This window comes from Vibrio sp. Vb1337, from assembly GCF_033338715.1.
In the GTDB taxonomy this organism is placed as follows: domain Bacteria; phylum Pseudomonadota; class Gammaproteobacteria; order Enterobacterales; family Vibrionaceae; genus Vibrio; species Vibrio alginolyticus.
The window spans coordinates 317,681-375,351 of sequence record NZ_JAWOTD010000002.1; the positions used below are offsets into that span (position 1 = coordinate 317,681).

Annotated in this window: 52 protein-coding genes (2 of these 52 running past the window's edge); 28 read left to right on the top strand and 24 right to left on the bottom strand. The window is 45.8% G+C overall.

Annotated features, from left to right (window positions below):
• Positions 1 to 490: the end of a LacI family DNA-binding transcriptional regulator gene (locus R7E42_RS03195; RefSeq protein ID WP_017633789.1), read on the top strand. Its footprint begins 497 nt before the window's first position; the window shows 490 of its 987 coding nt (coding positions 498-987); the start codon falls outside the window, past its left edge; it ends in the stop codon at positions 488 to 490.
• A gap of 63 nt (positions 491 to 553) precedes the next feature.
• On the opposite strand, the gene R7E42_RS03200 is transcribed toward R7E42_RS03195, so the two are convergent.
• The 6 genes from R7E42_RS03200 to R7E42_RS03225 form a co-directional block, all read right to left on the bottom strand.
• Positions 554 to 1,927: a carbohydrate porin gene (locus R7E42_RS03200; RefSeq protein ID WP_318072357.1), complete on the bottom strand. Its 1,374-nt coding sequence runs from the start codon at positions 1,925 to 1,927 to the stop codon at positions 554 to 556.
• A 519-nt stretch (positions 1,928 to 2,446) separates the two neighbouring features.
• Positions 2,447 to 3,175, bottom strand: a complete 729-nt coding sequence (locus R7E42_RS03205) for a hypothetical protein (protein WP_025767960.1) — start codon at positions 3,173 to 3,175, stop codon at positions 2,447 to 2,449.
• 312 nt (positions 3,176 to 3,487) lie between these two features.
• Positions 3,488 to 4,207 (bottom strand): 3-oxoacyl-ACP reductase FabG, encoded by a 720-nt coding sequence (fabG, locus tag R7E42_RS03210; RefSeq protein ID WP_017633598.1) that lies wholly within the window; start codon positions 4,205 to 4,207, stop codon positions 3,488 to 3,490.
• Between the two features lie 300 nt (positions 4,208 to 4,507).
• Positions 4,508 to 5,302, bottom strand: coding sequence for a metal ABC transporter permease (locus R7E42_RS03215; RefSeq protein WP_154204222.1), 795 nt, complete (start codon positions 5,300 to 5,302; stop codon positions 4,508 to 4,510).
• A gap of 3 nt (positions 5,303 to 5,305) precedes the next feature.
• On the bottom strand, positions 5,306 to 6,232 hold the full coding sequence (locus R7E42_RS03220) for a metal ABC transporter solute-binding protein, Zn/Mn family (RefSeq protein WP_270007120.1): 927 nt from the start codon (positions 6,230 to 6,232) through the stop codon (positions 5,306 to 5,308).
• On the bottom strand, positions 6,222 to 7,358 hold the full coding sequence (locus tag R7E42_RS03225) for a hypothetical protein (RefSeq protein ID WP_318072335.1): 1,137 nt from the start codon (positions 7,356 to 7,358) through the stop codon (positions 6,222 to 6,224). Before R7E42_RS03225 ends, R7E42_RS03220 begins: the two co-directional genes overlap by 11 nt.
• Before the next feature lie 208 nt (positions 7,359 to 7,566).
• On the opposite strand from R7E42_RS03225, the gene R7E42_RS03230 reads away from it, so the two are divergent.
• Entirely contained in the window at positions 7,567 to 8,238 is a 672-nt protein-coding gene (locus tag R7E42_RS03230; RefSeq protein WP_137282793.1) for a cupin domain-containing protein, read from the top strand.
• 73 nt (positions 8,239 to 8,311) lie between these two features.
• Here the strand turns inward: R7E42_RS03230 and R7E42_RS03235 are convergent, their stop codons facing one another.
• Positions 8,312 to 8,551: a YdcH family protein gene (locus R7E42_RS03235; RefSeq protein ID WP_005373737.1), complete on the bottom strand. Its 240-nt coding sequence runs from the start codon at positions 8,549 to 8,551 to the stop codon at positions 8,312 to 8,314.
• Between the two features lie 232 nt (positions 8,552 to 8,783).
• Here R7E42_RS03235 and R7E42_RS03240 point away from each other — a divergent pair, with 232 nt between their 5' ends.
• Positions 8,784 to 9,821, top strand: coding sequence for a DUF4382 domain-containing protein (locus R7E42_RS03240; protein WP_318072336.1), 1,038 nt, complete (start codon positions 8,784 to 8,786; stop codon positions 9,819 to 9,821).
• A gap of 80 nt (positions 9,822 to 9,901) precedes the next feature.
• Here the strand turns inward: R7E42_RS03240 and R7E42_RS03245 are convergent, their stop codons facing one another.
• Both R7E42_RS03245 and R7E42_RS03250 read right to left on the bottom strand, forming a co-directional pair.
• Positions 9,902 to 10,798, bottom strand: a complete 897-nt coding sequence (locus R7E42_RS03245) for a LysR family transcriptional regulator (RefSeq protein WP_213961042.1) — start codon at positions 10,796 to 10,798, stop codon at positions 9,902 to 9,904.
• 80 nt (positions 10,799 to 10,878) lie between these two features.
• Positions 10,879 to 11,748, bottom strand: a complete 870-nt coding sequence (locus tag R7E42_RS03250) for an AraC family transcriptional regulator (protein ID WP_005387011.1) — start codon at positions 11,746 to 11,748, stop codon at positions 10,879 to 10,881.
• 125 nt (positions 11,749 to 11,873) lie between these two features.
• Here R7E42_RS03250 and R7E42_RS03255 point away from each other — a divergent pair, with 125 nt between their 5' ends.
• Together R7E42_RS03255 and R7E42_RS03260 are read left to right on the top strand one after the other, a co-directional pair.
• A complete protein-coding gene (locus R7E42_RS03255) occupies positions 11,874 to 13,022 on the top strand; it encodes a PLP-dependent aminotransferase family protein (RefSeq protein ID WP_318072337.1) in 1,149 nt (382 codons plus the stop codon).
• 409 nt (positions 13,023 to 13,431) lie between these two features.
• On the top strand, positions 13,432 to 14,460 hold the full coding sequence (locus tag R7E42_RS03260) for a hypothetical protein (RefSeq protein ID WP_005373748.1): 1,029 nt from the start codon (positions 13,432 to 13,434) through the stop codon (positions 14,458 to 14,460).
• A gap of 68 nt (positions 14,461 to 14,528) precedes the next feature.
• Here the strand turns inward: R7E42_RS03260 and R7E42_RS03265 are convergent, their stop codons facing one another.
• A complete protein-coding gene (locus R7E42_RS03265) occupies positions 14,529 to 14,855 on the bottom strand; it encodes a DUF4156 domain-containing protein (RefSeq protein ID WP_005387015.1) in 327 nt (108 codons plus the stop codon).
• 42 nt (positions 14,856 to 14,897) lie between these two features.
• On the opposite strand from R7E42_RS03265, the gene R7E42_RS03270 reads away from it, so the two are divergent.
• From R7E42_RS03270 to R7E42_RS03280, 3 genes are all read left to right on the top strand, one after another.
• Positions 14,898 to 15,053 (top strand): hypothetical protein, encoded by a 156-nt coding sequence (locus R7E42_RS03270; RefSeq protein WP_213871512.1) that lies wholly within the window; start codon positions 14,898 to 14,900, stop codon positions 15,051 to 15,053.
• 27 nt (positions 15,054 to 15,080) lie between these two features.
• A complete protein-coding gene (locus R7E42_RS03275; RefSeq protein WP_005373753.1) occupies positions 15,081 to 15,791 on the top strand; it encodes a biotin/lipoate A/B protein ligase family protein in 711 nt (236 codons plus the stop codon).
• 285 nt (positions 15,792 to 16,076) lie between these two features.
• The gene (locus R7E42_RS03280; protein ID WP_258483735.1) at positions 16,077 to 17,645 is read left to right on the top strand and encodes a DEAD/DEAH box helicase; all 1,569 of its coding nucleotides are present in this window, start codon (positions 16,077 to 16,079) and stop codon (positions 17,643 to 17,645) included.
• A gap of 106 nt (positions 17,646 to 17,751) precedes the next feature.
• Here R7E42_RS03280 and R7E42_RS03285 read toward each other — a convergent pair whose 3' ends face one another.
• Positions 17,752 to 20,631, bottom strand: a complete 2,880-nt coding sequence (locus R7E42_RS03285; RefSeq protein WP_318072338.1) for an MGH1-like glycoside hydrolase domain-containing protein — start codon at positions 20,629 to 20,631, stop codon at positions 17,752 to 17,754.
• Between the two features lie 220 nt (positions 20,632 to 20,851).
• On the opposite strand from R7E42_RS03285, the gene R7E42_RS03290 reads away from it, so the two are divergent.
• Entirely contained in the window at positions 20,852 to 21,763 is a 912-nt protein-coding gene (locus R7E42_RS03290; protein WP_053307204.1) for a LysR family transcriptional regulator, read from the top strand.
• Here the strand turns inward: R7E42_RS03290 and R7E42_RS03295 are convergent.
• Complete coding sequence (locus R7E42_RS03295) at positions 21,716 to 22,651, bottom strand: LysR family transcriptional regulator (RefSeq protein ID WP_318072339.1); 936 nt, start codon at positions 22,649 to 22,651, stop codon at positions 21,716 to 21,718. The two genes, R7E42_RS03290 and R7E42_RS03295, sit on opposite strands and share 48 nt — an antisense overlap.
• A gap of 199 nt (positions 22,652 to 22,850) precedes the next feature.
• Here R7E42_RS03295 and grxB point away from each other — a divergent pair, with 199 nt between their 5' ends.
• Complete coding sequence (grxB, locus tag R7E42_RS03300; RefSeq protein WP_318072340.1) at positions 22,851 to 23,480, top strand: glutaredoxin 2; 630 nt, start codon at positions 22,851 to 22,853, stop codon at positions 23,478 to 23,480.
• Between the two features lie 10 nt (positions 23,481 to 23,490).
• Complete coding sequence (locus tag R7E42_RS03305; RefSeq protein ID WP_318072341.1) at positions 23,491 to 24,615, top strand: alkene reductase; 1,125 nt, start codon at positions 23,491 to 23,493, stop codon at positions 24,613 to 24,615.
• Between the two features lie 83 nt (positions 24,616 to 24,698).
• On the opposite strand, the gene R7E42_RS03310 is transcribed toward R7E42_RS03305, so the two are convergent.
• Genes R7E42_RS03310 through R7E42_RS03320 form a run of 3 tightly spaced genes read right to left on the bottom strand, consistent with a single transcriptional unit; the run spans position 24,699 to position 27,076 of the window.
• Positions 24,699 to 25,757, bottom strand: coding sequence for a zinc-binding dehydrogenase (locus R7E42_RS03310; RefSeq protein ID WP_318072342.1), 1,059 nt, complete (start codon positions 25,755 to 25,757; stop codon positions 24,699 to 24,701).
• Positions 25,758 to 25,761: 4 nt separating this feature from the next.
• Positions 25,762 to 26,274: a 2,4'-dihydroxyacetophenone dioxygenase family protein gene (locus R7E42_RS03315; protein ID WP_318072343.1), complete on the bottom strand. Its 513-nt coding sequence runs from the start codon at positions 26,272 to 26,274 to the stop codon at positions 25,762 to 25,764.
• Between the two features lie 40 nt (positions 26,275 to 26,314).
• A complete protein-coding gene (locus R7E42_RS03320) occupies positions 26,315 to 27,076 on the bottom strand; it encodes an SDR family NAD(P)-dependent oxidoreductase (RefSeq protein ID WP_053304589.1) in 762 nt (253 codons plus the stop codon).
• A gap of 131 nt (positions 27,077 to 27,207) precedes the next feature.
• Between R7E42_RS03320 and R7E42_RS03325 the strand changes: the two genes are divergently transcribed.
• Positions 27,208 to 28,230, top strand: a complete 1,023-nt coding sequence (locus tag R7E42_RS03325; protein WP_318072344.1) for a helix-turn-helix domain-containing protein — start codon at positions 27,208 to 27,210, stop codon at positions 28,228 to 28,230.
• Positions 28,231 to 28,250: 20 nt separating this feature from the next.
• Here R7E42_RS03325 and R7E42_RS03330 read toward each other — a convergent pair whose 3' ends face one another.
• Positions 28,251 to 29,684 (bottom strand): PLP-dependent aminotransferase family protein, encoded by a 1,434-nt coding sequence (locus tag R7E42_RS03330; protein WP_149192147.1) that lies wholly within the window; start codon positions 29,682 to 29,684, stop codon positions 28,251 to 28,253.
• A 271-nt stretch (positions 29,685 to 29,955) separates the two neighbouring features.
• On the opposite strand from R7E42_RS03330, the gene doeA reads away from it, so the two are divergent.
• The 6 genes from doeA (at position 29,956) to R7E42_RS03360 (ending at position 36,624) form a co-directional block, all read left to right on the top strand.
• Positions 29,956 to 31,143: an ectoine hydrolase DoeA gene (gene doeA, locus R7E42_RS03335; protein WP_005373780.1), complete on the top strand. Its 1,188-nt coding sequence runs from the start codon at positions 29,956 to 29,958 to the stop codon at positions 31,141 to 31,143.
• A gap of 54 nt (positions 31,144 to 31,197) precedes the next feature.
• On the top strand, positions 31,198 to 32,205 hold the full coding sequence (doeB, locus tag R7E42_RS03340) for a N(2)-acetyl-L-2,4-diaminobutanoate deacetylase DoeB (RefSeq protein ID WP_005373782.1): 1,008 nt from the start codon (positions 31,198 to 31,200) through the stop codon (positions 32,203 to 32,205).
• A 124-nt stretch (positions 32,206 to 32,329) separates the two neighbouring features.
• Positions 32,330 to 32,809: an Lrp/AsnC family transcriptional regulator gene (locus tag R7E42_RS03345; protein ID WP_054576150.1), complete on the top strand. Its 480-nt coding sequence runs from the start codon at positions 32,330 to 32,332 to the stop codon at positions 32,807 to 32,809.
• Between the two features lie 155 nt (positions 32,810 to 32,964).
• The gene (locus R7E42_RS03350) at positions 32,965 to 34,485 is read left to right on the top strand and encodes an NAD-dependent succinate-semialdehyde dehydrogenase (RefSeq protein WP_017633578.1); all 1,521 of its coding nucleotides are present in this window, start codon (positions 32,965 to 32,967) and stop codon (positions 34,483 to 34,485) included.
• A gap of 41 nt (positions 34,486 to 34,526) precedes the next feature.
• The gene (locus tag R7E42_RS03355) at positions 34,527 to 35,930 is read left to right on the top strand and encodes an aspartate aminotransferase family protein (protein ID WP_213871453.1); all 1,404 of its coding nucleotides are present in this window, start codon (positions 34,527 to 34,529) and stop codon (positions 35,928 to 35,930) included.
• A 172-nt stretch (positions 35,931 to 36,102) separates the two neighbouring features.
• Positions 36,103 to 36,624 (top strand): DUF2058 domain-containing protein, encoded by a 522-nt coding sequence (locus R7E42_RS03360; protein ID WP_017633576.1) that lies wholly within the window; start codon positions 36,103 to 36,105, stop codon positions 36,622 to 36,624.
• A gap of 93 nt (positions 36,625 to 36,717) precedes the next feature.
• Here the strand turns inward: R7E42_RS03360 and R7E42_RS03365 are convergent, their stop codons facing one another.
• From R7E42_RS03365 to R7E42_RS03375, 3 genes are all read right to left on the bottom strand, one after another.
• Complete coding sequence (locus R7E42_RS03365; RefSeq protein ID WP_031781094.1) at positions 36,718 to 37,332, bottom strand: LysE family translocator; 615 nt, start codon at positions 37,330 to 37,332, stop codon at positions 36,718 to 36,720.
• Positions 37,333 to 37,409: 77 nt separating this feature from the next.
• Entirely contained in the window at positions 37,410 to 37,802 is a 393-nt protein-coding gene (locus R7E42_RS03370; RefSeq protein WP_017819813.1) for a ribosome recycling factor family protein, read from the bottom strand.
• A 19-nt stretch (positions 37,803 to 37,821) separates the two neighbouring features.
• A complete protein-coding gene (locus R7E42_RS03375) occupies positions 37,822 to 38,691 on the bottom strand; it encodes a LysR family transcriptional regulator (RefSeq protein WP_005373812.1) in 870 nt (289 codons plus the stop codon).
• Positions 38,692 to 38,796: 105 nt separating this feature from the next.
• On the opposite strand from R7E42_RS03375, the gene R7E42_RS03380 reads away from it, so the two are divergent.
• Both R7E42_RS03380 and ansB read left to right on the top strand, forming a co-directional pair.
• Positions 38,797 to 40,053, top strand: a complete 1,257-nt coding sequence (locus tag R7E42_RS03380) for an adenylosuccinate synthase (RefSeq protein ID WP_005387066.1) — start codon at positions 38,797 to 38,799, stop codon at positions 40,051 to 40,053.
• 370 nt (positions 40,054 to 40,423) lie between these two features.
• Positions 40,424 to 41,488, top strand: a complete 1,065-nt coding sequence (gene ansB, locus R7E42_RS03385) for an L-asparaginase 2 (RefSeq protein WP_213885425.1) — start codon at positions 40,424 to 40,426, stop codon at positions 41,486 to 41,488.
• A 76-nt stretch (positions 41,489 to 41,564) separates the two neighbouring features.
• Here ansB and R7E42_RS03390 read toward each other — a convergent pair whose 3' ends face one another.
• Entirely contained in the window at positions 41,565 to 42,401 is an 837-nt protein-coding gene (locus R7E42_RS03390) for a pyruvate, water dikinase regulatory protein (protein ID WP_005373820.1), read from the bottom strand.
• Between the two features lie 251 nt (positions 42,402 to 42,652).
• On the opposite strand from R7E42_RS03390, the gene ppsA reads away from it, so the two are divergent.
• The 4 genes from ppsA to tyrS all read left to right on the top strand — a co-directional run bounded on the left by ppsA (position 42,653) and on the right by tyrS (position 48,317).
• Positions 42,653 to 45,025, top strand: coding sequence for a phosphoenolpyruvate synthase (gene ppsA / locus R7E42_RS03395; RefSeq protein ID WP_005373822.1), 2,373 nt, complete (start codon positions 42,653 to 42,655; stop codon positions 45,023 to 45,025).
• 170 nt (positions 45,026 to 45,195) lie between these two features.
• On the top strand, positions 45,196 to 45,975 hold the full coding sequence (locus R7E42_RS03400; protein WP_005373824.1) for a hypothetical protein: 780 nt from the start codon (positions 45,196 to 45,198) through the stop codon (positions 45,973 to 45,975).
• A gap of 193 nt (positions 45,976 to 46,168) precedes the next feature.
• Complete coding sequence (locus R7E42_RS03405) at positions 46,169 to 46,975, top strand: helix-turn-helix transcriptional regulator (protein WP_318072358.1); 807 nt, start codon at positions 46,169 to 46,171, stop codon at positions 46,973 to 46,975.
• 82 nt (positions 46,976 to 47,057) lie between these two features.
• Positions 47,058 to 48,317: a tyrosine--tRNA ligase gene (gene tyrS / locus R7E42_RS03410; protein ID WP_042523265.1), complete on the top strand. Its 1,260-nt coding sequence runs from the start codon at positions 47,058 to 47,060 to the stop codon at positions 48,315 to 48,317.
• A gap of 106 nt (positions 48,318 to 48,423) precedes the next feature.
• Here tyrS and R7E42_RS03415 read toward each other — a convergent pair whose 3' ends face one another.
• Positions 48,424 to 49,458 carry an ABC transporter substrate-binding protein gene (locus R7E42_RS03415; RefSeq protein ID WP_047102765.1) on the bottom strand — a complete coding sequence of 345 codons (1,035 nt, stop codon included), beginning with the start codon at positions 49,456 to 49,458 and terminating at the stop codon, positions 48,424 to 48,426.
• Positions 49,459 to 49,595: 137 nt separating this feature from the next.
• Complete coding sequence (locus R7E42_RS03420) at positions 49,596 to 49,955, bottom strand: DUF6559 family protein (RefSeq protein WP_206957457.1); 360 nt, start codon at positions 49,953 to 49,955, stop codon at positions 49,596 to 49,598.
• Between the two features lie 167 nt (positions 49,956 to 50,122).
• Between R7E42_RS03420 and R7E42_RS03425 the strand changes: the two genes are divergently transcribed.
• Positions 50,123 to 50,377 (top strand): hypothetical protein, encoded by a 255-nt coding sequence (locus tag R7E42_RS03425; protein ID WP_176319136.1) that lies wholly within the window; start codon positions 50,123 to 50,125, stop codon positions 50,375 to 50,377.
• A gap of 101 nt (positions 50,378 to 50,478) precedes the next feature.
• On the opposite strand, the gene R7E42_RS03430 is transcribed toward R7E42_RS03425, so the two are convergent.
• Positions 50,479 to 52,887: a beta-mannosidase gene (locus R7E42_RS03430; RefSeq protein WP_318072345.1), complete on the bottom strand. Its 2,409-nt coding sequence runs from the start codon at positions 52,885 to 52,887 to the stop codon at positions 50,479 to 50,481.
• Positions 52,888 to 53,190: 303 nt separating this feature from the next.
• Between R7E42_RS03430 and R7E42_RS03435 the strand changes: the two genes are divergently transcribed.
• Entirely contained in the window at positions 53,191 to 54,777 is a 1,587-nt protein-coding gene (locus R7E42_RS03435) for a BCCT family transporter (protein ID WP_005373846.1), read from the top strand.
• 61 nt (positions 54,778 to 54,838) lie between these two features.
• Here R7E42_RS03435 and R7E42_RS03440 read toward each other — a convergent pair whose 3' ends face one another.
• On the bottom strand, positions 54,839 to 55,567 hold the full coding sequence (locus R7E42_RS03440; RefSeq protein WP_239945251.1) for a UTRA domain-containing protein: 729 nt from the start codon (positions 55,565 to 55,567) through the stop codon (positions 54,839 to 54,841).
• A 210-nt stretch (positions 55,568 to 55,777) separates the two neighbouring features.
• Between R7E42_RS03440 and R7E42_RS03445 the strand changes: the two genes are divergently transcribed.
• A complete protein-coding gene (locus tag R7E42_RS03445; RefSeq protein WP_005373851.1) occupies positions 55,778 to 56,845 on the top strand; it encodes an ABC transporter substrate-binding protein in 1,068 nt (355 codons plus the stop codon).
• Positions 56,846 to 56,857: 12 nt separating this feature from the next.
• Positions 56,858 to 57,671 carry the 5' portion of an alkaline phosphatase family protein gene (locus tag R7E42_RS03450; protein WP_053808073.1) on the top strand. It continues 11 nt past the right edge of the window, so 814 of the gene's 825 nt are visible here — the first part of the coding sequence; it begins with the start codon at positions 56,858 to 56,860; its stop codon lies beyond the right edge, outside the window.

The window sequence follows — 57,671 nt, forward strand, 5'->3', positions numbered from 1 at the left end:
AGCGGGAAATAGACTGGTTGCAAAAGGTTGCCAAACTATGGGTTTTATTGGTGTGCAAGGTGACGATATCGCGGTAGATAAGCAACGCTCTGAAGGATTTGTTCAAGCGCTACAGCATCATGGTTTTGAGCTCGCCTTCCATGCTCGTGGTGACTTTACCATCGATTCTGGCTATTCATTGGCAAAACAACACTTAACAAAGAACCCTAAGCTAGATGGCTTGTTCTGTGCGACAGACCGTATTGCTATCGGTGCGATGAGAGCGATTCAAGAGCTCGGGTTAACACCGGGTAAAGACGTTTTAGTGCTAGGCGTTGGTGATGATGAGCTCGCATCAGTGTGCACCCCAACCTTATCAACATTTAACTATGCATTTGATAAAGCAGGGGAAAATGGTGCGAAACTGTTACTAGATAGAATTGCCAACAGAAGTTTTGAAATGAGTAAGATGGTACTAACCTTCAAAACTATTGAGCGTCAGTCCTGTTAATGAAAAAGCGCCAACTGAAATCAGTTGGCGCTTTTCTTATTACTCTTTGTAGGTTAGGTCCCTTTAGAACCAAGTTTCCATTTGCAGTGCAAACAGAACTTCACCACCATCACCCATCGTTGCAGCACCCGCATCCTGGCTAATCGAGTAGCCATTCAAGTCTTCGCTCCAATCAACGTAGCTAACTGCAAAACGTAGCTCCGGACGGTCAAAGAAACCTGCAGCGGTAGACATCTTAAGCGTTGGTGCAATTGTCGCTTTGTAAAAACTGCCACTTGCTTTATCAATCGCATTGTCTAGGTCCATGTATTGGTATGAGCCTTCATAAACCATCTCAAAGTTCTGCGTAAACTCTTGCGCTAAGCGGATGTTGAACGATGCCCACGTAAATTCATCATTTTTAGCAAAGCGATCTTGGCTGTGTTCTGCTAGCAACGCAGGTGCTACACGCCAGTTGTCGCCGATGCGTGTTACACCATAGCTAAACAAGCGTACGGCTTTTGCGTCTTCTAACAAATCTCCGTTTGAACCGATGCCTTTAAGTTCCGCACCCAGTCCATCACCCATCAAAATACCGGTTTTAGAGAAGCCTTCACTCATGCCAAAGAAGTTATCGCCATGGTAAGCAAACATCGCATGTAAACCTTTGTCCGCTGAACCTTCTACGCGATCATTGTTATCAGCAGACGTCATGCCGCTCAGCATCAATTGCCAACTACCGAAGCGGTTGTTCATTGTCGCGATATAGTTTTCAACATCCGTTGACGAGCTATCAATCTCACCAAAATCACGACCATAGATCGAGAAGTTTGCTTTCCACGAATCGCTCATTTGGACGTCATACACGCCAGCACCAGTGCCAGATAAGAAAACGATATCCGAGTCAAAGAAGTGAATGTCAAAGTTATCACGGTCAAATCGTTTACCAGCCCAAAACGTCGCGTCAGCAAACGCACTTGATTCAGAGAACATGCTCAACTTGTTTAGCTCAGCATATACCTGACGAACGTTTAATTGACTCTCACTCGCTGTCCATTCGTTATTGGTTTCCGTACTATCTGCCAACATGATTCGGAACAATGAGCTGGAACCATCATCTGCAAAGCGTTTGTGAATAAGGTTTGCTTCCACATAATGATCATCCTCAACCCCTAATCGTCCAATTGGCGCGCCAATAGCACCAGCTGCCGTCATGTAAGGACCAGTACCCACTGCACCATTCAGATCATCATTAATGAGCAGCCCGGAACGAGCGTAGCCATGAAACTCAAAGCTTGAGGCTTTCTCATTTGCTTCTGTGGATGCTTTTTCTGTCTGCTCAAGTCTCTGTTCTAATTCATTAATTCGCTTTTCAAGAGCGTCAACATCTGTTGCTGCGAATACAGGTGCAGTAACCAGTCCAAGCGCTACTGCCATCGTCAAAGTGTGTAGTTTCATTTCCATAGTCTCACGTAAATTTATACTTAGGCATATTGCAAACGTTCCCAAGAAAAATCGCAAACTTATGGTGACTTTAAATGTCCATCTAAAGCCTGAATTTCAGAGCGCTCGTACTCAGAGCGTCTCTACTACTTATATCAATGAGGGCGATAATATATAAACTTTTCGGGAACGTTACCGCAAAGAGGTGATTTTGTTACTTCTATCACGTTCAATTGTGTTACTTACAGAAAAATCATTAACCAGCGCACATTTGAATAGTAATGAGAAAGAGGCATTGAAAGCCTTATTAACAGGTGGCATTGTGGCAAAGACGTTGGCTCAACGTCTTTTATAGATTGTCTTGTGGTTAGAGCGCACAAAAACTTCATAGAATCAGTGAGAGAATTTGGCTCCATGCATTTTAATATCTACAAAACTCATTTTTTGAACATAAATGAGTTTTGTAAAATCTAATAATCTTGCTCATGGTCACTTCGGCTTCGAAAAGCCACTCATTACCAAAAAGTAATCAAGCTAATGCATCTCAACGTTATTCTCTTCGACTAGTAAGTATTTAATTTGATGTTGAAAATCTGCCTCAATTATATCTTCTCGACCTTTGGACATAACGGTGTCGTAAACCATGTTTACATATTCATACGACAGATATTTATCAAAAACATGAACTATATCGTCGTTAATTAAAATTTCACCGTAACAAGCTAAGTCTTCATCAAACGTATTTTGGTAACAAGATATTTTAGAACTATCCCATCCAGAGTAAAATTCGACACTCTTGACATCGTCATACATCGCAATTACTAACTTTTCGATTCCAAGCTGTCCTTCAGCCTCAAACCTCGACTCAAAGTTAACATAACCGATAGCAATACCTTCATTAGAAGCTGAGTAATCTTTATTAACTCCGTAGTGGACTTGATTTTCTCTAAGTTTAGCATTGCCAATAGCTTTCCAAGTTAGGCGGTTCCCGTCAATATTTTCACCAAATGTAAGCTCTTCTTTGACCTCAATAATTTGGTTCGCTAGTTGGTAAGTTAAAGGCAGGTCAAGATCCGGAACGTTAGTGGCAAGACTTAGACCTTTCCTGCTATGTTTTTCGTAAATTACCTGATGCTTTCTTGGCTCGGAGTGAGAGCTTACAACTATCCATCCGCTTTCTTCAGTAGATGGGTTAGTTGATTCGGAGTTACAACCCAAAATAAGAAGAGTTGACGCGCTAAACAGTACAGTTTTTAAGTACATAGTGAGTATTCAAAGTTAATTATTTCTTGGCATTATCATTTAAATTAATACCATGGGCAACAAAATCATACTTTAATACCTCAACAGCTATTCTATTTCGAAGTTAATATTTTTGATTAGCTACATATCTAGGTTAATAACAGAGAACGATGTAAAAGTGAATTATGTGTACTCACTCTATACTTAATCATACAAGTCCGGCAGTGCGAAACGAATAAAGTGAAAGTGTCAAAAGCCCGAATAACATTCCTCAAACAAAAACGCCCTTTACATAAGTAAAAGGCGTTTTTATTTTGGGTTTTGATTAGCGAGCTATAATACCAACCCACCGTCAATCTTGAGCACTTGGCCTGTGATGTAGGCGCTCTTGTCTGAGGTTAGGAAAGAGACGCCATTGGCGATATCTTGCACTGAGCCCATTCGCCCTAATGGGGTTTTGCCTTCCATCATTTGAATGACTTTCTCTGGCAGGTTCTTGGTCATGTCGGTGGCGATAAAGCCTGGCGCGACACAGTTGACGCGTATCTGTGCACCCTTTCTTGAAAGTTCTTTCGCCCAGCCTTTGCTCATTGAGATGACGCCGCCTTTACTTGCGCCGTAGTTGCTCTGGCCGATATTACCATCCGTTCCCACTATAGAAGAAATGCTAACAATACTGCCTGTGCCCTGCTCTAGCATGACAGGAGCAACACGTTGGGTGAGTAAGAACACCGCTTTTAGGTTCACGTCGATCACGCTGTCCCAGTCTTGCTCTAACATATCTGGCAACAATGCATCTCGAGTGATGCCCGCGTTGTTAACCAGAGCATCGATTCTTCCGTGCTGCTCTACAACACTTTCTACTACTTCACTGACGGCTTCGGCATCACACAAGTTGACTTGATAACTGCTTAGCTGCGCCGACTGACTCCATTCCACGGGAGATATGTCTAGCCCGATTACGTGGAATCCATCCTCCAGTAATTGCTCACAAATCGCTTGGCCAATACCACGAGCCGCGCCAGTGACTACTGCTACTTTTTCCGGTTTCATCTTGGTCTTCCTTAAATGTTGAGATTACAAATTCGCTTGTATCCCTAGCGTTTTTTGTTTTTATGCCTAGTCGCGTTACAGCTGCGCTTCTCATACGCAGGGTCTTTTATATCTTATAAAAACTATAGAAACAGTCTGGGAGTCGGATGTGAACTAATCAAGGCAACTTGATGACTATGGCAAGATCAACGTAAGAAAGTGTGTTGGAAGGCGCAAAGTTACGCGATTGGAGGACTTGGATAGAAAAGTATTGGTCTGATTAATCAAATACTACTTCATCAGACCAATATTACTTGTCTCTTAATCTCTTACAAAAGCTGGTTTTGTTATTTTCACCAGAAAATGCTGAAGCAAGAGATTAAACAACATGCCAGCAATAAACAGGGTGATCACAATACTCGCACCACTCGGTAAGTCATAGCGAGCCGATGCGGCAATACCCGATAAGATCCCAACAATACCAATGCTGATACTGGCGACAAAGAATCGAGTTCCCTTCAATGCTGCCGCACATAAAGCTGGAATCACCAACAAAGCAAATTCTAAATAAATGCCGGTTAACTTGACCGTAATGGGCATCAGAATAGCAAAGATCAGATAAAAACCACTACCGCGCATAAACGCAGGTTTTAACCAAACTAATAGCAACATCGCAGCGGTAATGAGTGCCAAAGGCCAAACGTCTGCCCAAGTCGCCCATAACAGTTGCCCATTAAGAATGCCTTGAATAAAGTCTCCGCCGTGTGGGTCTTTGCTCACCAGCAGGATCGCCAGCGATGCAGACACGACAAACAAGCTGCCAATCATAGGCTCTAAATGCTGCTGGTATCGTTTCTCCATTAAGGCAATCAAACCGCAAAGCATCAAAGACATCACCCAAGGGCCAATCATTTCGCCAAAGAATGAGCCTGAGAACAGCGCGTATTGGCTCAACCAGTAGTGGCTTAGTGCTGCCCCCAATGCCGCGACTTGCGCCACCGCCAAATCTATAAAGATGATCTGACGATTAAGAACTTGCTGCCCCAGTACGATGTTGCCAACCAACGCAATTAAACCACAAAAAACCGCAGGTAAAAGCCATGCATAATCAGCCATGGCTTAGATCTTCACAGGAACGGGCGGCACTAACACATCCAGTAAATCATCAATGACCTGATCGTACATCTCATCCAAGCTTTCACCCTCAGAAACGGTCAATGGCAGTTGAATCACAGGTTTGTCAGTATGATCTTGCAACCAGTTCGCTGGACGCTGATCCTGATGAGAGGAGTAAACAATCGCATCAAAACTGTCAGCATCTAACTTGGTAAGTGATTGCAGGTGAGATGTGGTCGGTGAAATGCCCGGTTTAGGTTCTAGATCGGCAATCTGCTTCATTCCGAGCCAATCGTACAAATAACGATACGTCGCGTGATAACCGACAACTTGCTTACCCTTTAAAGCAGCCCCTTTCTCATTCCATTCTTTAAGCTTTTTACGCCAATGAGCACGAAACTTCATACCATTCACTTGGTAACTTTGTGCGTTGTCGGGATCAATCGCTTTTAGGCGCTCCGTGACTTTACGAGATAATGGAATCATGTCATTTGCCGCAAATTGAACATGTGGGTTACCGTGAGCGTGTATATCTCCCATGCTACGGTCAACGTGAGCATGAGTATCTAACATGCGCACGAAGTCCGTCGCGTAGATCATGCTCGGCGCACCATTTTGCACCGCCGCATTGCTGCTACGAACTTGCAGCATAGGTAACCACCCCACCTCTAGCTCTGCGCCCGAACACATTGCCATGTCCGCTTGGCGCATCTTCGCAATCAAAGAAGGACGAGCTTGTACGTAATGTGGGTCTTGCTTAGCCGTTGTCGCTGAATAAATACTGGCATCTGGCGCGTGGCTTTCAAGAAAGGCTTTCCATTCTGGCTCACAAACGAAAATGTTTAGAGCCGAAGCAGGCGAAGCAATGATGGCAGCTCCTGCCGCCATCATCACCAAACTACATTTATTTAATGTCAGCTTAGAACGCATGAGCACCGTGCGCTCCAAATGTCATCACGTATTGCAGAGTGAACACGTTGTCTGTCTCACTGTCTTGGTTATCAATCCGAGTGTATTGCGCACGGATAGTACCGAAGTGAGAAGAATCCCATGCGATCATCGCATCCATTTCTTTATCATTCAGCTCAGTAAAATGCATGTGGTCGCCATGTGCATGACCATCGTAGCTTTCTGCTTCGCCGTAACGTAGACCTGCTGACCAGCTTGGGTTGAAGCGATAAACACCCGAAACATAGTAAGCGCTTAAGTTGTCTGGTGACTCTGCATCGTTTTTATATTTGCTATCTACCACACCGTCTAACAGCATGTATTCAGCCGATAGCGTGAAGTTGCTGTATTTGTAATTACCGTCTGGTGCCCATTTCCAAACAAAATCAGCACCGTAAAGATTCGCACCTGTCACTGCTGCGCCATGATGGTGCTCATGCGCTTCTTCATGACCGTGGTCGTGATCTTCGAATTCTTTAACCTTGCCGTTTTCGTTACGCAGGTAACTTAAACCAAACTGCCAACTTGAAGATTCGGAGAAGTCACTACCAAGCTTCAGCGTCGTGGTGTACACGCCAACTTCAGAACCATCTTCGACAGAAGACATTTTGCTACCACTGAGCGCTTCTACACCAAGTTTTACATAAAGGTCGGTTGGCAACACGATGTTTGCACGTACACCATCATCGTAGTAGTGCGAGCCAAGGAAAGTACGATAAGCAATTGGACGCTCAACAAAGCTATCGGTGTGCATGTGTTGGTTGTTCAGGTAACCAAAGTCAGATAGGAATCGGCCAGCGCGCACGTTTACACCATATGGCAATGCCAAAGTTTCGATGAATGCCTCTTCAAGCTCTAATTCTGTATCATCACCATGACTTTCAAGAACCGCGGTCAATGCGCCGTAAAACTTGTCGTCGATATTTGATGAGAAGTTTAATTCCGTATGGCCTAGACCAAAGCCTTCTTCGCGCTCAGAATTATGACGTTGGCCATCTTGGTAGTAGCCATCAACAACAACACCAATCTGTGGGTTCGATAGTGTGTCGGCAAAAACAGGGGATGCAAAAATGCTACCGATCACGAGAGACACCAATTTCTTATTCACTACTTTTTCCTTTTTGTTATGTTATAACATTTAATTTTGCGATGTTATAATATAACAATTCTCATTACACAAGCAGAAATTTAAATTAGGCTCCGATTTCATGTTCGTACTCAATCCATGAATTGGGCTATCAACAAATGAATCAATTGATGTTTTTTATACGTATACTAATGAGAATTAGTAATTAAATAAGTAACGGAATTTCAATATGTTGAATATGGATTTTTCAAAAAGAATCGTGATAGATACTGCTCAACAGGAATGGATCGCCAGCCCTTCCAAAGGTGTGTGGCGCAAACCTTTGGAACGAGAAGCCAAAGAATCAGGGCATACCACCAGCGTCGTTAAGTACGAGCCAAATTCGCAGTTTTCGACTCATCCTCACCCTCAAGGAGAAGAAATATTGGTGCTCGAGGGGGTATTCTCTGACGAATACGGTGACTACCCTGCCGGCACTTACCTTCGTAACCCTCCAGGAAGTCAACACGCACCATTTAGCAAAGAAGGCTGTGTGATTTTAGTTAAACTAAATCAGTTCGAATCTGAGGATCTTGAAACAGTTCGCATTAATACAAACCAAGCGAGCTGGCAGAGTGGTGTCGGTGGGTTGCAAGTCATGCCTCTGCATGATTTTGAGCATGAACATGTCGCATTGGTTAAATGGCCGAAAGGCGAGAAGTTTCAACCACACCGTCACTTTGGTGGTGAAGAAATTTTTGTGTTATCGGGGGAATTTAAAGACGAGCTAGGAACCTATCCTCCCTACTCTTGGATCCGAAGCCCACATATGAGCGAGCATTTTCCTTTTGTAGAGCAAGAAACGATCATTTGGGTAAAAACTGGTCACCTGCCGCTCCAAGCTCCTGCTCAGCACTCCTAATGTTTGCACACTTGGCATCGTCCATTGGAACTAAAATCGGCCCGCTATTTACGAGCCGATGATCATTTCGTCACTAAGAACCCATTATTCGCGAGTGGAGCCAGTCTTTGAGCTCAGCCCGGTTATGTTTTAATACGTTCATTTCGTGATCATCAATCGGGCTTCCTTGAAGTTCTAGTACGCGGATTTCCTTATCTAAAGCATTGTAGTTTTTAACGGTTTCAGCAAATGATGCATCGTTTTCGGTAAGCTGAGTAATGGTATCCAAATGTTCTGGGAATTCATGAGTTAATGAGTGATTTTCACCTAACATAGAGACCTCTTGGCTAGAGTTGTTGATGTATTTATCCGCTCATTTTTTGAGCGACACATTTCTAACCATAGCACTTCAAATAGCACAATATCGTCGATTTGAGCACACTTTTACTGAACTTCTTAGTCATGGTTTATCACTCTTTTAACCGCGCGACTCCGCTCGTTATTATTCTGTGTTTTATCAATAATCGACTACATTTAATACACTTCTCATAAAAAGGTACATCTAAATGAACAGCATGAAAATTGGCTTGATCAGTGCGTCAATAACAGTTGCGTTGATTGGCTGTAATTCAGACAGTGACTCTGTCAGCACAATGACTCCGGTTACCTTGTCCGTATCAGATGCCCCTATTGATGACGTATCAGAAGTGGTGGTCACATATAACAAAGTTGCATTTCTTCCTCTGGATGGTGGCATACCACAAGTATTCGATGTGTATAAAACAGACGAAGAAGGCAATTTGGTCGACGAAGATGGTAACCCCCTTCCCGAAGGTGAAGATCCACTCCCACTAAGTGTTAACTTACTCAATTTCCAAGGCAGTGACGCGCAGGAATTGGTGGATGATGAACTGATACCAACTGGTAATTATAAACTCTGCGTGTTTGCTAATGATGGCGATCATCCAAACTACCCATCGTATGTGATTGACGAAGCGACAGGAAATCAAATCCCACTGACCGTCAAAGGTGATGGTGCTTGCCCACAAGGTGTCGGAAAGGATCCTGACTCTGGAGTACTGTTCTTTAACAACACCTTTGCAGTCAACCCTGACAATAATGAGTTCGTAGTTGAATTTGATCTGCGCCGTGGCTTAAAAGACGGAACAGGCCAAAACGAAGGCTACAGCATTCAACGCACCTCCGTCACTTTAATTAACACGGTTACAACGGGGGAGATTCAGGGAGATATCGCAACATTGACCTACCAAAACTGCGAAACGGATACCCCAAGCGCAAATGGGTATGCACACGCGGTCTACCTATATGAAGGAAATATCGCCGAAGAGAACATGGGGCCATTTGCAGGCGCAGAAGGCCAAATAATGCCAATCGCAGCGGCGAACGTAGTGGAAGACATTGATGAAGCAAATTACGAATATGAATTTGGCTTTGTAGAGCCCGGTACGTACTCCGTCGGCTATACCTGTACCGCAAATGACGATTCTGTAGATGGTATTGTTGCAGGTGAAACCTTTAGCATTTATCAATCTACCAGCGGAATTAGCGTCTTTGTTGGTACCGATACAAACGCAGACTTTTAATCTCTCTAACACTGCAGACCCTGCATGGGTCTGCTTTTTTTGCTATTCCAACTGAGCACGGATTATGGTCTTTGTGACTTTTAAACCTCTTCCCAATAAGGTGGCGTGCCATAGTATTCAGCAAAGTAATCAATAAAGGCACGCACCTTAGGCGCAATTAAACGAGAGCTTGGGTACACAGCCCAAATCCCAGCATCCATCGCTAAAGGGTGATCTTCGAGTACTTCCACTAGCTGACCACTTTGTAATTCTTGATAAACACTCCAAACTGAGTTGATAGAAATACCTAACCCGTTTACCGTCGCGTCTCTCATCGCATCACCATTATCAGTTTTAAAACGACCAGAAGTTCTTACATTGACCATTCCATCTTTTGTATTGAATGACCAATTATTCATTCCAACTAAGTTAATACATTGATGATTCGTCAAGTCTTGGGGCTTGTTAGGTCTCCCAAATTGTTCAATATAATCTGGTGATGCAACGATAATACGACGATCTGGCGCAAGCTTTCTTGCGACCAATGAAGAATCTTTCAACTCAGCGACACGAATGGCGACATCGAAACCTCCCTCAACCAGATCAATAATGGAATCAGAAAATCGGCAGTCCACGGTTAACCCTGGGTAACGCGCCATAAAACCTTTTAATGCGGGCACAATATGCAAGCGACCAAAAGTTGCAGAGGCGGTTATACGTAATACTCCCGTTGGCGCACTCTGCCCTGAGCCAACAGCTCCCCTTGCTGCCTCCACTGTTGCAAGGACCTCCTCCGCGTGAGGTAAAAAAGCCTGCCCTTCTTCAGTTAAGGAAACTTTGCGTGTGGTGCGATGAACTAAACGAACTCCTAAGCTGTCCTCAAGTTTGTTGATGTGCGCACTAGCGACAGCAGGAGAAAGTCCAAGCTCCTGACCAGCCATGCTGATGTTGTGTGTCGAAGCCAAACGGACAAATAGCTTTACATGATCGATGTTCATTTAATTTTCAATTATTTGTAAAAAATCACCATATAGAGCTTAGCATTTTCTTCCTTACGGATAGTAAATAAATACTCCAGTTAGAAAAAACTGATGGGCAGATAGAAGTCCAGCTCAAACGCCTCATCATGGCTAAGGAAATGGTTTTTATGATAGTGAACATAAGCGGGAGTAGAACGCTGCTTAAAGCCTGAATTCGGCAACCACTTTTCTAACACCATACTCAATTGAGGAAGAAGCTCTCCATATACCCCTGTTAAGCGAAAAACAGCATGCAAACCACCCGGAATCGTCATTTGATTCACGACACCGCGTACTTTAAGCGGCTTATCGATCGCCATACAAGCCACATAGCGACACTTATCGAGCTCAACCCAAGCGGGGTTGGAGTGATGCAAACCGTATTGAACCGAAAAGTCCCGATTCTCAGAGCTTGCCCACGCCTTCAAAATCAGCCACGCATTACGAATGGAACGGCTATAACCCTCATGCCGCACATAAGCCGCAAAGCGTTGTGGAACCTCCATAATTTTAGGTTCTGGCAACTCGCGTTTAGCAACCCTATGATAACCCGCAGCCACTTCCGGATCTTTTAGATACGGCTTTTCTGCGACTTGTAAATCATGCTTTCGCCACGCGCCAGGAGACATAGCGAACGTTGCTTTAAACGCTCGGCTAAAAGAAGATACCGAGCTAAAGCCGCACTTGTTAGCAATGTCTAACACCGACGAGCTGGTATCAAACATCAGTTGATTGGCGGCGTATTCCATTCTTGTGCGACGGATATATTGATGGACAGACTCCCCTACCACATCTTTAAAAATACGATGGAAGTGCTGTTCAGAATAGGCTGCTACATCTGCTAGCTCTTTAGCCGATAAATCTCTGCTAATGTCCTGGTGAATGTAAAACAGCACGTCATTGATCCTAGAAACTTGTTGGTGGCTCACGGAGTAAATTTTCGCTTAAATAGCATAAATAGACATGTTTAACAGCATAAATGGACACACCAAGCTTGGCAATTTACCTATACTATTTCTGACATAAAAAAAGACAATTACGAGAAGCACAGCACATGGAAATCGCACAGTCATTACAACAAACTAAGTCATCCTACATCCGAGAAATCCTCGCAGCAGCGAGCGATAAGAACGTCATTTCTCTTGCAGGTGGCTTACCGGACGAAAAAACCTTCCCGATCGACTTAATGAAACCGACGCTCGAAAACCTCGCGAATATGCCAGAGGTGTTTCAATATGGCGCAACAGCAGGCTACGCCCCGCTACTTAACTTTTTGACCGATTATTACCAGCTGCCAGAATCTCATTTGGCGATGATCACAACGGGCTCTCAGCAAGGGCTAGATTTGATTGCGCGTGCGTACGTGAATCCGGGCGATAAAGTGGTGATGGAAGCACCGAGCTACCTTGGTGCTATGCAAGTATTCGGTCTAGTGCAAGCCAACATCGTGACCGTTTCACAAACCGAGTGTGGCCCAAACCTTGAAGAACTCGAACAATGCTTTGCCACGCAGCAACCAAAAATGTTCTACGCCGTACCCGATTTTCACAACCCAACGGGCGTATGCTGGGCGCTAGAGACTCGCCAAAAAGTTGCCGAGCTTTGTATACAATACGACGTGGCGTTCATTGAAGACGCACCATACCGCGAGCTGCGTTTTTCTGGTGAAGCGCTTCCACTGGTTTCGGACTTCTGCCCACAGCACTCCATCGTATTGCGCTCTTTCTCCAAAATAGCTTCACCAGGCTTGCGTATTGGTGTAGTTACGGGCAAAAGCAGCTACCTTGAGCCACTTATCAAAATTAAACAAGGTGCCGATCTGCACTCTAGTATTCCTATGCAAGCTTTGCTGTATGGCCTGCTGCAACATGACAACTTCGAAACGCACATTTCAACCATCTGTGCGCTTTACAAATCACGTTACGATGTCATGTTTGCTGAGCTGCAAAAACAGCTGCCAGAAAGTTGCGTAGTCAAACCCGTCGATGGTGGCATGTTCGTTTGGGTCGAGATTCCAGAATGCGACACCTTCGAACTGGCGAAAAACCTTCTCGCAAACAGGGTTGCTGTAGTGCCGAGCCCGGTCTTTTATCCAGAAGGTTCAAAGGTAAAAGCCGCTCTGCGTCTTAACTTTACCAATGCCACACCAGAAGAACTGACGACAGCTGTCTCTCGACTCGCGGATGTCCTCAACACGTTGTAATTGAACGCGAGTGTAAGAACCTGCCTTTGAGATTCGAAAAAGTCTCAAAGGCAGCATCAAAAAAGTTCCCCAAAAAATTTATATTTTTCCTTCAAATCAACTCTCTACAGTAAGTGCCTGTTTTCTCTTGAACCTCTCACTCATATAAAAATGAGAACTCAATCACGTATTTGATGGTTAGAAAAGTTACGTCTATCTTTCAGTCAAAGACATCAACTTCGCAGCGTTAATGCTCTCAATTTCAGACACTTTATCAATCGTGGCTTAGCGGTTGATAAACGACTAAAAAAGCATCTGTGGGCAGACCCACTACGAAGGGTTGACCAGAACCATTCTGAATGTCACGAGCCAATCTTTTGATTGGCAATTACGTCAGTGAATCGCACCAAATGACAGAGGGGTTATCAGGATGAATACTCGAACCACGACAGGACTCGTCACCATCGGCTGGTCCGTTACACTTTCACTTTTTACCGCATTCGCCGTGTATGCCAATACGTCGCCAAACTGTAGTGACGTATTAGCGGGCAACACAACCGCCGCATCGCAAAAAATGATGGTTTTATTGGGCGAAGACATCACCAAATCCAACCGTATAACTACGGTGATTCCAGCCGAAAACAATCCATTTGTGACCGAAGAACTGGTTTCGGTTTCTAACGACGTATCGCCAAACGGTCGTCTTTCACAAAAGAGTTTGGAAGAGATTCGGAAAGTCCGCTCAAATCTAGAGAAAGCAGCACAGGAAGTAAGCCGATTACAAGGCACTTTTGAAGTGGCTTTCATCAGTTTGATTGATGGTTACTGCCAATTTTCTAATCATAAACGTACTCAACATGCCAAAATCGACTTTGACCATTTGGAAGGCCTCACTTTGTATTCAATCCCCGCTTTAATAGCAATGGTCGATCAGTCGTACTACATGGCAAAGAATCGAATCGCTAATGAGCAGAAACAGTTAAGCGACATTGAAAAAGAGAAACAGCGGCAGAAACAACAAGCAACTGCGGCAGCAGCCGCTCGTTACCAAGACGGTAACGTACTCGTAAGAGTCGAGAACTTTGATGGCGCTAATGTGACATTTTCCGTTACTAACATTGGATCACAAGGATCGTTACAACCAAATTTCAACACGTTTAATGCATATCGCACAGAAAGTGGAGAATTAATCTACAAGTCAGAATCTTTATTACACCTGGCGGATACTGCAGGTAACACACTTGAAACAATGGGTATCGCTGAGCTCTCATCACAAGGTGGAAGTGACATATCGATCTCTCCTGGAGAAACCCGAAAATTCGTTACTAGCATTGCTTCAGAAGTCGCGCCACATACGCAGTTGAGCTTAGAGTTTCCAGCCAAAGTGCTTAATACCGAGCGAGACTTTACATTGTCGTTCTCTGATACATCAGCGGTGGCGACAGCAAACGTCAATTAACGCAAGGTAGCCAGTATTTGTAGAACGCATCAAAGACAGGAGAGCAGCGCCTGTCTTCAAGCCTATAGCTACTGTTTGCACTTGTAAGCATTTGCAAACATCGTTACTGACGTAGAAAAGCTCAATGGTTGATATAAGTACAAGGTATCTGCGTCTAAATCCGCCGCCTTGATGCGCATTTGGTTTAGCGTACCCCAAACCATGTCTTTATCTGCGTGAAGCCAATAGTCGTAAAAGTGGCCTTCTGAGCCGATCACGGTACCCATTAGTTCACAGTTTTCAATCGCATTCACATTGTCCCAAAGCACCTGTACTTGCTCAGATTCTTGAGTTGGGAACGTCACACATCCCGTTAATGATGCCGCTAACGCGAGAGTCATCACTCGCTTTTTCATACTTATATCGCCAAAATTTTTCATAGATGGCAGATTTTATGAATGGCTGATGTGATGACTAGCAAAAACTTTTTATCGCGTGTTCAAGCAGAATTAATGGACAACGGAAAAGATCCAAAAGGTGATCATGCAGCTAGCGAGCAAAAACCTAATAATCACAGACCTAGCAATAAAGCTGTATCTGAGATACAACAGTAATGATTAAATAGCCGCGAGGGATAGAGTTTGGTTGCTAAAAATAAGCTAATTCGCTACACAGCTACGGAAGTCGCTGATGCATTTGACAAAGAAGATGAGCTCATTAAACAAGTTCAGTCCAACCAACTCTCGCAAGTGCTATTGCTTTGGCAAGTAAAAAGTCCAACGCTCGTGCTTCCCGCGGGTAAGAAATGGCCAGTGTCTAATGAGTTAGAACATGCGTTAAATACGTCTGGCTGGAAGCTCTTTTCTCGTAAAACCGGTGGTGCCCCAGTCCCTCAGGTGCCAGGTATTATCAATCTATCCCACATTTACCACTGGCCAGAAGGCGAGCCTTACAACATCAAAAAAGCGTATCTCGATTTATGTGCGATATTAACGGTTTTCTTTAAACAGCTCGGCGTGAAAGTGGATGTTCATGCTACGCCTTATTCCTACTGCGATGGCGAGTACAACCTCAACATTGGCGGGCAAAAAGTCGTGGGAACCGCGCAGCGTGTTTTACTTAAAAAAGGCGGCGGACAAGTGGTATTGTCACAAGCATGCATTCTGATTGATGCCGACGTCGAGAAGATTGTCGAACCAGTACGAATGTGTAATCAGCTTTGCGGTCACAGCGATGATATTCGTGGTGATGTCCACACACCGCTCTTCCATCATGTATCCGACCGCCCATCGGTAGATTCGCTCTTTCAGCAATTGACGAGTGCGTTTTTAACGCATGCAAAAGCGGAGTAATGAAAGGATCAAGCCTCCCCCTTGCTCCGAAAAGCATTCGATAAACTCAAACTGCATGCCGTGATAGCGATGTAAGAATGGGCATCGCCAACGTAAAACCATTCAATCGATCGATCAAACCAGTTATCAGTTTTGCCTGCCAAAAAGAAATGAGATCCAGTTCAAATATTTATCCATGACGGAATTAGTTGAAGCCTGCGCGTAAAAGCCTCAGAATGTCGCACTTTTCGCACCGATTTGTTTTCGGCGCGTTGTTATCTAACTCTACAATTGAGAATCATACATATGGGTTTTACCTCGTTAGGTCTATCTGCTCCAATCCTTAAAGCTATTCAAGAAAAAGGCTACGACACCCCTTCGCCAATTCAGGCAAAAGCAATTCCTGCTATTTTGGAAGGGAAAGACGTAATGGCAGCAGCGCAGACTGGTACAGGTAAAACCGCAGGCTTTACGCTACCGATTCTTGAGCGTTTATCGAACGGCCCTCGCGTTCGTGCTAACCAAGTTCGTGCACTTATCCTGACGCCAACGCGTGAACTTGCGGCTCAGGTGCAAGAAAACGTGTTTATGTACGGCCGTCACCTTCCACTAAGCAGTACGGTGGTTTTTGGTGGTGTGAAGATCAACCCGCAAATGCAGCGTCTTCGCAAAGGTGCGGATGTGTTGGTCGCGACACCAGGGCGCCTGATGGATTTGTACAACCAAAATGCGGTGAAGTTCGACCAACTGGAAGTGCTAGTGCTCGATGAAGCAGACCGTATGTTGGATATGGGCTTTATCCGTGACATTCGTAAGATCCTAGCTCTGCTACCAAAACAGCGTCAGAACCTACTTTTCTCGGCGACTTTCTCGGATGAAATCCGTGACCTTGCGAAAGGCTTGGTGAACAACCCGGTTGAGATTTCAGTGAACCCGGCAAACTCGACGGCGAGAACGGTTGAGCAAAGCATCTACCCAGCAGACGTGAAAAAGAAAGCACCGATGTTGGTTAAATTGATCAAAGACGGCGATTGGAAGCAAGTGCTGGTGTTTACGAAAACGAAACACGGCGCAAACCGTCTGGCGAAGTTCCTGATCGAACAAAACCTACCGGCTGCTGCCATCCACGGCAACAAGAGCCAAGGCGCGCGTACCAAAGCACTGGCGGATTTTAAATCGGGTGAAATTCGTGTGTTGGTCGCGACGGACATTGCTGCGCGCGGTATCGATATTCCTCAATTGCCGCAAGTGGTGAACTTTGAGCTACCTAAAGTGGCAGAAGACTACGTTCACCGTATTGGTCGTACTGGCCGCGCGGGCGAAGTAGGTAAAGCGATTTCACTCGTGTGTGCGCTAGAAGCATCTGAGTTGTTTGCGATTGAACGTTTGATTCAAGAAGTACTACCACGTAAAGAGCTGGAAGGTTTTGCGCCAACCAATGTGGTGCCAGAATCTAAACTGGATACTCGCCCAATCAAACCGAAAAAACCTAAGAAGCCGAAAAAACCAAAAGCGCCAAATGCTTCGGGTGAAAACGCTCCAGCAACCGAAAAGAAAGCAGGCAATGGTGCAAACAAACCTAAACGTCGCTTCAACGGCGGTAACAACGGCAACAAAAACAGCACCAACCAAGGCGGTGCGGGTAAGCCTAAAGGTAACCGTGAAGGCCAAGGTCGTGCACACAGCAAACCAGATGACCGTAAACCTAACGGCAACAAGCCAAATGACAATAAACCGAGTGGAAATAAACCAAACGGTAATAAGAGTGGCAACGCTGGTAAACCGTCTGGTAACCGCAAGCCAAACAATGCTAAGCCTGCAGGAAACAAACCGTCAGGTCAGCGCCGTAAACCTCGTCCGCAGGCTGCAAACTAATCTGTAAACGGCCACCGATAGCAAATACAACAAAGCCGCTGATAATCTCAGCGGTTTTGTCTTTCTTAGAACACAGTTTTCTAAAACACAGCTTTGTTAAAACAGCCTACATTAAAGGTGTGATTCGAATATCTGCGATTTGCGCTTCGTTCTTTTCACCCTCAATACCACCAGCGTAGATGTAGGTTTCATTCGATTTGAGGTAACTCATATTGAAGTGGTCCTTCAGAGCGATCTGATAGGTTTTCCCCTGCTCCAACGCTACTTCAATTGGCGTTGAGTAACACATACCTTGGTTTTCACCAATATGGCCCATCTGCAAGTAACCTTGACCAACCACTTTACCTGCATCATCCAATACCTCTAACAGTTTCACGGTATTCGTGATGCCAGTATTAAGTTGCCCTAGGTTATTGTTGTACCAAGCATCGAACTGGTAAGTGCCCGTTACAGGGGCTGTAAACGACTCTGCACCTTTTACGATGCCACTGTCTTTACTCACCGTAACCACTGAGACATTATCCTTGAGTGGCTGATATTCGCCATCGAGTTTGATGCGGATCTCTTCACCGACACAAACTGGTTGGCTTGGGTTAGAACGGAAGCCTTTATCGTTAATGCTTTCAGCCAAATAACAAGCAAAACCTGTTGGCGTATCGGAATAAGATTGAGCAATCACGTTCTTTTGAATCAGCTCGCCATTGCGATACAAGTTCACGTTGTACTTGCTCGTCACGTCAATCGAAACCGAATTATCAACGCTTTTTACTACCAGTTTTGGCTCTTGCGGAGAATAAACGCGACTGTCTTCATTCACATACGGTTTCACACCAGAAACTAAAGTAATGCTGCTATCTACGTTCACTAGCGCGCCCAGTGTCACGCGGAAATGCCCCTCTTCGTCCATCGTGACATTTTCAACTGGGTAGTAGCCTGTTTCATCTTTGCTTACTTCAGGCAAGTCAATCGTTACCGAGTAGTTCTTTCCTTTGAAGGCAAAGTTTTCCAACGTGATTTGTTCAGACTGAGCCAACAAGTTATTGCGCACCCAACTTGTGATAAATGGCTTCACTTCCAACTTACCTGTTTCGGTATGGATGCCAAATAGGGTCTCTACCACCATGTTCAAGTAGCCACCCACAGACCAAAGCTGACGCTGAGAGTTAATCACTGGGCCATCCAAGCTCGGATCTTCACCATGATCACTATGGATGATGAATGACTTACCAGAAAGCCACTCTAAGTTTTCCATGTTGGATAAATTAGTTGCCGTACCACGAACCAACGATTGAATGGCATTGTTCGCTGCTGCCACATTTTGTGTTTGATGCGCGGCGCGCAAGCTGTACGCGGTAACAAATGGCCAAATTGCGCGATTATGGTACACAGGCACGTCCGGTTGTTGAGGGAAGTAAACCGGCACGCCAAACTCACTGTGTGGGTAATTGGCCATGATTTGTTTCGCCTGCGCATCACTTGCCACGCCACTGATGATCGCCAACGCTTCGCCCAACATGTCGTATTTGTCGACCGCGATGTCTTTGCCATTGTCAAACAAATAGCTTACGTACATACCGCGTTCGGCATTCCAAAACTGCTCGTTGATAGCGGTTTTTAACTGCTCAGCCCAATCGGTGTATTTGACCGCGTTGGTTGAGTCGTACTTCTCTGCCAACTTAGCCGCGAGCTGAATCGCGCGGTAGTGAACCACGTTTGTCGATAACGCTTTGCTGCTACCAATCGCATTGACATCGTTTGGCGTCCACGTTGAGTAAGTTTGCTCACGCCAATCGAGGAATGATTGCTCACCAGTGTATAAACCGGATTTCGCATCAAAAGCCGCCAGGCGATCGGCTTCAAGTGTATTACTGATAGCGTTATATGCGCGCTCAGCAAACTGGTTGTACTCTTCTCCATCCAATGCCGAAAGTAAGCGTTCTGCACCAAGCGCCCAAGTCGTACGGTCGGTACTGATTGGCCAGCTACCGCCAGTGCCCGTGTCTTGCACAATCTGCTCGCCATCGTATTGCTGATCGGTCGTATCGCGGAAAGCGGACAATTTGAAATTCAAACCATTTTGCACCCGAGTTGGATTCATCAATGCAAGCGAAAGGTCTGCTGCGTACGCCAAATCACGCGTCCATACGTAATGCCACTTCGCGCCCGTCTCAAAAACTTCCGCTTTGATTGGGTTGTTGTAGTTGTAATTGCCGTCTTTGATTTCAGAAACGGCAAGCTGGTCTAGCTCTTTCATCGTCAATGCAAACAACGCGTCAAACGCGACATCACCCGACACCACTCGCGGCCCTGTTTGCTCATTAATCACTAAGCCTTGGTCGAGCGCATCACGCAATTCTGTCGTCGTTGAAATACCAAATTCACGCAGTTCAGCTTTAGGATCTTTCACCGAGAAAATCACGGTATCACTCGAGTCATCGTAATTGGCGAACAGTTTCACTTCTTTGCTCTGATGCCCTTCATGCACCATTGAAGGGTCGAGAATCGCATCAGAGTAGTATTTTTCCGCTTCTTCTTGCGTTGCTTTCGTCACAGTCATTGTCGCGCGACTTTCATCGGCAAAGCTCACAGAAAACTTGTAATACCCTTTGTCTTCAAACGTGATCTCAGAGTTGCAGTCATCGTTCATACACGCTTCATTCGTGTCTGGTTTTGGCAGGTACTCCTGAGCTTTATCGAACGCCGCGGGCTCCTCAAAATAGGTGTATTGGATCTGCCAACCCGGATCAGCAATCTTGAACTGATTGCTACCTCGAGCAACGCGCAGTACGGTTTCGTACTCGTTATTACCCAAATAGTTTAGCTTGGCATGCTCTGCCGTGCCCCAATCCCCATTTAAACCACGTAAATATAAGTCGGCTGAAATAATTGGTTTGTCGACCGGCACTGGCGCATCAGAAGAATCTGACCCACATCCAGCAAGACCAATACAAGACGCGACAGCAAGCGCAATAAAACTCGGTTTCATGTTCATCCCTTAGATTGTTGTTTTGGCGACAGTCTAAAGAACACCCTTTTGATGGGAAAATAGGAAGTCAGGAGCGAGCTATAGATAACATCTATACGTCAAACCCCAACAGTGATGTAGATCTATGAAATGGGCATAATTTCAATCAAATGAGATTACAGATTTGTGATTTATAAATGAAATTGTGCAAAATACCCCTCGTTCTTAGAGGGGAAAGAAAATGGACAAATCTCTGCAGCAATTTTTACTGGTTGCACGCTGCCAAAGCATCAGTGCTGCGGCAAGAATGGCAGGTTTAAGCCAGCCAACGGTAACAAGCAATTTAAAGAAGCTGGAAGAGAATCTCGGCGTGACGCTGTTTGAACGTCACCCTAATGGCATGGTATTGACCGAATACGGACGCATCCTCTATCGCCATAGCAACGCGATGCAGCATGAATACAACCAAATGATGCAAAGCATTGATGAACGGAAACAATACCAAGTCGGAAAAATTAAAATGGGTACTGGCGATGCGTGGTGGCCGCTGTTCGTCAAAAAAGCACTCAATGAACATCTGAGCAAGCAGCCATCGGCATCTACGCACGTCGAATTTGGCAACCACTTAGGCTTGATGGATTCATTAATCAGCGAACAGATTGAATTCTTCATCGGCCACGAGATTGTCGGCTTGTCGTCTAAATGTGATGTTACGTTTATTCCGCTATTTCAAACGGTTGATGCCTATTTTGTTTCCCCAAACCACCCACTTCTAGGGAAAACCGTCACCGAAGATATGCTGCACGAATACCCCGCTCTTTCGGTCACTTATGACGCGAAGAAATTCGCTCACGTCATCGATAACCCAATCCCGAAGCAAAATGAACGCGAAAGGCAGCAACTGGATGACAGACCGACTTACGAAGTGGATTCTCTGCTCGCCAGTATTGATGTACTGAAAGAAAGCGTCGCGGTGATGTCTTATACCGGCCACCTCAAACCGTATTTGGAATCCTTTGGCTTACGATGCTTAACCATGGAAAACGAACCAAACCCTGGCACCGTCGGGATTTATCGCCACCGCCGAGAAACCTCTGAATCGCATCTAGATCTGATTGCTGGCATCACTCAGCGCGCTAAATTGCTCAACTAGAAAGTCCAAAAACAGGCGAACTCTTTTCGGTTGATATTGGCGGCTTTGATAAATGACATGTAGATCCGCTTCAGCGCCTTGCGAAAAGGCGCTGAAGTTTTTCATATACCCATCCAAAACCGTTACTAAACGTTGTTTTTTGAGGTCTTGCTGAATATCTAAAATCGATTTCAATGCAATCCCCGCACCGTCCAACGCCCATTGTCGAATCACTTCACCATCATCAGAAAATCGCTTTGGCGTGACCGTGATCGTTTGGTGAGACTCTTCATCTTTAAAGTGCCACGTTTTTAATTCTTCATTGCTGCGCACCATCGCTAAGCAGCGATGATCCGCGAGATCTTGTGGGCAGTTTGGGACACCTTGCTTCGACAAATAATCAGGTGACGCACACAGCACACGTTGACTCGATGCCAGCTTGCGCGAGATGAGATTACTGTCCGCTAACTCACCGTAACGAATCACTAAATCGAGCCCCGATTCAGCCAAGTTCGATAAATTGTCATTAAGATAAAGATAAGGCGTCACATCCGGATATTGCTCAGAAAAAGCCGACACCATCGGCGAAATAATTTGTTTGCCAATATCTCGTGGAGCTGAAATTTTCAACGTTCCGCGCACTTCCGAAATACCCGTTTGCAGTAAGTTTTCCGTCTCTTTCACGCTATCAATGATGTTCAGACAAGCTTGATGGTACATTGCCCCTGCGTCCGTGAGTGATACGTGGCGTGTGCTTCGGTTGAGCAGCTTTACGCCATAGCGTTCTTCTATCGCTTGCAGCCTTGCCGTTACCGTCGCTGGAGACAAACCTAACTCCCTTCCCGCCGCTGCCAGACCTTGATGTTGAACGATGCTGACAAACAACGTCATATCCGAAAACTTATCCATCTTCGCGCCCTTATTATTTGAAAAAACTGAATAATCAATTCAGATATTACCCAATTATCAAATTAAGTCGAATCCATATACTGACCCTATCGACATTGTTTAGACCCAGAACATTATGTGACAGGGCAAAGTTAAACGCCGTAACGCTGTTCAACGCACAACAACACGCCCTGCCCAGCCAAGAGATAGGAAACAAAAAATGAAACTGTACATTTATGAACATTGCCCCTTTAGCGCCCGCGTCCGTTTTGTTGCAGGCATGCTGAATATTCAACTCGACGTCATCAACATTGCTTATGACGACGAGAGCACCACCACAAACATCATCGGCGCAAAACAAGTTCCTCTTTTGATCAAAGACGATGGTGAAGCCATGGCGGAAAGCTTAGACATCATCAACTACTTCCTTGAATTGGCATCTTCCAATGAAAGCAGCCAACCCTCAGCACTGATTTTAGACTGGCAAAAACAAGCGTTTTTACCGCTACAAAAAGTCGGATATCCGCGTTGGTCAAACATGACGTTACCAGAATTTGCAACAGAAACAGCTAAACAAGCATGGCGTGCAAAAAAAGAAACCGAAGCGTTAAATTTTGAAGCCTTGATTAACGATACACCTGCGATTGCGAAAGAAGTCGCCGCTTTGATAGAACAAACCAAACCCTTGCTCAACCTAAGTTCAGAAAAGCAAACGTCACTGGTTGATCAAGCCATTATGTTTTCCATTCTACGCGGCTTTTTCAGTGCGCCCGAAGTACAATGGGATCCAGCCGTACTTCACTGGATGGCAACCGCTCGTAAAGCGACCAACGTGCCAGTGCTTATCTAAGGAGCGCATCATGAAACAAAGAACAAATAAGCTGTTTGAACCAGCTCAACTGAAAGCGTTGTCACTACAAAACCGCATTGTCATGGCACCAATGACCCGCGCACGCACCACTCAGCCGGGCAACATCCCGAATGAGATGATGGCAACGTATTATCAACAGCGCGCTTCTGCCGGGCTGATCATTACCGAAGCCACACAAATTTCGGACGATTCTCAAGGCTATTCGTTCACACCTGGCGTTTACACCGATGCGCAAGTGGCGGGCTGGCAAGGTGTGACCCAAGCGGTCAAATCACAAGGCGCAGTGATGTTTTGTCAGCTATGGCATGTGGGCAGAGTATCTCACCCAACAATCCAAAATGGTGAACAACCTATCGCGCCATCTGCGCTCGCTCCGGTAGAGACGCAAGTTTGGATTGCGGATGAACAAGGCAACGGCAATATGGTCGATTGTGTTGAGCCACGCGCCATGACACAAGCGGACATCAACCGAGTTGTCGGTGATTTCGCGAACGCAGCCAAACGCGCTATTGAATCGGGTTTTGATGGTGTAGAAATCCACGGCGGGAATGGGTATCTGATAGACCAGTTCTTAAGAACCAATTCAAACCATCGAACAGACAACTACGGCGGTTCACGAGAAAATCGTATCCGTTTTCTTATCGAAGTAGTGGATGCAGTTATCGCCGCTGTTGGTGCGCATCGAGTTGGAGTGAGATTGGCACCATTCATTACGTTTAAAGATATGGACTGCCCAGATATCGTGCCAACGATCTTAGAGGCATCAAAACAGCTACAGGAGCGCGACATTGCCTACTTGCACTTGTCCGAGGCCGATTGGGCCGATGCACCAACGATTCCAGAGACGTTCCGAATCGAACTTAGAAAGCGCTTTCGCAACGCTATCATTGTCGCAGGTCGCTACGATCCTCAACGAGCAAACGAAGTATTAGAGAAAGGCTACGCGGATCTTGTCGCATTCGGACGGCCATTCGTAGCAAACCCAGACTTAGTCTCTCGCTTGCAACATCACCATCCGTTGGCAGAACTCGATGGCTCAACGTTGTTTGGCGGAAACGAACGAGGCTACACCGATTACCCTGCTCTGCAACAGGAATGCGCAGAACAGGCCTAACAAAAAAAGCCCCAACCTAGCTGCTACGGTTGGGGCTGTCACCAAACTAAAATTGGTTTTAGCTAGCTTAATCTGGCTAAGAGTTAAATCACTTCTAACGCGCCGCTGCGCCAAGGTTCGATAACCACTTTGATGTGGTCATTGGGAGTCATTAACTGTCTAAACGCATCTTCCACACCATCGATCCCTACTTTGGCAGTGAGCATTTTCTGCCAAGGCAACTTATGTTCGGCAATCGCTTGTAGGCATTGCTCAAACTCGTGCGGTTGATAGTAGTAAGAGAATCTCAAGTCGAGCTCTTTTACCGTCGCGTACGCGTAGTTAATGATTGCGGGTGTCGTATGGATACCCGAGATGACGATTCGCGCTCGGGCAGGAGCGCGGCGCAGAAAATCGTCAATCAAGGTATGCTTGCCAACACACTCATAAATGACCAGGCGTGAATTCATCGCGTACTGTGCCCCGACGGCGATCTCCTCTTCCTTGGTCGGGTTGATCAATCGATTTGCGCCAAACTCGCTGGCAAGTTGCAGCTTTTCTTCCTGAAGATCGACCGCAAGAATATTGCTGACGCCACGTTGTTTCAGTGCAGCAATCACCGCCAGCCCTATAGGGCCGCAACCGACAACCAGCGCTGTTTCTTCCGTTTCGATTTCACTGCGGTTGACCGCGTGCAAACCGACCGCTAGTGGTTCGGTTAATGCCGCCGCCTCAGACGGCATTCCGTCTGGCACAGGTAGCAATAACGCTTCATCAAGCAGGAAGTACTCAGAGTAAGCGCCATAAGTACCCGGAGTAACACCAACGCCCGCGCCATTTTGGCTGAGCAACATCGGCACTGAGGTGACTCGGCTACCAACGGACAACGTTTGCTGCGTATCGGCACCGTATTCGATAATTTCCGCACAGAACTCATGCCCCAACATCACTTGAGCGTGCTCACCGGCTTCATCAGGCATCAACCCGAGCTGGTGGAATACATCAAATACCTCATCCGCGTGTCGAGTAATGTGAAGGTCGGAGCCACAAATGCCACAAGCTAGACTACGAACCAACACTTGTCCCGCTGCAGGTTGAGGGATTGCGACTTGCTTCAGGCGGACACTACCATCCTGCATTATGATACTGTTCATCTGTTGCATGGGGTTACTCCGCTAGCTCATCGCTTAGGCCAGCAATCGCACCCGGTTTGATGTAGCGCGCAGTGAAGCCTTGTGCTTTGGCAGCGGCAACCACCACTTGCTCAATCCAACCTGCATCCATAATGTTGATGAAGTTACCCTCTTCGTCAAAGTTAATGTTCGCACCTTGGATCACCATAAAGCCATCAGCACCACCCGACTCTTCTGGACAGTGAAAGGTATGAATCGAACCACCTGGCTCATACAAATAACTACCAGCGGTTTGGACTTGTTTTGGGTATTCAATGTAGTGCCAAGCGCCACTCAGTGTATAGAAATGCACCACACCAGTGTGGAAGTGCTTAGGTAAAGTCACGCCCGGTTTGAACTTGGCGCGAATCACCCAAGTCCCGTTTTCTGGATCAAGAAACAGGGGATAAACATCCACACCCGGTAATGCGTCTTTGATGATCGACTCTTCATTGGTATTAAGAGTTAATAAGAAATCTTGGTGCTGAATAACTTCTGGTAATGACATAACTTACATCCTCGCTATTGCTGTAATGTGGCGTACTCGCCTATCCCATAAGTGGGTACTTAAAATTCTCGAAACCGTCAGATGCGCTGATGGTACAACCGTTGATACAGTTGGCTTTCTCGCTGACCAGAAACGCCACCACATCAGCAATCTCTTCTGGTTGTGTGAAGTTTTGACGCATCTGTTCTTTGCGGATGTGGTCCCACAGGCCAATCTCTTCGTATTGCCTTAACATCGGAGTATCAACGCGTCCCGGAGCGACAGCGCAAACACGAATACCCAATGGTGCGAGTTCTAATGCGGCGCATTTGGTCATCATATCGACTGCGGCTTTACTGACGTTGTAGGTAAAGGTCATCTCAGACGCCATTCGTGCGTAAACAGAAGAAGTATTGAGGATCACGCCCGGCGTGCCTTGCGCTTGGAATTGTCTTCCAGAGGCAAGAATGCCGTAGTAGACGCCATTTTGGTTGACCTTAGAGATCGGCTCAAAATCGGCAATTGGGTCGTGGTCAAGCAGAGGTTTCGGTGCACCGATGCCCGCGTTGTTGACCATGATGTCAAGTGAGCCAAATAGTTCGACCGCGTACTTCACCATGGCTTCGACTTGTTGGTAATCGGTAACGTCCGCAACAAAGGTTTCCAACTGCTTAGGGGCAAAACTTGCGTACATTTGCAGTGATTGCTCTGAAATATCGACAGCAAGCACTTTGGCTCCTTGCTCTCTTAGCTTTGCAATAATAGCTTGCCCAATTCCACCCGCAGCGCCAGTCACGATGGCAGTTTTATTGATAAGTTCCATACAGCTTCTCATCCATGCGTTGTTGTTATCGAAATGTAACTTAGATCAACTCACTGGCACTCACTTGACCTTTTACGAAGTAAATTTGATATATTGCGATTTACAACCTGTTAACATTTTAAAATCGAGACATGTATATCGTACGAAGTGGCGCTGCTGATAAATTTGATAGCTTGGTTTCAGAATTAGGTCAGAATCCGCAAGAGATAATGGCCGCTGTTGGCCTGTCTGCCGCGCAGTTTCGCGATCCCGATACCTATCTCGCCTACCCTAGGTTGGCTGAATTACTGGAAGAAGCGGCTGCTCGTTGTCAGCAACCGTTGTTTGGTGCGTTACTCGCTGAGCGTCAAAACCTACAAAGCTTGGGGGACTTACCAATGCTGGTTTCTCGCGCGGAAACGGTTGGTGCTGCCTTGGCGCGGGTGAATGATTTTCTCTATCTACATTCGTCAGGGGTAACTCTCAACATGACGCCACAAGATGATTGGGTACGGTTGTCGCTCAATATTGATGTGCACAGCGAACGAGGTATCGCGCAGTTGATGCAGCTCAGTGTGTCGCATCTGGCGATGTTTGTTGCGAGCTTACTTGATATTGAAGCAAGTCACTTCGCGCTACATTTGACTCAACACGCAACATTGGAAGTAGAAAAAAGCAAGTTTGCCCAGCAGAACAAACTGCGTTTCGGTGATAAGTTTGACGGTATCCTACTTAAAGCGACTCTGCTTAACGCTAAGAACCACCAAGATGAAGACGCACTAGAGCGCCATTTTCAACAGCACCTCAAAGAGCTGCAAACCCGTTACCCCAACAATCTCAGTGACCAAGCAGCAAACATGATTGGCCGTCTGCTCTCAACCGGAGAATGCAGCGTTGAGCGCGTTGCAAGAGCGTTGGACCTGCATCCGAGAATGCTGCAAAACAAGCTGAAACAACAGGGCACAAATTATCGGCAGCTTTTACAACAAGTGCGTCAGGATTTCGCCGAACAGCGATTGCATGAGAATATTCAGAGTATTACCGATATCGCGTTGCAACTGGGCTATGCAGAAACTGCGGTCTTCAGCCGCCACTTTCGTCGCTGGACGGGAAAATCGCCAAGGCAATGGCGACAAGAAAAAACTCAGTTACAAACGTTTAAGCCCATCAGTTAAAAGCATAAATAACCTATCGTTCAAACCAAAAAGTGTGAGGTGGGAGGGTTGGTATCGAGAATTTCAGCAATCACAGATAACCCGTGTTTGATGTAGCCTCGGTTTGTTTCTGCTCCCAAGCTGATTCGCACGTAAGGCATTGGCTGATTAGTATCGAGAACAAACGGTTTATATCCAGTGATCTGCACCCCTGAACGCTTAGCCGAAGCAACCAGATCATCGCTATTCCACTGCTCGGGTAGTCTCAACCAAATGTGCTGTCCATTCGGGTGCGAGCTATAAACATGCCCTTCTAAAGCGGCTTTTGCTATTCGCTGTCGCTTGGCAAACTCATTGACTTGAAAGCGAATAAGTCGATTTAACGTACCGTTTTCGATCCACAAATGAGCAACTTCAAATGGTAATGGAGTCGCAGACCAACTCGTTGCCGCTAAACGACCAATCGCGTGCTGCAAAAAATGACGTGGGACCGTCAGATAGCCAGTGCGCATGCCTGGCGCTACAACTTTGGTTAAACTGGTGACATAGAAAGCTTGTTCGGGTAACAATGTGGCAAGGGGTGGGACACGGTTAGGTTCTAGTGCTCCATACACGTCATCTTCAATTACATAGATGTCGTATTGCTGCGCAATATTCGCTATCGCCTCTCGGCGTTCAACATCCATATGCGCACTAGTCGGGTTAGCCATGCTCGGTGTGCAACACAATACCTTGATTGGTTTGTGTTTACATGCCCATTCAAATGCATCCGGCGTTATACCAAACTCATCCATTTCAAGTGGTTGCAACTTAAATCCAAGCATTCTCGAGCGAGAGATCAAGCCATGATCAACCAAGTGACCACAAGCAACTAAATCACCGTGTTCAACAACTGTGCTTAAAGCCAACGTTAAACCATGGCATGCACCATTTGTGAGTAATATTTGATCGGCCCCCACATCCAGCCCTTGGCTACTTAGAAATCGTACTCCTGACTCAATATGATGAGGCTGACCTGTTACCGGCTTTGCTTTACTGATCAAACCACGATTGTTTGTTTGCCCAGCAATCTCCATTAACGCCTGATTAAAAAGCGTAATGTGGCGATCGGTCACCACTGGATGTGCAATCGACATATCAATTTCATCCGGCGTTTCTTTCATCTCTTGTGTCAGCATGAACTCCGTGTCCGTACTTTCATCCACAAAACCTGATTTGACAAAAGTACCATTCCCAACCCAAGACTCGATCGCCCCTTTTTTCTCTGCATAACCATATGCATGGCTCACCGTTTGTACGCTGACGCCAATTTGCTCTGCAAACTCACGATGTGTGGGTAATCGAGTTCCCGGTTTTAGATAACCACTGCGGACACATTCGACAAGATAGTTACCAATGGAGATGTATTTAGCGGTGCCTGGCCGAATGATCGGGTTCAAAGAAATTGTCATGACACAATATTTTAATTGATTCATTTTTAACGCTCATTGTAACTTCCATTTAACAAATGGCGAACTTTAACTCACAAAACGAGGTGAAATGCACAAAAATAAACCACAATTGTAATGATTGACATGAAATGTATGGGTTAAACAAACATGTTAAACAGCATCGTTCAATCCAAATACAACCCCAGAGGTAAATTGCAATCATTTTTAACGCAGATCTGGCTAGCTGGTAGAAGGTAGAAATACCTCAGCGTCTCCGAAGGCCCATAAGGCGTCGGATTTCTAACAAGGAGAAAATATGAGAGGCGTTGCTTTGCATTTTACACTGGATGAGTTCCAGGATCGGTTAACGAAAGTTCGGCAATCGATGGAAGAAAGAGAATTGGATGTCCTTATCATTCATGACCCTTCTAACATGGCGTGGCTGACAGGCTATGATGGGTGGTCTTTTTACGTGCCACAATGTGTCGTTGTTGGTCCATCTGATGAGCCAGTTTGGTTTGGACGCTGCCAAGATGCCAACGGAGCATACAGGACTGCGTATATGTCGGCAGAAAACATCACCTACTATCCAGACCATTATGTAATGAATCCGCCGCTACACCCGATGGATTTCCTGGTCGAAGCCGTACTGGCTCCGCGCCTTTGGGATCGTGGTCGCATCGGTGTAGAAAAAGATAACTATTACTTTAGCGCCACCGCTTACGAATCACTCACCACGCACCTACCGAATGCTCAACTTCTCGATGCAACTGGACTAGTCAACTGGTGCCGCGCCGTTAAATCCGATCAAGAACTGGCGTACATGTACCGTGCCGCTCGCATTGTTGAAAATATGCACCGTGTCGCGTTCGACATGATTGAACCAGGATTACCGAAACACCACCTTGTTGCCGAGATTAACCGCCAAGCCGTGCTCGGGCATGAAGACCACTTTGGCGATTACACCGCGATTGTGCCGCTTTTGCCATCAGGTTCTGATGCTTCCGCACCTCACCTGACTTGGGATGACAGACCCTTCAAGAAAGGCGAAGGGACGTTTTTTGAAATCGCAGGGGCGCACCGCCGTTACCATTGCCCACTCTCTCGCACTATTTTTCTTGGCGAGCCTGACGACAAGTTTAAACGAGCCGACGAAGCCCTAACTCTAGGACTTGAAGCGGGCTTGAAAGTGGCAAAGCCCGGAAATACCTGCGCCGACATCGCCAATGCACTAAACCAGGTTCTCGATAAAGCGGGATTCTCACGCGAAGGCGCCCGTTGTGGCTATCCAATAGGTTTGAGCTACCCGCCAGATTGGGGGGAACGAACCATGAGTTTGCGAGACACCGATAAAACCATCTTGAGAGAAGGTATGACATTCCATTTTATGCCGGGGCTGTGGTTCAAAGATTGGGGGTTAGAAACAACGGAAAGTATCGTCATTACCCATGATGGAGCAAAAACGCTGTGTGACTTTCCACGCCACTTATTTGTTAAACACTAATTTTTCAAACCTTAAGCTCTGTTGAGCCAGGTCTGAGAACTAAAAGGACTTGATATGCAAAAAAGCTCGATCACAGCCACCATAGACTTTGACCGAGAAGGTGTACAGCACGGCTTTTTAACGCTGCCCTATTCACATGACGACTCCGCTTGGGGCAGTATTATGATACCTATCACCGTGATCAAAAATGGTCACGGACCAACCGCACTGCTTACTGGCGGTAATCACGGAGACGAATACGAAGGCATCACCAGCCTGCTAAAATTGACGAACTCGCTTCAGGCAGATCAAATCCAAGGTCGTGTCATTATTGTACCCATGATGAACTTACCTGCGGTACAAAATGCCTCACGTACGTCGTTTATCGATAAAGGGAATTTAAATCGCAGCTTTCCCGGCAACCCCATAGGCACAGTGACCGAGAAAATTGCGGATTATTTTACTCGTTACCTAGTTCCTAAGTGCGATTTTGCGTTAGACATTCACTCAGGTGGTAAAACGTTAGATATCGTGCCGTTCGCCGCTGCCCATCGTCTCGACAATCTCGATCAAGAAGAAGCCTGCATATTAGGTGCAAAACTGTTTGGCGCACCTTACACCATGATCTTGCTCGAAATGGACGCCACCAGCCTGTATGACACTGCCGTGGAGTCTCAGGGAAAAATCTTTGTTACCACCGAACTAAGAGGAGGCGGAACCAGCACTCCAGAAACCATCGCTTATTCCGACCGTGGCATTCGCAACTTCTTACGCTTCTCAGGCAACTTGCCCGGTGACTACGAACAACCAACCCAACCAACTAAGTTATTAGATATGCCTGATGCAAGTTGTTATGTGCAAAGCCAGCACCACGGCATCACAGAATACTTATTTGATCTTGGCGATACCGTCAAAAAGGGCGATGTATTAGTGAGAATCTTCTCGACCGAGCGCACAGGTACCGCCCCCGTTGAGTACAAGTCACAGCGCAATGGTATTTTCGCGGCGCGTCGTTTTCCTGCTATGGTGAATATCGGTGACACTATCGCAGTTATAGCCGAAGACTGCGGCGAGATAGGCTGATTGAAAAGCCAACTAAAGAAATCAAAACAAATGGCATACCAGAAGCAAACTGGAAAGCACCTTATAACAGCGACCAGTCATCAGCCTTTCATGAAATGATTAGTATTCTACAGGGAGACTCATTATGCGCCTCGATCGCTACGACGTAAAAATTCTACAAATACTTCATGATAATGGTCGTATCACCAAATCTCACCTTGCCGAGGCCATCAACCTATCCGTGAGCCCTTGCTGGGAGCGCGTCAAAAAACTGGAAGAAGCAGGCATCATTGAAGGCTACGGAGCAAGAGTAAATACCGATATTTTGTTCAAACGAACGTCGGTTATGGTTGAAGTTACGCTCAAAGAACACAACGCCCAAGCGTTCAAACGCTTCGAGCAACTGGTTCAACATTCACCAGAAGTCACTGATTGCTATGCCACGGGCGGTGGTGTCGATTACATCCTTAAAATTCAGTCAGAAGATATCGACCAATATCAGCGGCTTATCGACAACTGGTTAGACTCAGATGTGGGCATTGAGCGCTACTTTACTTACATTGTGACAAAAACAATCAAACGTGATGCGGGCACATTCGAAGTAAACCAAAACGCTTTGTTATAAAAGGGAAAATGCGCATCAGACGTGAACAGAAAAAACACCATATTTAACGGCACTAAAAAGAAAGTTCTGACGTTTTAAACCTCGGTATCAGAAATTATTTCGGTCACTTCTCCATTACAGTTTCATTATGGACAACGATGCTGGGAGAAGGACTCATGACAGCACTGCACAGCTTACATGCAGAGGAATTAAAAGCCTCGCACGACATGATGGCGATAATGAAAGACGTACGTTTGGTGAGAGGTTTAGCGTACGTAAATGGCAAATGGGTAAGTGGTGATCAATTTCATCCGGTGGATAATCCAGCAGATGGCACGGTCATCGGTTACATCACTAAGCTTTCTCAGCAACAACTCTATCAAGCGATTGATGAAGCCGACCAAGCCTTTCGTCAATGGCGAAAAATGCAAGCAGAAGAGCGCGCTGAAATTCTCATGCGTTGGCACGACCTGATTCTAGAATCAAAGCAAGATCTTGCTCATTTGATGGTGATGGAGCAAGGAAAAATACTAGGTGATGCTGTAGGTGAGATTGACTACGGCGCATCCTTTGTTCGTTGGTTTGCCGAAGAATCACGCCGCTGTTATGGCGAAACCATCCCAAGTCATATTCCGAATGCGCAGCTATCAACGGTGCGCGAGCCAATTGGTGTCGCAGCACTGATTACGCCATGGAACTTTCCTAATGCCATGATCACACGCAAAGCCGCAGCCGCACTAGCAATAGGCTGTCCGGTGCTCATTAAGCCCGCCAGTGAAACGCCTTTTTCTGCGTTAGCGTTGGCAGAGTTAGCAGACCGAGCTGGCTTTCCACCTGGTGTATTTAACGTGATCACTGGCGATGCGGTGATGGTGTCACAAACCTTGTGTCACTCCGATAAAGTCAAAGCGCTCTCGTTCACAGGCTCAACTCGAGTAGGCAAACTATTGCTACGCGACGCGGCACAAACCGTGAAGAAGTGCAGTATGGAGCTAGGTGGTAACGCCCCTTTCATCGTGCTGCCAGATATGGATGTCGAGCAAGCAGCCAAAGCCGCCGTGGATGCGAAGTTTCAAACCGCAGGACAAGACTGCTTGGCCGCAAACCGTATTTTCGTCCCTGACGATAAGTACGAAGCGTTTTTGGAAGCGTTTGCCAAAGAAATGAGCCACATCGTTTTGGGCAATGGCTTAGACGAAAAAACCACCATGGGACCACTTATTAATCGCACTGCGGTGGATAAAGCGCATGATTTGGTGCGTGACGCGCTCGACAAAGGCGCGCGATTGGTAGCGGGATACCACCAGCCCGTACCAGGCGAAAACTTCTTCGCGCCGACATTGCTAGCCGATGTAACCCCTGAAATGGCGGTGTATCGCGAAGAGAATTTTTGTCCTGTGGCAGGCGTATTGCCTTACCAAGACTTAGATACCGTGATTGAAATGAGCAACGACACTGAATACGGCTTAGCTGCCTATGTTTATGGTCACGATATCCACCAAATTTGGCACTGCATGCGCGGTTTGGAGTTTGGCATGGTGAGCGTGAACTCCGTCAAAATGACAGGGCACCCTATCCCATTCGGCGGCGTGAAACAGTCTGGTCTTGGACGAGAAGGAAGCCGTCACGGATTTGAAGAATACAGCGAAATCAAATACTGCTGCTTAGGCGCTTTACCAACCGTCAGTGGCAGTTGAGACACGAAATATGGATATCCAATTATTCGAGGAGAAGGATCATGAGTAACAAAACCCAACAACTTTTAGAGATCGATCGTCAGAGAGTATTTCATGCCTCAACCCACCTAAAGCAGTATGCGGCCGGGGAGCTTCCGGGAAGAATTATCTCGAGCGGAAGCGGAATACGCATCACCGATTCAGAAGGCATCGAGCTGATAGACGGCTTTGCCGGGTTGTATTGTGTAAACATTGGCTATGGCAGGACCGAAATGGCCGATGCGATTTATGAGCAAGCCAAAGAACTGGCGTACTACCACACGTACGTCGGTCATACGAACGAAGCGCTCGTGACACTGTCAGATCGCATCATCAAAATGGCGCCTGAAGGCATGAGCAGAGTTTACTACGGCATGTCAGGCAGCGACGCGAACGAAACTCAACTTAAGTTGGTGTGGTATTACAACAATGCTCGTGGTCTACCAGAGAAGAAAAAAATCATTTCGCGTGACCGCGGCTACCATGGTTCAAGTATCGCGTCCGGTTCAATGACAGGTTTGCCGCTGTTCCACGCCCATTTTGATTTACCACTTGAGCGCATCAAACACACCATCGCGCCATATTATTATCGCCGTGAAGACGAGAGTATGTCTGAGCTCGAATTCTCTCAATATTGCGCAGATCAACTCGAAGCGATGATCTTGGAAGAAGGCCCAGAAACGGTAGCAGCAATGATTGCAGAACCAGTGCTCGGTACTGGCGGTATTGTGCCACCACCAGCAGGGTACTGGCAGGCGATTCGCAAAGTACTCGACAAATACGATGTACTCTTGATTGCGGATGAAGTGGTGTGTGGCTTTGGTCGCCTCGGCTCCGATTTTGGCTCACTCCACTACGACATGAAACCAGATCTCATCACGGTAGCGAAAGGGTTAACCTCAGCGTATCAACCGCTGTCTGGCGTGATCGTCGGTGAACGAGTTTGGAGTGTGCTAGAAAACGGCACCGACCAATGGGGCGCTATCGGACACGGTTATACCTACTCTGGTCACCCAATGGGAGCGGCAGCTGCGAACTGCAACCTCGATATCATTGAACGTGAAGGCTTAGTGCAAAACGCGGCCGAAGTCGGCGCTTACTTGCAGCAACGTATGGCAGAGACGTTTAACGATCATCCATTAGTCGGTGATACTCGTGGCGTTGGCTTGTTGCATGCGTTGGAGTTTTCTTCAGACAAGCTTCGCCGAGCACACTTTGATCCAAACTTGAAAGTAGGCCCGCAAATCGCGGCGGCCTGTTTAGAGCAAGGCTTAATCGCTCGCGCTATGCCACATGGTGACATCCTCGGTTTTGCTCCACCGCTTATCGCGAATCGCAACGATATAGACACCATTGTCGACAAAGCGCATCAAGCGGTAAACAAAGTGATGGATAACCTCGTCACATCTAAACAGTGGCAGCCATAACCCACCTAGATTTCAGTAATGCTCGCGGGCTTTGGAGAAGGCCCGCTTTGCACTTTCCATTAAAGAGATAACAAGCCAACCAAACATTTTAGACCCATAGAAAGCACTATTATTTACTACAAGTGGCAATAGTGGGTAAAATGCCCAAAATTGCGCACTAACTGGATAAAACATGGCAAAACTTACCCTTCAAGAACAAATGCTGAAAGCTGGCTTAGTTAATGAAAAGAAACTAAAGAAAGCGAAGAAAGGCTCTAAAAAATCACGCGTTCAAGCACGCGAAGTAAAAGCGGCGGTTGAAGAGAATAAACGCCAACAGTTAGAGCGTGATAAACAATTGAGCGAGCAACAAAATGCTGAGCGATTAAATAAAGAGATCAAAGCGCAGATCAATCAATTGATTGAGATGAACAAGATCGACTTAAAAGATGGCGACATCAAATACAACTTCACTCACGGTACGCTAGTGAAATCACTTTATGTAGATTCACTTATCCGCGAGCAGTTGATCAAAGGTATTTTGGCAATCGCAATTGTTGGTGAAAGCTATGTTGTCATTCCACGTGGAGTAGCGAATAAAATTGCTCAACGTGATGAGTCCGTCATCATCGAACAAAAAGAACCTGAATCGGACATTCCAGCAGAAGACGATCCATACGCAGATTTCGTCGTGCCTGACGATTTGATGTGGTAACAATAAATTAATCGATGCATTAACGAAAAGAGCCGCTGATGTAACATCAGCGGCTTTTTTTATAGAAAAATAATCTACAGAGATGATGTGTTGTTATTGCTTACTTAGTAGCAAATTCGCCCCTGATGCGGCTAAAAACAACGAACATCCGCGATTGAAACGTTTCGCCATTTTTGGATTTGAAAACCAGTGTCTCAAGTACAAACCAAAGATGGCATAAATTGAAATGGCGACCATTTCTAATATCAAAAACGTCGAGCCAAGGGCAAAAAACTGCTCTTGAACGTTGGCACTGGCATCAACAAATTGCGGCAAGAATGCAGTAAAAATAAGAATCGCTTTCGGGTTGCCAGCAGCAAGCGTAAATTCTTGCTTCGCAAGTCCTGCGTAGTTGCGCGAATTGTCTAAGTCAGAGATCGGGCTGGACTCTGAGCGCCAAAGGTTAAACGCAATCCACAGTAGATACAGCGCCCCTACCAGCTTTATTGCCAAAAATAGCATTTCCGACGTATACAAAATCACAGCCAGACCTGATGCAGACAACGCAATCATCGCTGAAAAAGCAGCAATTCTGCCTAAACTGGCCGTAAACGCGGCCCTAAAGCCGTAACAACGAGCATTATTCATTGCCAATAAATTGTTTGGGCCTGGAGCCATATTTAGAGCAAAGCAAGCAGGAATAAAAAGGAGAAGCTGCCAAATATCCATAATAAAATGGTCTTAGTGAGTGATTTTGATCGGTACCCTAACATCTGTTAATAAAGTGAGTAAACCACAAACCGATCTTAAAGCAACTCAGCATCAAATCGTGCCGTGCGAGCTTGAACTAACGTGCAGTTCGTTTCAGCCATCAGCTCCGCTAAGGTGATGTTTGGGTTTTGTCTCACCAAACGTATCAACTTCACGTCCAAAGGTTCCAATTTGTCTTGGTGAGCAAGTAGAGCTTGTTCGATTTTGTTGATCGCAAATCGCATCGTCTCTGCTTCTTCGTTTTTGAGATGCTCTAAAAACGCTTTTACATCCAAAGCCTCGCCCGAGATTTGCCAGTGACGAGATCGTCTAATTCGCTTAAGATCGCACTGTTTTTCTGCTGCGAGTGTTTTCGCTCGCTTGGCATGGTCGCCCCCAATACGGTGAATCAAGGATGGGAGCGAAATCGTAATCTTCGTCTCTTTCATGGCCTTTTCTTTCATCGTCTTAGCCCTCAACCACCGACACATTCTCGCCAACCCAAGCCAACAACTGTTTTGCCGCTTTGGATAACACCTGATTTTGACGCACGATGTAGCCGAAATCAGTGTTTGGAAAACTTGGCAAAGGCGTAACTTCACGAGAAAGCTTTAATCTCGGATCGAGCGAGAAATCCGGCACAATAGCAGTCCCAAACCCCGCTTCCGCCCAGTCGATTTGTGCTTCTACACTGCCCACTTCCATCACGCGATGCTTAGGCAGATTTAGCTCAGGTAAAGACGCATCAATCAGCTCTCGGGTTCGAGTATCGTGCCCTAGCAGGATTAGCGTCTGGCTCTCTTTTCGATTGTCTTGCCACTCAAAAATGTTATCGCCAAACGCACACCAGTGAATTTGCGTGAGAGGCGTGAAATGCAGCGGTTGACTCTCTTTTTGTGCGATAACAAAGCCGATATCGGCACGCGCACTTTTCACCAAATCCACCGCTTGAGAAGATGTGGTGTTGAACAATGCCAAGTCGATCCCCGGATATTCACTTTTGAATTGCTGAAATGGTTTGATAAGCAGTAAACGTGAAACAATATCGCTCGCCGCAATAGAAAGCGTCCCCTGCGTAAGATCGTTGATGGCATTGAGATCTGACTGACAAATTTGCAGCTCATTGAGCATCCGCTGCGCCGTAGCTAACAAACGCTTCCCCGCTTGCGTCAACTGCACGGGATTTCGCTCAATCAATTTCGTGCGCGTGGCTTGCTCCAACTGCTTGATATGCAAACTTACGTTCGGCTGCGTCATGTGCAGTTCCGTCGCTGTTTTACCAAAGTGTTTTACCTCTGCAAGAGTGACGAAGGTTCGCAGCCAGTTCAAATCTAACATTGCCAATTCCGATATGAGATTCTTATCAAGTTAATGAGTATAATTAATTTCTCTTATTATGGCGAACGTCTTAAGATTTTTGCATCTGTTTTTGGAGATTAAATTATGTCGTCTATCGTTGTTGTGGGTGCAAACTGGGGTGATGAAGGCAAAGGCCGCATCGTTGACTTTTTGGCAGAGCAAGCTTCTGCGAGCATTCGTTTCCAAGGTGGTAACAACGCGGGTCACACCGTGGTTAACGATCTAGGTACGTTTAAGCTGCACCAGCTACCAAGTGGCGTATTCAACCCAGACTGTTTGGCAGTGTTAGGTCCGGGTATGGTCATCAGCCCTGCGTTGCTGTCTCAGGAGATTGCGGAAGTTGAAGAAGCGGGCGTAAAAGTGAATATGTGCATCTCTGATCGCGCAACACTGTGTCTACCTCTACACGCACTAGAAGATACGCTAGAAGAACAACGTTTAGGCGACAAAGCATACGGTTCAACTCGTCAAGGTATTGCACCTGCGTATGGTGACCGCGTAATGAAGAAAGGCATCCTAGTTGGTTGGTTGAAGCAACCAGAAGTATTGGTTGAACGCCTTCAATTCATGATGGATTGGAAACTGCCGCAACTGCGTGCACTTTACCCGACGTTCGAGTTTGAACAAACCGCTGAAGAACTGGCGAACTGGCTGCTAGAAGTCTCTGCACCTTGGCGCGATTCAATTTGCAACGTAACGCTTCCTCTAAAAGAACTACAAGCGAAAGACAAAACTCTATTGTTCGAAGCGCAGCTTGGCGCGGGTCGTGACCTTGTTTACGGTGAGTACCCTTGGACAACATCTTCTAACGTTGTATCAATGTACGCGGGTATCGGTAGTGGCCTTCCGGCACTTCGTCCTGAACGCGTTATTGCGGTTGCAAAAGCATTCAGCTCATCAGTAGGTACTGGTACGTTGATCACTGCAATGGAAGAGCAAGACGCTTTCCGCGAACTTGCTGGCGAGTTCGGTGCAACTACGGGTCGTCCACGCGACATGGGCTACTTCGACGCAGTCGCTACGAAGAATGGCGTTGAACTGCAAGCCGCAACTGAAATTGCACTAACGAAAGTAGACTGTTTGACTGGCCTTAACGATCTGAAAATCTGTGTTGGCTACGAAGGCGACCACAGCAAAAACCCAATCTGGCCTCAAACTGCCTCTCTTGCGCCAATCTACGAGAAGATGGAAAGCTGGAGCGAGGACATCACAGGTTGTCGTAAGTTTGAAGAGCTTCCAGTAGCAGCACAGAAATACGTTCTACGCATTGAGGAACTCATGGGCGTACCAGTAAAAATGGTGTCTGTGGGTCCTGGTCGTGAACAAATGATTATGCGATAAGATGTGAATTAACACATCATTGGCAAGCGGCTTTTATCTGTTCCGGGGTAAAGCCGCTTTTTTTTACACTGTAAACTTTGGAAAATTGCACGGCTGAATTCATGTTTAATAACCTCATCACGAGACTCCTACCTCCTTTATTTATAAATCAATAAATTATAGGACTTAACACGTTGTGCACGTTACTAGCACATCTCACTTGTTAAAGAAGCACGTCAATTAGGTTAACTGGTTGATTTGATATTCTTTAAGTGATTAGTTGATCACGATCTTCATCTGCAATTTGTTGAACTAGTACTCAAAAAATCTAACCCGCTGTTTTTAGGATAGATGAGTTCCCCAACATCCAACCTAACAGCAGGTGATTCCCATGACGAAAAATCTTTTCCGCCTCAGTACGATAACCCTTGGTTTGTGCCTTAGTTCTTTGTCTTTCGCGCAATCCGATCTTCCGAACATTAAAATTCTTGCCACTGGCGGCACCATAGCAGGCGCAGGTCAATCTGCAACAGAATCAAACTACACAGCAGGTAAAGTCGGCGTTGAATCATTGATTTCTGCGGTGCCGAGTATGACCAAGATTGCCGATATTTCTGGAGAGCAAGTGGTCAGTATCGGTTCACAAGATATGAATGATGAAGTGTGGCTAAAATTATCGAAAAGAGTTAATGAGCTACTCGCTCAAGATGATGTTGACGGCATCGTCATTACTCATGGTACGGATACGTTAGAGGAAACCGCTTACTTCCTTGATCTGACCGTCAAGAGCAAAAAGCCTGTCGTGATCGTCGGTGCAATGCGTCCTTCCACCGCAATGAGTGCTGATGGACCAGTCAACTTATACAATGCAGTCGTAACAGCCACCGATGAAGATTCAGAAGGACGTGGCGTGCTAGTCGCAATGAATGACACGATTTTCGATGCGCGAGATGTGACAAAAACCAATACAACCTCCGTCAGCACTTTCCAGTCACCCAACTTTGGTGCTATCGGCTACATTCATAATAGCGATGCCAAATATCAACGAAGCCCAGAGCGTAAACATACGACAGAAACCCCATTCGATGTATCAAAGCTTATTAAGTTGCCTAAGGTCGGTATTGTTTATAACTATGCAAATGCCTCCAATTTGCCAGTGAAAGCCTTTGTGGATGCGAAGTTTGACGGCATCGTAAGTGCTGGTGTCGGTAATGGTAACTTGTACCACACTGTGTTTGATGAGCTAGAGAAAGCGAGTAAAGATGGCGTTGTTGTTGTAAGAAGCTCCCGAACGCCTAGCGGCTCAACCACTTTGGATGCTGAAATTGATGACGAAAAATACGGCTTTGTTGCCGCTGGTACATTGAACCCGCAAAAAGCACGTATCTTACTGATGCTGTCACTGACTCAGACCAAAAACTATCAAGACATCCAAAAGATGTTCCAATACTATTAATTCTGTCTAAGGTTCATTTGATAGAGGAGGTACACACCTTACCTCCTCTTACACATAGCGACATGAGCGTCTCTTGTTAGCCAAACAAGCGACGCTTCATTCCTGCTTTTTCCAGAATACGCGTAGTAATTTCCTCAACAGACAGAGAGGACGTATTGATATATGGGATCGCCTCTCTTCTAAACAACGCCTCAACAGTGTCTAGCTCCAGCTTGCACTGCTCTGTGCTAGCGTAATCACTTCCAGACAAACGATTCTCACGGATTTCAGTCAAGCGCTCGGGATCGATCGTCAGCCCAAACAACTTATGACGATGGATCTCAAACTCAGGTAACAAACGCATCATCTTCACATCTTCCGCAATAAACGGATAGTTCACAACACGTAAACCAAATTGCATCGCCATATACAAGCTAGTCGGCGTTTTTCCACTGCGCGACACGCCAAGTAAGATGATATCAGCTTGCTCCAACCCTTTTAGCGTAATGCCATCATCATGCGCCAATGTATATTCAATGGCCGCAATACGGTCGAAATAGGTATCGGAATCTTTCCCCACGCTGCGAGAACGCTGCAACTTAGGCTTTGGTGCCATCTGAATGTCGTCTTGCACTTTCTGCACAATGCTTTCCAAAACATCGTAACTGTATGCCGGCGCTTCAAGCAGCATTTCACGTACTTCTGGAACGACAATTGAGAAAAAGACCAGAGGTTTGACGCCATTGCGCTGGTAGGAAGTTTCAATTTCTTTGACTACGTCAGTAGCTTTGTCCTGGCTTTCAACAAACGGAAAGGTTTTTTCGTTAGGAATGAACGGAAATTGACCGAGAACAACATGCCCTAATGTCTCACATGTTATCGCCGTACCGTCAGAAACATAGAACACATCACGACTTTGGTTATTTATTTGCATTTCTGTTTAATTTTTCAAAATCTTTTGAGTAGGATGGTACACATAATATTAATAAATCAGTTTGGCTTTCAGTTAGGTTCACCACAGCTTTAAAAATTCTTTTGAATTTTTTTCAGCCAGAACGTAATCGTTTGCCTTTGATATCAATCTAAATGAAGCAATGTATGGTCAACGTGTAATAACAGCCAACATGCGTTTGTTTAGATCGATTTAAGTCCCCCTACTAAGCTGCAATGTTTCTGGAGAAAGACATGCAAAAGAACACCCTCTGGTTCAATGGCCTATCCATGGATGATGTCGACAAAGTCGGCGGTAAGAATGCTTCACTTGGCGAAATGGTTTCTAACCTAGCAAACGCAGGCGTTTCTGTACCAAATGGTTTTGCGACAACCTCATACGCGTTTAACCAATTCCTTGACCACGAAGGTTTGGATGAGCGTATTCACCAATTACTCGATGAACTAGACGTTGAAGATGTAGAAGCTCTGCGTAAGACAGGTGCAAACATTCGTCAATGGGTATTAGAGGCCCCTTTCCCTGCGGACCTTGAACAAGAAATTCGTGAAAATTACCAAGAACTGATCGAAGGCAATCCTGAGCTTTCAGTCGCAGTTCGTTCATCTGCTACGGCAGAAGACCTACCTGATGCTTCTTTTGCTGGTCAGCAAGAAACGTTTTTGAACGTGAAAGGCATCGACGCAGTACTAGAAGCAACTAAGCACGTTTACGCTTCTCTATTTAACGACCGTGCGATTTCTTACCGCGTTCACCAAGGGTTCGACCACCGTGGCATCTCGCTATCTGCGGGTATCCAACGAATGGTGCGTTCAGATAAAGCCTCGTCGGGTGTTATGTTTACACTAGACACTGAATCGGGTTTCGACCAAGTTGTCTTCATCACCTCTTCATGGGGTCTAGGCGAGATGGTCGTTCAAGGTGCAGTAAACCCTGACGAGTTCTACGTTCACAAGCCAATGCTTGAAGCAGGCGAACACCCAATCGTTAAGAAAACATTTGGTTCTAAGTTGATCAAAATGATCTACTCAGATAACCAAGAAATCGGCAAACAAGTTGATATCGTTGATACTTCTGATGAAGAGCGCAACACGTTCTCATTGAACGACGACGAGATTAAAGAGCTCGCAAAACAAGCAATGATCATCGAAAAGCACTATCAGCGTCCAATGGACATTGAATGGGCAAAAGATGGCATTGATGGCAAGCTGTACATTGTTCAAGCGCGTCCTGAAACCGTATGTTCACAAACGGAACAAAACGTGATTGAGCGCTACGAGCTACAAAACAAAGCGGATGTTTTAGTTGAAGGTCGTGCAATCGGTCAGCGCATCGGTAAAGGCGTGGTTCGCTTGGTTGACTCTCTGGACCAAATGTCTTTAGTCCAAGAAGGTGACGTGCTAGTTACAGACATGACTGACCCAGATTGGGAACCAGTGATGAAAAAAGCATCTGCAATCGTAACCAACCGTGGTGGCCGTACTTGCCACGCAGCCATCATCGCTCGTGAGCTTGGTATTCCTGCAATCGTTGGCTGTGGCGATGCGACAAGCAAGTTAACCGATGGTGCAACCGTGACCGTATCTTGTTCTGAAGGTGAAACGGGCTACGTTTACCAAGGTGAACTTGAATTTGATGTAAAACGCTCTTCTGTTGATGAACTGCCACTGCTACCAACAAAAGTGATGATGAACGTGGGTAACCCTGATCGTGCGTTTGACTTCGCACAAATTCCAAATGAAGGTGTTGGTCTTGCTCGTCTTGAATTCATCATCAATAAGATGATTGGTATCCACCCGAAAGCATTACTTAACTTTGATGCACAAAGCGATGAGCTAAAAGCAGAAATCACTCAGCGTATTCGTGGTTACAAAGATCCTATCGATTTCTACGTAAGCAAACTGACAGAAGGTATCGCAACCATTGCTGCGGCATTTTGGCCGAAACGCGTTATTGTTCGTATGTCTGACTTTAAGTCTAACGAATACAGCAACTTGGTTGGCGGTAAAGCATACGAACCGCATGAAGAAAACCCAATGCTTGGCTTCCGTGGCGCGTCTCGTTACATTTCTCCAGTGTTTGAAGACTGCTTCGAGCTAGAAACTCAAGCAATCAAACGCGTTCGTAACGAAATGGGTCTGAAAAACGTTGAAATCATGATCCCATTTGTGCGTACACCAAGCGAAGCTGCATCAGTGATTGATTTGCTAGCGAAGTTTGATCTGCGCCGTGGCGATCAGGGTCTTAAAGTCATCATGATGTGCGAACTGCCATCCAACGCGGTCCTTGCCGATGAGTTCTTGAAGTACTTTGACGGCTTCTCGATTGGCTCAAACGACATGACTCAGTTAACGCTTGGACTTGATCGTGACTCTGGCGATGTTGCACATCTATTTGATGAGCGCAACCCAGCGGTTAAGGTGATGCTTCAGATGGCGATTGACGCGGCAACAAAAGCAGGCAAATACGTTGGTATTTGTGGTCAAGGCCCATCAGACCACGACGACCTAGCGGAATGGCTAATGGATCAAGGAATTAGCTCTGTATCACTAAACCCAGATACGGTTATCGATACTTGGTTAAAACTAGGTAAAGTTAGCAGCAAGTAACACACGATAAACTCTAGCCCTCACACTCCCCTTGTGAGGGCTTTGTTATTCACATGTCATTTCACAATCAGTTCGTGATTCCTCTCTCAAGTTCGTCATTTAGTCAATTTCATTATCAAAGTCTGATGACCTAAAATGAATGGTATATCGATAACTCCAGAGAGAATTTGATGAAAAAGCCTATCGCACTCCTTACTACATTGATGCTCCTGGCATCCCCTGCTTATGCCGATTGGGATGAAATTTCCAATAAAATGTCTGAGCTTGGCGACGCAGTTTCTGATACTGCACAAGATGCTTGGGACGACACCAAAGCGTTTTCAAAACAAGCGTGGCAAGATTTCACGAATTGGTCCGAGGAAGCGATCAATACCGCAGGCGAATGGACAGAAGCCAGCATCGAGAAAAGCAAAGAATGGATAGATGCTGCCGACAAAAAAATTGATGAGCTGATGGAAGGCGATACGCCAGAAGAAGCTCGCCAAGCCGTGGACTTAATGGCAGATAGCGCTTTGCTCAAGTTATTTAATGAAAAGCCGGAGGCAAAAGCTATTTACGACAACGCGTACGGCTACGCGGTCTTTGATTCTCGTAAATTATCTTTGCTGTTTCACACCAACTCAGGGTCAGGAGTCGCAGTGAATAAGGAAACAGAAGAACGCACTTATATGAATATGTTTGGTTTGGGCGTTGCACTTGGGGCTGGCGGCAAATTTTACCAACAAGTGGTTCTGTTTGAGAGCAAAGAAGACTTTGATACGTTCGTCAACGAAGGATGGGAGGCCACAAGTGAAGCCTCTGCTGTTGCGGGCGAAGATTCAGAGCAACTTTCAAAACAATTTAACAGCGGCGTCGCCGTCTATCAGTTGAACGCTAAAGGTTTGCTCATCGATGCTAACGTGTCTGGTTCTAAATATTGGGTTAACGAAGAGCTCACTAACTCGCAGTAATGCATAGCAACTAATTGCACAAATAAAATCGTTGTTATGCACCCTTATCAATAAGTTAACGGGGATATGATTCCTCAAAACTGAGCACTTACGCAACTTTCTCTATGGAAGTCACCAGAAGATGGCGACTTCCCTTTCTCGTTGGATTGCTTTTGGTTATGCTTGCGCAAAACCACCTGCAATTCGGTATCCCATGCCTGACAATAACTTTAATAATCTGCTAGCAGAAGCAATTTCTGCTCTTAACACGCCTAACTTTACTCCTAAACTTATGCGTGTCATTCGCACTCTTTTTCATTTTGATTGCGCAGTTATTTTAGGTTACCGAGAAGGTAAACATCCTATTTATCTCTACGACTCAATTGAGAACGAGCGAGAGTTACTTTTTCAACGCTACCTTACTGACTCATTTCAAAATGACCCTTTTTTTCTCAAACTAAACGAGACAAAGCAACAAGGCGTATTTACGCTCAAAGACGTGGCGCGTAAAGGCGTTGACTTCACCTCATACTGCGAGCAGTTCTATCATCAAACAGGGTGGAAAGACGAGCTTAGCATGCTAGTCGAAGTTGAATCTGGCCGTTGGGTCATGCTGTACTTCGGATATATGACTGATGGAAAATACTTTTCTCAGCAACAAATCAATAAGCTAAAGCCCTATTTCCCGATAATTCAGTCGCTTAGTCAGCAGCATTGGAAACAAACGGAATTTACCTTTTCTGAGCCTGTTTTTGCACAGAGTGCTTATTCTGGCAGTATGCGATTAGCCATTGAGCAAGCTTTAGCAACGTTTGGCGTAGAATCACTCACCCGTCGCGAACAAGAGGTGGCTTCGCTTCTCGCTCAAGGGTTTGACACCAAAGAAATTGCCGCGCGGTTACACTTAGTTCAAGGCACGGTCAAAAATCATCGAAAGCGAATTTACTCGCAATTAAATGTGTCTTCATTGAGTGAGTTATTCCAGCTTTTCCTCAATCACCTCATTCTCCATTCAAGATAAAAAACTGTCCCTTAAGGGATATATCGAGAAAAGGTGTCGCGTTTTAGTCTGAATGTAACAACCACTAAGACAGACAAAAAGAATGACGACACCATTACTGCAAGATTTACAAGATCGTGGCTTGATTGCACAAGCCAGCGATTTGGAAGAAATTCAGACACTTCTCTCACAGCCACAAACCGTTTACTGCGGCTTCGATCCTACAGCTGGCAGCTTGCATATCGGCCACCTCGTGCCTTTGATTATGCTTAAGCGCTTTCAAGATGCCGGACACCAAGCTGTTGCCTTGATTGGCGGTGCAACGGGCATGATTGGCGACCCAAGCTTTAAAGCGACTGAGCGCAGTCTGAACTCAGAGGAAATCGTCTCAGGCTGGGTTAACGATCTTTCTAATCAAATTCAGCAGTTGATGAATCACCAACTGACCAAGCCGATGATCATGGTGAACAACGCTGACTGGATGAAAGCGATCAATGTGATCGACTTCTTCCGCGATGTGGGTAAGCACTTCTCGATCAATACTATGGTCAATCGAGAATCGGTAAAACAACGCCTGCAACGACCTGACCAAGGTATCTCCTTCACCGAATTTAGCTACGCCCTACTGCAATCGTACGATTTTGCCGAGCTAAACCGTCGATACGGTTGCCGTTTGCAAATCGGTGGCAATGACCAATGGGGAAACATCGTCAGCGGGATCGATTTAACTCGCCGTCAAAATGGTGAGCAAGTATTTGGCTTAACTCTGCCGCTGATCACCAAATCCGATGGCACCAAATTTGGCAAAACTGAAGGTGGTGCAGTATGGCTAGATCCTAGCAAGACCTCTCCTTACGCGTTCTACCAGTTCTGGCTTGGCGCAGAAGACGCCGACGTTTACCACTTCCTGCGTTACTACACGTTCTTGAGCTGCGAAGAAATTGCCAGCATTGAAGCGCAAGACCAAGCAAGCCAAGGTAAGCCACAAGCACAACGTATCCTCGCTGAGGAAATGACGCGATTTGTTCATGGCGAAGAAGGCCTAGCTAGCGCCGAGCGCATCACTCAAGCTTTATTCAGCGGTAATGTGCAACAACTGAGTTTGGGTGAATTAAAACAATTGGAGTTGGATGGTTTACCAAGCATTGAGAGCGCACAGCAAGATTTGGTTGAGCTGTTGATTGAGTCGGGTTTAGCAAGCTCGAAGCGTGTTGCACGCGAACACATCAGCAACAACGCCATCAGTGTAAACGGTGAAAAAGTGGCGGCTGATAACCCAAGTTTGAGCTTCCCACTGTTTGATCAATATTGGTTACTGCAACGCGGTAAAAAGCACTTCTGCCTCGTGAAGCGTGCCGCGTAGTAACACTCGAAGTACAAAGCCCATAAAAAATTCCCCTCACCGCTTTCGTGATGAGGGGAATTCAAATTTGAACGATTTTAAGCCTAACAATAGGCAAAGGCGTTGCTTATTGCGTTCTTAAACGTTGCCAGTACTTTTCGTAAATCGCTAACGTTTCTGCGCCAACATCATTAATAAACTCGCCTTTTTTCATGTCTTCTGATGAAGGGAAAATAGTACGGTTATTTTTCAACTCTTCTGGCAATTTGTCACGCCCAGCGTTCGTTGCCGACGCATAACCCAAACTGGTCACGATTTCCGCTTGGTTCTCTGATTGGTACATGAAGTTAATAAATTTATGCGCCAATGCTTTGTTTTTACTGCCAGACGGAATAGTGAAGTTGTCCATCCACAATACCGCGCCCTCTTCCGGCATCACGAACTTCAGCTCAGGCATTTCAACCTGTCCTTGGAATGCGTTGCCGTTCCATTGCATGCCGACCGATGTTTCACCGGACACGTAAGGGACTTGCGGCGCATCTGAGTTGTACAGTAATACGTTGTTTTTCAGCGCGACTAGAGAATCAAAAGCCTGCTCGATTTCTGCTTCGTCTTTTGTGTTCACGCTATGGCCATTTTTCTTCAGCGCCATACCGAACACATCGCGAACGTCATCAATCAGCATGACTTGTTGTTCGTATTGAGACTCCCATAAGTCTGCCCATTTGGTCACTGGTTGCTCAACCATGGATTCGTTGTAGCTGATCCCGGTAATGCCCCAAATATAAGGCAGCGAGTAATCATTTTTAGGATCGTGCGCTTGGCCAAGTAAGCCGTCCATTGTGTCTTGCATGTTTGGCACTTGAGCGTGATCTATTTTCGAAAGCAGTCCTTCTCGACCCATTTTTTCAATGAAGTACGCAGAAGCAAAAACCACATCGTAACCAGAACCTTTTAGCAATTTTAGCTTGGTATACATTGATTCATTATTCTCAAAGGTCGAATAATTAATCGTAACGCCTTCTTGTTTTTCAAACGCTTTTAACGATGCTTCCGGCAAATAGCCACCCCATGCATAAACGTTCAACGTTTTGCTATCTGCATGAGCAAACATGCTGAGCACAAGAGCACTCAGCCCCAATCCTTTGATGATTAATTTCATGGTATGCAATCCAACCAGTCCAGCGACGCGCTGGGATTCGGGTGCATAATTAGGTAATTGTTACCCAATTGAAAGAAAATTTAATTAATCTTTAACAGCAAAAATATTTATCGAATTTATAAAATTAACGCATGTTTTTAATAGCGACTGTGCATACCAAAATGATGAGACATTCCATCTTCCATTCGGCCACCTTTCCAGCCACCAGAGCCGAGTAAATTAAGCACATCTTGAGCGGTATAATCGGCACCAGAAAAGAAATCATGCGCCACGTCTGAGCGTATTGCTTGCAACTCTGGTTGATTTTCCAAATCAAGATCTTGCGGATCCGCATATAATGCCAACGCAATTTTTTGTTGGCACGCGCTTAACTCGCTGGTGCTCGTCTTTACCTGACCAACCGAAAAGTACTCACGACTACCGTATCCCACTATCAATCTGGTACTCATTAGCTTAATCACTTTCTTAATGCGACGACGTTGTATAAATCTCAACATGTTTTGTTATTCCTGTATTAAGTTGGCTATGGTCGTATTCTTTTGTTCGAATTAAAACACTCTGTTTTATCCGCGAAATTTCTCTAGCGCTTTTCGCAATGATCGGTTGTATAATACGATTCTGAAATATTTTGTTACGTTACCTTGGTAACCCCTGAGACTGCAACATGAACAACAGCAGATGGGTCGGCTTTATAGGCGGCACGATTGTCTTACTTAGTACCTTTATCCTCTTCGGATCTTCCGTCCACGCTGCTTGGTACCGAATCCCTGCGGAAGCCATTCATGGTATCGCCTTCACTCTGGCTTTTGGTTTAGGGTTAAACAGCCTACTGGCGTACGCGACGGCAATGATTACTCTTGCTGCACTATTCTACATTGGCTTTGTCGTTAGCTATCGGGTCCATCAGAAACTTAAATAAACTTCTGTCTCAACCTGAGCTTAATAACGGATACTTAATAACTAAAAAGGGAGCAAACGCTCCCTTTTTAGTTGTCAGCATGTAGATGTTCTATACTCGCTTTAATCATTAAGGTGGTATACCCTCAACGACTGCTGCATACCTGAAACATCATCACCTAAATACTCAACCGTCATTGGAACCTTGTCCAACAGAGTAAAACTAGAGTCACTGAACCTTCCATCAGCATCACTCTCCAAATGAACAAAAAACGCAGGCTTATCCGCAATCAATGTAATTTTCCTCCCTTCAATAGAGACACCTATATTGGCTTTCGCTATCGGCAAGGTTTTTAGCTCGTGAGTACTAAACCATGTGTTGCATATTCTGTCTTCACCGATTTGCGCTTCAACATAGAAGAAGCCTGACGTAAGTTCATCCTTCTCGATCAATTCATCCAACTGCCACAAAATCGTATTGCTGTCTGCTATGACTGTTTGCTCTAAGCTCCAACATTGCTTTTCTTCCCCTTGCCAATCTACCCACTTGAGCAGTGCGTTGACGCTTGCGGACTCTTTGGCATCATTGAGCAAATGTAGGCTCAACTCGCCTGTATGCTCGGAAAATACCAAATACTGCGGCGCAAAAAAGCGTTTTGCATGGTAGTGCAACTGCTTCCATCGACCACTGTATTCCAAACTAGACCAAGAACTGACAGGCCAATTGTCGTTGAGTTGCCAGTACAGCATGCCGCGACAAACTGGAGAAATGGCACGCCAATGATCGCATGCAGTTTTGATCGCGATTGCCTGCTGAACTTGACTTAAATACAGCATACTCTCAAATCCAGAGGGAAAACGAAAATAGCGCGTGAACATCTCTATGATAATACTATTACCTCGAGGGTTCTTCTGATGTTGTTCGAAAGTTGGGGATGTAATATTCCAGTCTTGCTCAGGGACAAACCGCTTAACTTCGGCAAAAGATGGCCAAGATTGAAAACCAAACTCAGAGCAAAAACGAGGATTCACGTCAATGTAGGCACTGAATGATTTTCCTGAATGCCAAACGTCCCAAAAGTGCATATCGCCTTTACTATCATCATGCCACGCATCACCGAAATCCAGTTCACCATTACATGGGGAACTTGGCCAGAAACGGCGAGTGCTATCTTGCTCGGTAATCTCCTTCTCAATCATGCGGTTGAGGCGATCGTAGTTAACCGTGTATTTGACTTTGCTGCGCTTAGATTCGTCATACCAACCAATAGCTCCAATCACTTCATTGTCACCACACCAAAGTGCGATTGATGGGTGCTTCTTAAGCCTCGGGATTTGGAATCTAAGTTCTTCTTCTACGTCTTTTAAAAACTCGTCGTTTGATGGGTACAACGAGCAGGCGAACATCATGTCTTGCCACACCAACAAGCCAAGTTCATCACAAAGGTTATAAAAGGTTTCACTCTCGTACTGACCACCGCCCCATACGCGAATCATGTTCATGTTGGCGTCAACCGCACTTTGCAAAAGGTTGCGATAACGTGTTTCGTACTCTCGCCCCGGCATTGCGTCAATAGGGATCCAGTTGGCACCTTTAGCATTAATCGGTACGCCATTGACGATAAATTCCATTGCAGAGCCGTGCTCATCAGCTTGGTTATTTAGGGTTAACTGACGCAAACCAATGTTGTGCGTTAACTTTTGCTCTCTGCAAGAAATGGAAATGGGATAGAGATACGCTTCGCCATAACCCGATGGCCACCAGCGTTGAGGCTCCAAAATGTGGAACTGGCAATGATAGTGACCACTTCCTTTTGTTTTAATACATTGACGCTCACCATTAAATTCAACCATCATTTCATGGCGTTGACTGTCCGTTTCCACTTCAACTACTACATCAAGAAACACACTCCCATCGGCTTGCCATTGCTGCTCTGTCGAGAAGCCTTTGAGCCAAAGCTCATTCACAATGTCGATTTGAATGGGGTCGTAAATACCCGATACCATCAAGCAAGTGCCCCAGTCCCATCCGGAATGGCATTGTGTTTTGCGGATCAAGTTCATGTGTGGAATTTGGTTGTTGCCCATTGCCGATGGAATAGGAAATGGCAGTTTTTTTGCTCTTGCGATACCTTCTAAATCCGCCCGAGCAAACTCAATCCGAATCGTGTTAGTACCTTGCTTTAAATGCGGTTTAATATCCACACGTTGCTGGGTAAACATGTTGCTGCACGTTAGTGCTAGCTCACCATTAACATAGAAGGTTGCCAATGTATCGACACGAGTTAGCGTCATCCAAATTTGCTTGGCAGACAACGTAAACGCGTCGACTTCAAACTCACGTGAGATATGCCACTCACACTCTTCAATCCATCGAACTTTGTTTTCATTATCGGCAAAATAAGGATCTGGAATCTGCTCTGCTTGTAAAAGCGCCGACACATTATCGCCCGGAATAAACATTGGAATTTCAAGATTGGGGCGCTGTGGCGAGGTAAGCATCCACTGCCCGTTAAGTTCGAAGTGAGCCATCGAGTTAAACCTTAGCTTGGGAAAAACATGTTTTCTCAATGTAATCCTGATAATCCCATGCAAAAACAAGGGAAATGTTAATTACATACGAAATGCGGTGCATTTCACGTAAAAACTCTTTCTTTTGATCTCTACCCAAAAATCAGCAACTTGGCTAACCTGTTAAAAATTAATCGAAATCTAAGGTTATATTTGCAACTTCGACATGTTAACATCATCGGCTTTTTGAACATCCTCACACTTTTCGTCGAAACGATGTGAGGGGAAATGCACGGCTTCATAGCCCTAAAAAGCGAAGTAATTATGTCAAATATGACGAATGCCGCCTCCCACACAGCGCCTATTCAGGATGCTGACTATTCTGCTATTCATCCCCCATCTTTACTCAAGCGCCTCGAACTCACCAATCCTGTCTTTTGGTTAAGTGGTAGCTTCCTCACTCTATTCGTTTTACTTGCTCTAACGAATACCGACTCTCTAACCGCAATGGTTAACACCGGCTTCGGCTTTGCTACTAAATATTTCGGAGCTTACTGGCAAGTACTGCTTCTTCTGAATTTCCTAATTGGTTTGGCTCTTGCGTTTGGTCGCACTGGTTATGTGCGCCTAGGTGGTCTAGCGAAACCTGATATTGATAACTTTAAGTGGTTGTCAATCGTACTCTGTACTCTACTTGCAGGTGGTGGTGTGTTCTGGGCCGCAGCTGAGCCTATCGCGCACTTTGTGACTGCTCCGCCTCTATACGGGGAAGCCTCACCGAAAACTGCCGCAATCAATGCCCTATCTCAGTCTTTTATGCACTGGGGCTTCTTAGCTTGGGCGATCCTTGGTGGCCTATCTTCCATTGTCTTAATGCACTTGCATTACGATAAAGGCCTGCCTCTTAAGCCGCGTACTCTGCTTTACCCTGTGTTTGGTGATAAAGCCATTAAAGGCTGGATTGGTGATGTTGCTGACGCATGTAGCATCATTGCAGTAGCAGCAGGAACCATCGGTCCTATCGGCTTCTTAGGTTTACAAATTAGCTACGCGCTAAACTCATTGTTTGGCCTGCCAGATACGTTCGTAACGCAAAGTATGGTTATTATGGCGGCGATCCTGATGTATACCCTTTCCGCACTGAGCGGTTTGAGCAAGGGTATTCAAATCGTCAGTCGTTACAACATCATTTTGTCTGTACTATTAATTGGTTACATCCTGTTCTTCGGGCCGACAAGCTTTATCGTTGATGGCTACGTGCAAGGCGTTGGTCGTATGGTGGATAACTTCTTCCCTATGGCACTTTACCGTGGTGATACAGGCTGGCTAAGTTGGTGGACAGTATTCTTCTGGGGTTGGTTTATCGGTTATGGCCCAATGATGGCGATCTTTATTGCTCGTATCTCTCGTGGTCGTACAATTCGCCAATTAATCATGTCTATTAGCATCGCGGCACCGCTGATTACTTGCTTCTGGTTTAGTATCGTTGGTGGCAGTGGCCTTGCGTTTGAACTTGATAACCCTGGTTTGATTTCATCTGCGTTTGAAGGCTTTAACTTGCCTGCAGCACTGCTAGCGATTACTGGTGAATTACCTTACCCTATGATCATTTCGGTTCTGTTCCTGATCTTAACGACAACATTTATCGTGACGACGGGTGACTCGATGACTTACACAATCAGTGTAGTGATGACGGGCTCAACAGAACCAAACGCAGTGATTCGCTCGTTCTGGGGGCTGATTATGGGTATTGTCGCTATTGCGCTTATCTCAATGGGCTCTGGTGGTATTTCTGCATTGCAGTCTTTCATTGTGATTACCGCCGTGCCTGTGTCTTTCATTTTGCTGCCAAGCATTTGGAAAGCACCCGGCATTGCAAGCAGAATGGCGAAAGAGCAAGGCCTCGTTTAAAGCTCCTTCCTACCAATATGCGAAAAAGAGCCCTTCATTGGGCTCTTTTTAATTCTGCGCTTTATCCTACGCTATCAATGCGAATCATCACTGCGTCTGGACGCCAATACTCGAATTCGCAGTCCATTAAATGCCCATCTTGTTTGTAGTTTACCCGCCGAATTTTCAGAACGGGTTGTCCTTCAGCCAAGTTCAACGCTTTAGCGACATGAGCAGGTGCTGACGTTGGAATCACATCAAAACGAGAGCGCTTTGTTTCGTAACCATACTTCTCACGATAAATGCCCGTCAGGGACATGGTGAGGTTCTCAGACAATATACCCTCAAACAGTGCCGCTTTGAGCACGTTCTCAACAAACAATACCGCTCGCCCATCAATAAAACGTAACCGTTCAATTACATGAATTGGGGTAATTCGCTCCACCTCTAACGATTTGGCATACTCACCTGCGGCCATTTCACTTCGCACGTTGAGTAACTTAGTTTCTGCAATACGATGCTGCTCTCGAATCATCTGATGGAAGTGAGAACGAGACAACGGGTTGTAACAGATACGCTCAGGAGATACATACCAACCCCGGCGCTCTTCTCGATAAATAAGACCTTCCGTTTCCAAAGACACCAACGCATCTTTGATAGTGATTCGAGTTGTAGAAAACAGCTCACTGAGCTCTCTCTCTGACGGCAGTTTTTGTCCTTCCGACATGATGCCGGAAAGAATCTGCTGTTTTAAGCTGCTTCTAATTTTTCCTAATTGGGTACCAAATTGTCCCGTGCCTGTCGCTCTCATTCTGATCTAGTCCAAGGATAATTTGACGAATAACATAAGGCGATTACGTAACAAAAATATGACATTAATCAACAGAACACATACTGAACGTATGAAATATAAGTGCCATATAAAATCAGCAAAACTGTCAAATTACTTGCGCTAAATCGTCACATTCCATCCATAGCATACAAAGCGAACTTACTGACCTAGTCCAGAAGGATGGAGACAATGAAAACTTTGCTAAGTCGTTCAATTACCGCACCAGCGGCAATCATTGCGGTAACGCTCGCTACGCCAACAGTCGCGAAAGAAGCCGATATTGAATCTTTGGTAGCAGCAGCACAAAAAGAAGGGGCGGTTTACAGTGTGGGTATGCCTGACAGTTGGGCGAACTGGAAAGACACTTGGGCTGATTTAAAGTCAAATTACAACCTTAAGCACCAAGACACGGATATGAGCTCGGCTCAAGAAATCGCAAAATTCGAAGCTGAGAAGAAAAACGCGACCGCAGACATTGGTGACGTAGGCTTTGCCTTCGCACGTGTAGCGGTTAAAAAAGGCGTCACTCAGCCATATAAACCAACAACTTGGAATGACATCCCAGATTGGGCAAAAGACGAAGATGGTCATTGGGCACTTGCTTACACTGGCACTATTTCTTTTATCTCCAACAATAACCTCGTAAAAGACGCGCCAAAAACGTGGGATGACCTATTAAAAGGCGACTACAAAGTGACCGTAGGTGACGTAGGCGTAGCAGCACAGGCAAACAACGCGGTTCTCGCCGCAGCGTTCGCCAACGGTGGGGACGAATCCAACCTCAAGCCTGCGCTCAAATTCTTTTCTGAACTCGCGAAGCAAGGTCGTCTTTCATTTACCGATCCGAACATCGCCAACCTAGAAAAAGGCGAAGTTGAAGTGGCGATCATGTGGGACTTCAATGCATTGAACTACCGCGACAAAATTGACCGCGACCGCTTTACAGTGAGCATTCCTCAAGATGGCTCTGTGATTTCTGGTTATACAACCATAATCAATAAATACGCGAAGAACCCTAATGCAGCAAAGCTTGCTCGTGAATACATCTTCAGCGATCAAGGGCAAATCAACTTAGCAGAAGGTTATGCGCGTCCAATCCGCACCAACATCACACTGCCTCAAGCAGTGCAAGACAAGCTAATTGCTAATGACCAATACAGCAATGTTCACCCAGTGACTGACTTCTCAGCTTGGGAAAAGTCCGCACGTAAGCTGCCACGTCAATGGCAAGAAAGTGTCTTAATCCACCAGCAATAAGAGTAAGTCGTTATGAGCAATAAGGTCATCCTTGTTGTTCTAGATGGACTGAACTATCAGGTAGCCCGTGATTGCATGGGCTACCTCAATGGTCTTCTAGAACAAAGTCGTTCCCAACAAGAAACTCGCGCAACGCTTTATCCTGTGCAGTGTGAGTTGCCCTCAATGTCTCGCCCACTTTATGAGTGCATTTTAACGGGCGTTCGCCCTGTAGAAAGCGGCATCGTAAACAACAATATCGTTCGTCTATCCAAACACGATTCCATTTTCAGTTTGGCAAAAGCCCAAGGCAAAGTGACCGCTGCGGCTGCCTACCACTGGGTCAGTGAGCTTTATAATCGCGCGCCATTTGAACCTGTTCGCGATCGTTTCACGCATGATGAAACCCTGAATATCCAACACGGCTGCTTTTACCATTGGGATCATTATCCTGATGAAGCCTTGTTCCTGGATGCAGAGTATTTACGTCGCAACTATCAACCTGATTTTTTACTGATCCATCCGATGAATATCGACGATACAGGACATAAGTTTGGCCTAGACTCTCGCCAATACCGCAATTGTGCGCGAGGTGCAGACATTATTCTTTCCAACTACATCAAACAATGGCTTGCTGATGGGTATCAAATCATTGTGACCAGCGATCATGGCATGAACAACGATCTTTCTCACGGTGGGATTTTACCTGAAGAGCGAGAAGTTCCCCTGTTTGTCATTGGTGATAAGTTTACCCATCAAGATTGTCATATTAAGCAAACTGATATTTGTGGCACCGTTTGTCAATTGCTAAACCTTGACCACACCAAGCCATACACTCAGGAATTGT

Coding starts and splice junctions, on each gene's coding strand:
- R7E42_RS03200 (WP_318072357.1), bottom strand. CDS start 1,927: ATGAAACTACACACTTTGACGATGGCAGTAGCGCTTGGACTGGTTACT.
- R7E42_RS03205 (WP_025767960.1), bottom strand. CDS start 3,175: ATGTACTTAAAAACTGTACTGTTTAGCGCGTCAACTCTTCTTATTTTG.
- fabG (WP_017633598.1), bottom strand. CDS start 4,207: ATGAAACCGGAAAAAGTAGCAGTAGTCACTGGCGCGGCTCGTGGTATT.
- R7E42_RS03215 (WP_154204222.1), bottom strand. CDS start 5,302: ATGGCTGATTATGCATGGCTTTTACCTGCGGTTTTTTGTGGTTTAATT.
- R7E42_RS03220 (WP_270007120.1), bottom strand. CDS start 6,232: ATGCGTTCTAAGCTGACATTAAATAAATGTAGTTTGGTGATGATGGCG.
- R7E42_RS03230 (WP_137282793.1), top strand. CDS start 7,567: ATGTTGAATATGGATTTTTCAAAAAGAATCGTGATAGATACTGCTCAA.
- R7E42_RS03235 (WP_005373737.1), bottom strand. CDS start 8,551: ATGTTAGGTGAAAATCACTCATTAACTCATGAATTCCCAGAACATTTG.
- R7E42_RS03240 (WP_318072336.1), top strand. CDS start 8,784: ATGAACAGCATGAAAATTGGCTTGATCAGTGCGTCAATAACAGTTGCG.
- R7E42_RS03245 (WP_213961042.1), bottom strand. CDS start 10,798: ATGAACATCGATCATGTAAAGCTATTTGTCCGTTTGGCTTCGACACAC.
- R7E42_RS03255 (WP_318072337.1), top strand. CDS start 11,874: ATGGAAATCGCACAGTCATTACAACAAACTAAGTCATCCTACATCCGA.
- R7E42_RS03260 (WP_005373748.1), top strand. CDS start 13,432: ATGAATACTCGAACCACGACAGGACTCGTCACCATCGGCTGGTCCGTT.
- R7E42_RS03265 (WP_005387015.1), bottom strand. CDS start 14,855: ATGAAAAAGCGAGTGATGACTCTCGCGTTAGCGGCATCATTAACGGGA.
- R7E42_RS03270 (WP_213871512.1), top strand. CDS start 14,898: ATGGCTGATGTGATGACTAGCAAAAACTTTTTATCGCGTGTTCAAGCA.
- R7E42_RS03280 (WP_258483735.1), top strand. CDS start 16,077: ATGGGTTTTACCTCGTTAGGTCTATCTGCTCCAATCCTTAAAGCTATT.
- R7E42_RS03285 (WP_318072338.1), bottom strand. CDS start 20,631: ATGAAACCGAGTTTTATTGCGCTTGCTGTCGCGTCTTGTATTGGTCTT.
- R7E42_RS03290 (WP_053307204.1), top strand. CDS start 20,852: ATGGACAAATCTCTGCAGCAATTTTTACTGGTTGCACGCTGCCAAAGC.
- R7E42_RS03295 (WP_318072339.1), bottom strand. CDS start 22,651: ATGGATAAGTTTTCGGATATGACGTTGTTTGTCAGCATCGTTCAACAT.
- grxB (WP_318072340.1), top strand. CDS start 22,851: ATGAAACTGTACATTTATGAACATTGCCCCTTTAGCGCCCGCGTCCGT.
- R7E42_RS03305 (WP_318072341.1), top strand. CDS start 23,491: ATGAAACAAAGAACAAATAAGCTGTTTGAACCAGCTCAACTGAAAGCG.
- R7E42_RS03310 (WP_318072342.1), bottom strand. CDS start 25,757: ATGCAACAGATGAACAGTATCATAATGCAGGATGGTAGTGTCCGCCTG.
- R7E42_RS03315 (WP_318072343.1), bottom strand. CDS start 26,274: ATGTCATTACCAGAAGTTATTCAGCACCAAGATTTCTTATTAACTCTT.
- R7E42_RS03320 (WP_053304589.1), bottom strand. CDS start 27,076: ATGGAACTTATCAATAAAACTGCCATCGTGACTGGCGCTGCGGGTGGA.
- R7E42_RS03325 (WP_318072344.1), top strand. CDS start 27,208: ATGTATATCGTACGAAGTGGCGCTGCTGATAAATTTGATAGCTTGGTT.
- R7E42_RS03330 (WP_149192147.1), bottom strand. CDS start 29,684: ATGAATCAATTAAAATATTGTGTCATGACAATTTCTTTGAACCCGATC.
- doeA (WP_005373780.1), top strand. CDS start 29,956: ATGAGAGGCGTTGCTTTGCATTTTACACTGGATGAGTTCCAGGATCGG.
- doeB (WP_005373782.1), top strand. CDS start 31,198: ATGCAAAAAAGCTCGATCACAGCCACCATAGACTTTGACCGAGAAGGT.
- R7E42_RS03345 (WP_054576150.1), top strand. CDS start 32,330: ATGCGCCTCGATCGCTACGACGTAAAAATTCTACAAATACTTCATGAT.
- R7E42_RS03350 (WP_017633578.1), top strand. CDS start 32,965: ATGACAGCACTGCACAGCTTACATGCAGAGGAATTAAAAGCCTCGCAC.
- R7E42_RS03355 (WP_213871453.1), top strand. CDS start 34,527: ATGAGTAACAAAACCCAACAACTTTTAGAGATCGATCGTCAGAGAGTA.
- R7E42_RS03360 (WP_017633576.1), top strand. CDS start 36,103: ATGGCAAAACTTACCCTTCAAGAACAAATGCTGAAAGCTGGCTTAGTT.
- R7E42_RS03365 (WP_031781094.1), bottom strand. CDS start 37,332: ATGGATATTTGGCAGCTTCTCCTTTTTATTCCTGCTTGCTTTGCTCTA.
- R7E42_RS03370 (WP_017819813.1), bottom strand. CDS start 37,802: ATGAAAGAGACGAAGATTACGATTTCGCTCCCATCCTTGATTCACCGT.
- R7E42_RS03375 (WP_005373812.1), bottom strand. CDS start 38,691: ATGTTAGATTTGAACTGGCTGCGAACCTTCGTCACTCTTGCAGAGGTA.
- R7E42_RS03380 (WP_005387066.1), top strand. CDS start 38,797: ATGTCGTCTATCGTTGTTGTGGGTGCAAACTGGGGTGATGAAGGCAAA.
- ansB (WP_213885425.1), top strand. CDS start 40,424: ATGACGAAAAATCTTTTCCGCCTCAGTACGATAACCCTTGGTTTGTGC.
- R7E42_RS03390 (WP_005373820.1), bottom strand. CDS start 42,401: ATGCAAATAAATAACCAAAGTCGTGATGTGTTCTATGTTTCTGACGGT.
- ppsA (WP_005373822.1), top strand. CDS start 42,653: ATGCAAAAGAACACCCTCTGGTTCAATGGCCTATCCATGGATGATGTC.
- R7E42_RS03400 (WP_005373824.1), top strand. CDS start 45,196: ATGAAAAAGCCTATCGCACTCCTTACTACATTGATGCTCCTGGCATCC.
- R7E42_RS03405 (WP_318072358.1), top strand. CDS start 46,169: ATGCCTGACAATAACTTTAATAATCTGCTAGCAGAAGCAATTTCTGCT.
- tyrS (WP_042523265.1), top strand. CDS start 47,058: ATGACGACACCATTACTGCAAGATTTACAAGATCGTGGCTTGATTGCA.
- R7E42_RS03415 (WP_047102765.1), bottom strand. CDS start 49,458: ATGAAATTAATCATCAAAGGATTGGGGCTGAGTGCTCTTGTGCTCAGC.
- R7E42_RS03420 (WP_206957457.1), bottom strand. CDS start 49,955: ATGTTGAGATTTATACAACGTCGTCGCATTAAGAAAGTGATTAAGCTA.
- R7E42_RS03425 (WP_176319136.1), top strand. CDS start 50,123: ATGAACAACAGCAGATGGGTCGGCTTTATAGGCGGCACGATTGTCTTA.
- R7E42_RS03430 (WP_318072345.1), bottom strand. CDS start 52,887: ATGGCTCACTTCGAACTTAACGGGCAGTGGATGCTTACCTCGCCACAG.
- R7E42_RS03435 (WP_005373846.1), top strand. CDS start 53,191: ATGTCAAATATGACGAATGCCGCCTCCCACACAGCGCCTATTCAGGAT.
- R7E42_RS03440 (WP_239945251.1), bottom strand. CDS start 55,567: ATGAGAGCGACAGGCACGGGACAATTTGGTACCCAATTAGGAAAAATT.
- R7E42_RS03445 (WP_005373851.1), top strand. CDS start 55,778: ATGAAAACTTTGCTAAGTCGTTCAATTACCGCACCAGCGGCAATCATT.